Source organism: Pseudomonas sp. SZ40 (assembly GCF_052958135.1).
In genome coordinates, this window is record NZ_JBQWIF010000008.1 from 1 (window position 1) to 57,266 (window position 57,266).

At 62.0% G+C, this 57,266-nt stretch carries 47 protein-coding genes and 2 pseudogenes (1 of these 49 running past the window's edge); 22 read left to right on the top strand and 27 right to left on the bottom strand.

Going from position 1 to position 57,266, the window contains the following annotated elements:
- Positions 1-413: 413 nt before the first annotated feature.
- Together ACT9T4_RS08735 and gbca are read right to left on the bottom strand one after the other, a co-directional pair.
- Complete coding sequence (locus ACT9T4_RS08735) at positions 414-4,370, bottom strand: hypothetical protein (protein WP_499116516.1); 3,957 nt, start codon at positions 4,368-4,370, stop codon at positions 414-416.
- Between the two features lie 313 nt (positions 4,371-4,683).
- Positions 4,684-5,976: a glycine betaine monooxygenase oxygenase subunit gene (gbca, locus tag ACT9T4_RS08740; RefSeq protein ID WP_179539323.1), complete on the bottom strand. Its 1,293-nt coding sequence runs from the start codon at positions 5,974-5,976 to the stop codon at positions 4,684-4,686.
- 356 nt (positions 5,977-6,332) lie between these two features.
- Here gbca and gbcB point away from each other — a divergent pair, with 356 nt between their 5' ends.
- Positions 6,333-7,433: a glycine betaine monooxygenase reductase subunit gene (gene gbcB, locus ACT9T4_RS08745; protein ID WP_042553858.1), complete on the top strand. Its 1,101-nt coding sequence runs from the start codon at positions 6,333-6,335 to the stop codon at positions 7,431-7,433.
- Between the two features lie 1,284 nt (positions 7,434-8,717).
- Here the strand turns inward: gbcB and ACT9T4_RS08750 are convergent.
- The 4 genes and pseudogenes from ACT9T4_RS08750 to ACT9T4_RS08765 all read right to left on the bottom strand — a co-directional run.
- Positions 8,718-8,837: pseudogene (locus tag ACT9T4_RS08750) on the bottom strand (threonine aldolase); the annotation flags it as partial.
- Positions 8,838-9,454: 617 nt separating this feature from the next.
- Positions 9,455-10,144: a hypothetical protein gene (locus ACT9T4_RS08755; protein ID WP_499116519.1), complete on the bottom strand. Its 690-nt coding sequence runs from the start codon at positions 10,142-10,144 to the stop codon at positions 9,455-9,457.
- A gap of 77 nt (positions 10,145-10,221) precedes the next feature.
- On the bottom strand, positions 10,222-10,602 hold the full coding sequence (locus ACT9T4_RS08760) for a PAAR domain-containing protein (RefSeq protein WP_499116521.1): 381 nt from the start codon (positions 10,600-10,602) through the stop codon (positions 10,222-10,224).
- Between the two features lie 278 nt (positions 10,603-10,880).
- Positions 10,881-11,921 (bottom strand): threonine aldolase family protein, encoded by a 1,041-nt coding sequence (locus tag ACT9T4_RS08765; protein ID WP_499116522.1) that lies wholly within the window; start codon positions 11,919-11,921, stop codon positions 10,881-10,883.
- 201 nt (positions 11,922-12,122) lie between these two features.
- On the opposite strand from ACT9T4_RS08765, the gene ACT9T4_RS08770 reads away from it, so the two are divergent.
- From ACT9T4_RS08770 to fdhA, 9 genes are all read left to right on the top strand, one after another.
- On the top strand, positions 12,123-12,422 hold the full coding sequence (locus tag ACT9T4_RS08770) for a hypothetical protein (RefSeq protein WP_042553860.1): 300 nt from the start codon (positions 12,123-12,125) through the stop codon (positions 12,420-12,422).
- A gap of 134 nt (positions 12,423-12,556) precedes the next feature.
- Positions 12,557-13,267, top strand: coding sequence for a TraX family protein (locus ACT9T4_RS08775; protein ID WP_499116524.1), 711 nt, complete (start codon positions 12,557-12,559; stop codon positions 13,265-13,267).
- A 168-nt stretch (positions 13,268-13,435) separates the two neighbouring features.
- The gene (gene glyA, locus ACT9T4_RS08780) at positions 13,436-14,689 is read left to right on the top strand and encodes a serine hydroxymethyltransferase (RefSeq protein ID WP_042553862.1); all 1,254 of its coding nucleotides are present in this window, start codon (positions 13,436-13,438) and stop codon (positions 14,687-14,689) included.
- Positions 14,690-14,803: 114 nt separating this feature from the next.
- Positions 14,804-16,054: a sarcosine oxidase subunit beta family protein gene (locus ACT9T4_RS08785; RefSeq protein WP_499116526.1), complete on the top strand. Its 1,251-nt coding sequence runs from the start codon at positions 14,804-14,806 to the stop codon at positions 16,052-16,054.
- Between the two features lie 55 nt (positions 16,055-16,109).
- Entirely contained in the window at positions 16,110-16,436 is a 327-nt protein-coding gene (locus ACT9T4_RS08790; protein WP_042553864.1) for a sarcosine oxidase subunit delta, read from the top strand.
- On the top strand, positions 16,433-19,450 hold the full coding sequence (locus tag ACT9T4_RS08795) for a sarcosine oxidase subunit alpha (RefSeq protein ID WP_499116529.1): 3,018 nt from the start codon (positions 16,433-16,435) through the stop codon (positions 19,448-19,450). The genes ACT9T4_RS08790 and ACT9T4_RS08795 overlap by 4 nt, the downstream gene beginning before the upstream one ends.
- The gene (locus tag ACT9T4_RS08800) at positions 19,443-20,072 is read left to right on the top strand and encodes a sarcosine oxidase subunit gamma (protein WP_042553866.1); all 630 of its coding nucleotides are present in this window, start codon (positions 19,443-19,445) and stop codon (positions 20,070-20,072) included. Before ACT9T4_RS08795 ends, ACT9T4_RS08800 begins: the two co-directional genes overlap by 8 nt.
- 206 nt (positions 20,073-20,278) lie before the next feature.
- Positions 20,279-21,136, top strand: coding sequence for a formyltetrahydrofolate deformylase (gene purU / locus ACT9T4_RS08805; protein ID WP_499116531.1), 858 nt, complete (start codon positions 20,279-20,281; stop codon positions 21,134-21,136).
- A gap of 212 nt (positions 21,137-21,348) precedes the next feature.
- Positions 21,349-22,548: a formaldehyde dehydrogenase, glutathione-independent gene (gene fdhA / locus ACT9T4_RS08810; RefSeq protein WP_042553868.1), complete on the top strand. Its 1,200-nt coding sequence runs from the start codon at positions 21,349-21,351 to the stop codon at positions 22,546-22,548.
- A gap of 49 nt (positions 22,549-22,597) precedes the next feature.
- Here fdhA and yihG read toward each other — a convergent pair whose 3' ends face one another.
- The 10 genes from yihG to ubiE form a co-directional block, all read right to left on the bottom strand.
- Positions 22,598-23,488, bottom strand: a complete 891-nt coding sequence (yihG, locus tag ACT9T4_RS08815) for a 1-acylglycerol-3-phosphate O-acyltransferase, YihG family (protein ID WP_499116533.1) — start codon at positions 23,486-23,488, stop codon at positions 22,598-22,600.
- Positions 23,489-23,749: 261 nt separating this feature from the next.
- On the bottom strand, positions 23,750-24,457 hold the full coding sequence (locus tag ACT9T4_RS08820) for a 16S rRNA (uracil(1498)-N(3))-methyltransferase (RefSeq protein WP_499116535.1): 708 nt from the start codon (positions 24,455-24,457) through the stop codon (positions 23,750-23,752).
- Positions 24,454-25,245, bottom strand: a complete 792-nt coding sequence (gene tatC, locus ACT9T4_RS08825) for a twin-arginine translocase subunit TatC (protein WP_042553871.1) — start codon at positions 25,243-25,245, stop codon at positions 24,454-24,456. Before tatC ends, ACT9T4_RS08820 begins: the two co-directional genes overlap by 4 nt.
- Positions 25,242-25,664, bottom strand: a complete 423-nt coding sequence (gene tatB, locus ACT9T4_RS08830; protein WP_179539317.1) for a Sec-independent protein translocase protein TatB — start codon at positions 25,662-25,664, stop codon at positions 25,242-25,244. Before tatB ends, tatC begins: the two co-directional genes overlap by 4 nt.
- Positions 25,665-25,673: 9 nt before the next feature.
- Positions 25,674-25,940: a twin-arginine translocase TatA/TatE family subunit gene (locus ACT9T4_RS08835; protein ID WP_042553873.1), complete on the bottom strand. Its 267-nt coding sequence runs from the start codon at positions 25,938-25,940 to the stop codon at positions 25,674-25,676.
- Between the two features lie 24 nt (positions 25,941-25,964).
- On the bottom strand, positions 25,965-26,306 hold the full coding sequence (locus ACT9T4_RS08840; RefSeq protein ID WP_042553874.1) for a phosphoribosyl-ATP diphosphatase: 342 nt from the start codon (positions 26,304-26,306) through the stop codon (positions 25,965-25,967).
- Positions 26,299-26,700, bottom strand: coding sequence for a phosphoribosyl-AMP cyclohydrolase (gene hisI, locus ACT9T4_RS08845; protein ID WP_042553875.1), 402 nt, complete (start codon positions 26,698-26,700; stop codon positions 26,299-26,301). The genes ACT9T4_RS08840 and hisI overlap by 8 nt, the downstream gene beginning before the upstream one ends.
- Before the next feature lie 54 nt (positions 26,701-26,754).
- Complete coding sequence (ubiB, locus tag ACT9T4_RS08850) at positions 26,755-28,362, bottom strand: ubiquinone biosynthesis regulatory protein kinase UbiB (protein ID WP_042553876.1); 1,608 nt, start codon at positions 28,360-28,362, stop codon at positions 26,755-26,757.
- Positions 28,359-28,976, bottom strand: coding sequence for a ubiquinone biosynthesis accessory factor UbiJ (locus ACT9T4_RS08855; RefSeq protein ID WP_042553877.1), 618 nt, complete (start codon positions 28,974-28,976; stop codon positions 28,359-28,361). The genes ubiB and ACT9T4_RS08855 overlap by 4 nt, the downstream gene beginning before the upstream one ends.
- Positions 28,976-29,746 carry a bifunctional demethylmenaquinone methyltransferase/2-methoxy-6-polyprenyl-1,4-benzoquinol methylase UbiE gene (gene ubiE / locus ACT9T4_RS08860; RefSeq protein ID WP_042553878.1) on the bottom strand — a complete coding sequence of 257 codons (771 nt, stop codon included), beginning with the start codon at positions 29,744-29,746 and terminating at the stop codon, positions 28,976-28,978. Before ubiE ends, ACT9T4_RS08855 begins: the two co-directional genes overlap by 1 nt.
- Positions 29,747-29,893: 147 nt before the next feature.
- On the opposite strand from ubiE, the gene ACT9T4_RS08865 reads away from it, so the two are divergent.
- The 3 genes and pseudogenes from ACT9T4_RS08865 (at position 29,894) to ACT9T4_RS08875 (ending at position 31,815) form a co-directional block, all read left to right on the top strand.
- Entirely contained in the window at positions 29,894-30,172 is a 279-nt protein-coding gene (locus ACT9T4_RS08865) for a polyhydroxyalkanoic acid system family protein (RefSeq protein WP_042553879.1), read from the top strand.
- 436 nt (positions 30,173-30,608) lie between these two features.
- The gene (locus ACT9T4_RS08870; RefSeq protein ID WP_052493793.1) at positions 30,609-30,992 is read left to right on the top strand and encodes a hypothetical protein; all 384 of its coding nucleotides are present in this window, start codon (positions 30,609-30,611) and stop codon (positions 30,990-30,992) included.
- 122 nt (positions 30,993-31,114) lie between these two features.
- Positions 31,115-31,815: pseudogene (locus ACT9T4_RS08875) on the top strand (transposase).
- A 293-nt stretch (positions 31,816-32,108) separates the two neighbouring features.
- On the opposite strand, the gene ACT9T4_RS08880 reads toward ACT9T4_RS08875, so the two are convergent.
- The gene (locus ACT9T4_RS08880; protein WP_231570157.1) at positions 32,109-32,603 is read right to left on the bottom strand and encodes a hypothetical protein; all 495 of its coding nucleotides are present in this window, start codon (positions 32,601-32,603) and stop codon (positions 32,109-32,111) included.
- 188 nt (positions 32,604-32,791) lie between these two features.
- On the opposite strand from ACT9T4_RS08880, the gene ACT9T4_RS08885 reads away from it, so the two are divergent.
- The gene (locus ACT9T4_RS08885) at positions 32,792-33,838 is read left to right on the top strand and encodes a hypothetical protein (RefSeq protein WP_042553881.1); all 1,047 of its coding nucleotides are present in this window, start codon (positions 32,792-32,794) and stop codon (positions 33,836-33,838) included.
- A 33-nt stretch (positions 33,839-33,871) separates the two neighbouring features.
- Here ACT9T4_RS08885 and ACT9T4_RS08890 read toward each other — a convergent pair whose 3' ends face one another.
- Positions 33,872-34,324 (bottom strand): TIGR02444 family protein, encoded by a 453-nt coding sequence (locus ACT9T4_RS08890; protein WP_042553943.1) that lies wholly within the window; start codon positions 34,322-34,324, stop codon positions 33,872-33,874.
- Between the two features lie 49 nt (positions 34,325-34,373).
- Between ACT9T4_RS08890 and ACT9T4_RS08895 the strand changes: the two genes are divergently transcribed.
- From ACT9T4_RS08895 to ACT9T4_RS08910, 4 genes are read left to right on the top strand one after another with little or no spacing between them, the layout of a single operon-like run.
- Positions 34,374-36,284, top strand: a complete 1,911-nt coding sequence (locus ACT9T4_RS08895) for an ATP-binding cassette domain-containing protein (protein WP_499116540.1) — start codon at positions 34,374-34,376, stop codon at positions 36,282-36,284.
- 50 nt (positions 36,285-36,334) lie between these two features.
- Positions 36,335-36,868: a mechanosensitive ion channel family protein gene (locus ACT9T4_RS08900; protein WP_042553944.1), complete on the top strand. Its 534-nt coding sequence runs from the start codon at positions 36,335-36,337 to the stop codon at positions 36,866-36,868.
- A 25-nt stretch (positions 36,869-36,893) separates the two neighbouring features.
- Complete coding sequence (gene rhtB / locus ACT9T4_RS08905; RefSeq protein ID WP_042553883.1) at positions 36,894-37,523, top strand: homoserine/homoserine lactone efflux protein; 630 nt, start codon at positions 36,894-36,896, stop codon at positions 37,521-37,523.
- Positions 37,524-37,525: 2 nt separating this feature from the next.
- Positions 37,526-37,978: a YaiI/YqxD family protein gene (locus tag ACT9T4_RS08910; RefSeq protein WP_042553884.1), complete on the top strand. Its 453-nt coding sequence runs from the start codon at positions 37,526-37,528 to the stop codon at positions 37,976-37,978.
- Between the two features lie 208 nt (positions 37,979-38,186).
- On the opposite strand, the gene elbB is transcribed toward ACT9T4_RS08910, so the two are convergent.
- Together elbB and ACT9T4_RS08920 are read right to left on the bottom strand one after the other, a co-directional pair.
- Positions 38,187-38,846, bottom strand: a complete 660-nt coding sequence (gene elbB / locus ACT9T4_RS08915) for an isoprenoid biosynthesis glyoxalase ElbB (RefSeq protein ID WP_042553885.1) — start codon at positions 38,844-38,846, stop codon at positions 38,187-38,189.
- A 148-nt stretch (positions 38,847-38,994) separates the two neighbouring features.
- Positions 38,995-39,546 carry a DedA family protein gene (locus tag ACT9T4_RS08920; protein ID WP_179539310.1) on the bottom strand — a complete coding sequence of 184 codons (552 nt, stop codon included), beginning with the start codon at positions 39,544-39,546 and terminating at the stop codon, positions 38,995-38,997.
- Between the two features lie 247 nt (positions 39,547-39,793).
- On the opposite strand from ACT9T4_RS08920, the gene hemB reads away from it, so the two are divergent.
- Positions 39,794-40,807: a porphobilinogen synthase gene (gene hemB / locus ACT9T4_RS08925; protein ID WP_042553887.1), complete on the top strand. Its 1,014-nt coding sequence runs from the start codon at positions 39,794-39,796 to the stop codon at positions 40,805-40,807.
- Positions 40,808-40,825: 18 nt separating this feature from the next.
- Positions 40,826-43,039 (top strand): polyphosphate kinase 1, encoded by a 2,214-nt coding sequence (gene ppk1 / locus ACT9T4_RS08930; RefSeq protein ID WP_179539309.1) that lies wholly within the window; start codon positions 40,826-40,828, stop codon positions 43,037-43,039.
- A gap of 237 nt (positions 43,040-43,276) precedes the next feature.
- Here ppk1 and ACT9T4_RS08935 read toward each other — a convergent pair whose 3' ends face one another.
- The gene (locus ACT9T4_RS08935; protein WP_499116544.1) at positions 43,277-45,079 is read right to left on the bottom strand and encodes an acyl-CoA dehydrogenase; all 1,803 of its coding nucleotides are present in this window, start codon (positions 45,077-45,079) and stop codon (positions 43,277-43,279) included.
- Between the two features lie 171 nt (positions 45,080-45,250).
- On the opposite strand from ACT9T4_RS08935, the gene ACT9T4_RS08940 reads away from it, so the two are divergent.
- Positions 45,251-46,093 (top strand): 23S rRNA (adenine(2030)-N(6))-methyltransferase RlmJ, encoded by an 843-nt coding sequence (locus ACT9T4_RS08940; protein WP_499116546.1) that lies wholly within the window; start codon positions 45,251-45,253, stop codon positions 46,091-46,093.
- A 12-nt stretch (positions 46,094-46,105) separates the two neighbouring features.
- Here the strand turns inward: ACT9T4_RS08940 and ACT9T4_RS08945 are convergent, their stop codons facing one another.
- From ACT9T4_RS08945 to aceE, 6 genes are all read right to left on the bottom strand, one after another.
- Positions 46,106-46,858 carry an alpha/beta fold hydrolase gene (locus ACT9T4_RS08945; RefSeq protein ID WP_499116548.1) on the bottom strand — a complete coding sequence of 251 codons (753 nt, stop codon included), beginning with the start codon at positions 46,856-46,858 and terminating at the stop codon, positions 46,106-46,108.
- Positions 46,859-46,890: 32 nt separating this feature from the next.
- On the bottom strand, positions 46,891-48,171 hold the full coding sequence (locus ACT9T4_RS08950; protein WP_499116550.1) for an HD-GYP domain-containing protein: 1,281 nt from the start codon (positions 48,169-48,171) through the stop codon (positions 46,891-46,893).
- Positions 48,172-48,225: 54 nt separating this feature from the next.
- Positions 48,226-48,873, bottom strand: coding sequence for a peptide-methionine (S)-S-oxide reductase MsrA (gene msrA / locus ACT9T4_RS08955; RefSeq protein WP_499116552.1), 648 nt, complete (start codon positions 48,871-48,873; stop codon positions 48,226-48,228).
- Positions 48,874-48,937: 64 nt separating this feature from the next.
- Positions 48,938-51,631 (bottom strand): sensor domain-containing phosphodiesterase, encoded by a 2,694-nt coding sequence (locus ACT9T4_RS08960; RefSeq protein ID WP_499116554.1) that lies wholly within the window; start codon positions 51,629-51,631, stop codon positions 48,938-48,940.
- Between the two features lie 331 nt (positions 51,632-51,962).
- Positions 51,963-53,951 (bottom strand): dihydrolipoyllysine-residue acetyltransferase, encoded by a 1,989-nt coding sequence (gene aceF, locus ACT9T4_RS08965; protein WP_179539305.1) that lies wholly within the window; start codon positions 53,949-53,951, stop codon positions 51,963-51,965.
- An 11-nt stretch (positions 53,952-53,962) separates the two neighbouring features.
- On the bottom strand, positions 53,963-56,611 hold the full coding sequence (gene aceE, locus ACT9T4_RS08970; protein ID WP_042553895.1) for a pyruvate dehydrogenase (acetyl-transferring), homodimeric type: 2,649 nt from the start codon (positions 56,609-56,611) through the stop codon (positions 53,963-53,965).
- Positions 56,612-56,880: 269 nt separating this feature from the next.
- On the opposite strand from aceE, the gene glnE reads away from it, so the two are divergent.
- Positions 56,881-57,266, top strand: partial view of a bifunctional [glutamate--ammonia ligase]-adenylyl-L-tyrosine phosphorylase/[glutamate--ammonia-ligase] adenylyltransferase gene (gene glnE / locus ACT9T4_RS08975; protein WP_499116557.1) — the start only. It continues 2,560 nt past the right edge of the window; only the first 386 of its 2,946 coding nucleotides appear in the window; its start codon is at positions 56,881-56,883; its stop codon lies off the right edge, out of view.

Here is a 57,266-nt window from a genome sequence, read left to right on the forward strand (position 1 = left end):
ATGCTCTGAATAGCCAGCCACCATCGGTGTTGATGGCTTTGGTGGGCTAAAGCGCCACCCTACGGTTGATGCCCCTGGGGGTAGGGTGGGCTTCAGCCCACCATCGACAACGCCCGCAGCCCGAAGCTCCGAGCCGCATGCTCTGAATAGCCAGCCACCATCGGTGTTGATGGCTTTGGTGGGCTAAAGCGCCACCCTACGGTTGATGCCCCTGTGGAGTAGGGTGGGCTTCAGCCCACCACAACAACGGCCACAGCCCCAAGTACTGAACCGCATGCTCTGAATAGCCAGCCACCATCGGCGTTGATGGCTTTGGTGGGCTAAAGCGCCACCCTACGGTTGAGGCCCCTGGGGAGTAGGGTGGGCTTCAGCCCACCAGAGGAGTCCATTGCCAATCGAACCGTTCTGGCCAATCAACCGCGCATCACCCGCCAGGCCGGTGTGTTTTCGTTGGGGTTGTAGGTCAGCTCGCTCTTGTCGGTTTTCTCCACGCCGATGGCTTTCAACCAGGTTTCCAGGTCGCCGGTACTGATCTTGCCGTCACGTTTGTCGTTCTTGGCCAGGTTGTCGAGCTGGTCGAAGAAGCCCTGATTGTCGAGCAGGAAGCGCGCCGCCTCCTTCTCGGCGTCGCTGCCATCGCCGTTGGCGATCTTCTCCAGGTCCTTCTTGCTGACGATGGCGTCCTTGCCGTTCCAGTCGTCCCAGCGATCACGGATGGTGTCGATGATGCCCTTGTGCTCGTCGAAGAAGGCTCGGTCGTACTGGTCCTCATGGGCGCCGACCATCTTCAGCCAGGTATTGAGATCGTTGGTGCTTACCTTGCCATCCTGGCCGCCCTTGCCCCACTGGGTATCGAGCTGGTCGAAGAACTCGCTGTTGTCGAGCAGGAAGCGTGCGGCCGCCTTCTCTGCGTCGCTGCCGTCGCCGTTGGCGATCTTTTCCAGGTCCTTCTTGCTGACGATGGCGTCCTTGCCGTTCCAGTCGTCCCAGCGCTCGCGGATGGTGTGCATGACTTCGCGATTGTCCTGATAGAAGTCCTTGTCGAACTTGGCCAGGTGCATGTCGTCATCCAGACGGTTGATGGATGAGCCACCTTCCTGGGGCGTTTCCTTGAAGTGCTCCCATTCATCCTTCTGGTAGTCGTAGATGCTCTGCCCTGCCGGGGCGTCGCGGCCTTCGTACTCGTAGAAGCTGTAGCGCGCGTACTCGAGCTTGTCGCCCCAGTCTTCCTGGGTCAGGCCGAGTTCGGCGAGATCCTTGAACCACTGGCCTTCCTTGTCGGTGGCTTTCTGTTTTTTCTCGTGGTCGACGAAGATGCCGATAATGCCGGCGATCAGCCCGAGGCCCGCGGTGATCAGAAACAGCGGGCCGGTCGCTCCAGCCAGCGCGCCGATGCTGGCGAACAGGCCGGCGGTGCCGATCACGCCGGCCGTTGTGCCCGCCACGCCGCTGATGATCTGCAGGGCACCAGCCGCCTTGCCCATATCGCTGTTGTTGGCGATGGCGTCCTTGATCGCGTAGCCGCCCATGACGATATCCGCAACGCTGAGAATGTCCGGTGCCACGCCCAGCACCTTGGTCAGCGTGCCGCCAATCTTTGCCGCCAGGCCGGGCTTGATGGACGGCACGTCTACCGCGCCGTTGGGGCTCAGGGCGTCGCGAACGGTCGCGTTGTCGACGACGCTCTGCGCCGGAGGATTGTTGCGGATGGCATCGTTGATCGGTTCGATGGCGTCATCGAGCACGTCCGCTGCGGGTGGTGGGCGGTTGTCCTGCTCGTACATCTGTTCGATGGCCTGACGATCCAGCTCCACGTCTGCACCGGGTGCCGCCGAGGTACGCTCACTCATCACCCGCTCGAAGGATTCGACACTGGGTGGAGCGATATTGCGCTCTTCGAAGAACTCCACCGCATCTTCGTAGACCGAATAGCCTGAGGATGTCGTGGAGGGCGGCAGCGGACGACTGGCTGCGTTTTCCAGGTGATCGGCGAACTCGAGAATCGAAGCATCGTCGGGCACCTGCCCCAGACCCGCCGCGGCCTGTCTTTCGGCGATACTCTGATTGATGGTGTCCTCGGTTATCACGAGGTTCTGCTCGTTGGCGAGCTGATTGAGGCTGTTGTAGCGCGAGTAGTCTGCGGGTGGATTGCCGCCGGCACGCTGGACGACGTCGTCCAGCAGGGCGCGAATGCCGTCGTCGTCCAGGGGGCCGATGCCTGCGGCTTCAGCCGAAAGCCTGACCTGATCGAGTACGTTGCCGCCGCCACCACCATTCAGCGAGCCGAGCTCGATGACGCTGTTGGCGCGGCTCTCTACCGCGTCGGGGATACCGGAGATGCCGCGTTCGCGCAGGAAGCCTTCGATCTTCTTGCCGATCGTGCCATTTTCCTTGCCCCAGATTTCCGGCAGCGTTTTGCTCAGGCCCAGCAGTTCGGCGGTATTGGTCTTGGTGAACTTGTCGAAGATCTTGGTCTTTTCGAACTGCGCACCACCACTGAGGAAGGTGATGAAATCCTTGGCGATGGCAAGGCGTTCCAATGGCTCGTCGGACAGTTGACCGTTCTTGGCCGAAAGCATGTAAATCGCGCCGCCCAGCGAGCCGAACGCGGAGATGGTACCAAGTACGCCGTACTGGTTGAGCGTGCCTATGGCCCTGGTGAAGTCATCCTTGCTGACTTCCGCCGGGATGTATTTGGTTTGTAGCTGCTGGTCGAAATCAGCCTGGCTGATGGTGCCGTTGTTGAGCTGATTGCTGAGCTCGACGAAGTCGGCCATCTTGGTCTTGTCGTTGAGCAGTTCGTTGTAGAACTTCTCGATGCTGTCCTGGACGCGGCGAGGGATGTCGGCGGACTTGAGCACGGTCTTTATCAGCGCCCCCATGTCCTTGTAGGCCATCTCCTTGTATTCGTCGGGGATCGCTCCAGGGTCGCCGACCAGGGTATCGATCTCGACCAGGATACTGTTCTGCTTGAGCTCCGACTCGGCCTTGCGGGCGCGCTCCGGGTCGAGCAGTTCGAGGCTCGAAGCGAGGCGGGCGACTTCCGATTGGCCCTCGCTGTCGAGCCCCTGTTTCTTCATGTCCGCGAGGTATTCGACGAAGTCCAGACTGGTCAGGGTTTCGTAGATCTCGTCGGCCAGCTTGGTCTTGTCCTCGCCGCTGATTTTCTCGATGGCACTGTCCAGCTCGGCCTGGAATTCCTTGCCGATCTTGTCCTTCTCGCCGTCGCCGCTGGTGAACATTTCGCTGAGCAGCTTATCCACCGAGTTGCCGTTGAGGATGTCCTGCATATCCTCTTCGCTCAGCGTCTCGCCATCGGTGTCGAACTTCCGCCAGGTGGTGTCGCCACCGCGTGGGTCTTCGATGTAGGGGGTGATGCGGTGCCCGCTTTCCATGGCTGCCTTGGCCTCGATGGCCTTGACCAGCTTGTAGACGTCGCTGTCCTTGTCGACCTTGCCGTCGTCGATGAGCTTCTTGTACTTGTCGAGCAGGTTCTTGGTGGCCAGCTCGACCACCGTCATCTCTTCCTTGTTGTCCTTGTTGGCCTTCTCGCCGCTGCTCTGGCCGAGCAGATCCAGTGCATCGAGGTCGGGCAGGTCGTACTTGTCACGAAGGTCCTGGATCGAGTCGCCGCCTTTGACGTGGTCACTCCACATCCCGGCGACCCGGTCGTACATTTCCTTGTTTTCGTGTTCGGATACGACGTACTTCTTGCCGTCCTTGGTCTCGAACTGGATGACCCCGTTGCCGAACTCGTCCGGGCTACCCCAGACGGCAATGTCGTGCTCGGCCACATAGGTGTCGGCACCGGCGACTTCACGGCCATCGGCCACGCGCTGCTCGAGGGTATAGCGTGACAGGCCGATCTGCTGCACAGAAGCGAACAGCTCTGGGGTCAGTGCTTTGGAGACGCTGACGGTTTCGCCGTTGGCGGTGATGTAGGTGATCACCTCGGTGTCTTCGAGATTGCCCTGCCACTTGAACTGGGTGTAGTCGCCCGCCTTCTGCACCTCGGTATTGCGGTCGGCGATGGCGTGGTCGTCGCCCATCGCCGCGACCACCTGGGCCTTCTGCTCGGGGGACTGGTTGAGGGCATGCAGGTTGAGCAGGAACTTGTACAGCTCGGGGTTGACCGAGCGGTCCACCACCACGCCCTGACCATTCAACTGGTAACGGATCTTTCCATCCTTGGGCGCTTCGACCTGGGTCTTGTCCACTGGCGGCCACGTCTCGTTGTCGGTGGCGACGCGGTCTTCCTTGGGCTTGGGATTACCTTCGGCCTTCAGGCTCAGACGCATGACGTTGTCGAAACGCAGGCCGTCACCGCCTGCCTGATCGTTGGGGCCTTTGCTCAGTGGTTTCACGCTCACGGTGGTTTCCTCGCGAAAGTGGAAGCGCGTGGCCGGGCTGCTTCGCAGAGAAAACCGCGTGTGTGCCGATGGCCGGGACTGCCTCGATTGTTTCGCTTACGGGCGTGAAATGCTGTGAAACATTCCGTTCATAAATCGAACGGGCAGGGAGAGGCCCCGCGGAGCATTGGTAGGTTAAAGGCGAAAGCCGCCGTTCGTAGTCGGGCACCAATTGGTGGGCTGAAGCCCACCCTACTGTTAGATGCGCGGCTGTAGGGTGGGCTTTAGCCCACCAAATCGAAGGTCCGCTTTCGCCTTTTTGCAGCCCTTGTTTTTACTGCGCCTTGACGTCGCGCAGGTAGGGCGCAGGCGCGGCGCCCAGGTTGTTGAGCATGCGGCCGCTGTACCAGTCGATGAAATTGACCACGCCGAACTCGTAGGTCTTCGAGTAGGGGCCGGGCTGGTAGGCGGTGGAGTTGATGCCGCGCTGGTTCTCTTCGGCCAGGCGGCGATCCTGGTCGTTGGTGGCGTCCCATACCTGGCGCAGGCGGGCCACGTCGTAGTCGACGCCTTCGACGGCATCCTTGTGCACCAGCCATTTGGTGGTGACCATGGTCTCCTGGGCACTGATCGGCCACACGGTGAAGACGATCATGTGATCGCCCATGCAGTGGTTCCACGAGTGCGGCAGGTGAAGGATGCGCATCGAGCCCAGGTCGGGGTTCTGGATGCGGCCCATCAGCTTCTGGCTGCCCTGCTTGCCGTCCATGGTCATGGACACGGTGCCTTTGAGCAGGGGCATGCGCACGATGCGGTTACGCAGGCCGAAACCCGCGTGCAGGTAAGGGATCTTCTCGGCTTCCCACTTGGCCGCGGACTCGGCAACGTGATCCTTGAAGGCCTGGCTGGCACGCGGGTCGTTGGTGTCGTCCCATTCCAGCAGGGTGTTGAGCAGCTCCGGGTGCGAACCGTTGCAGTGGTAGCACTCGCGGTTGTTTTCCAGCACCAGTTTCCAGTTGGCCTTCTCGTACAGGTTGGTCTGCACCGCCACCTTGGCGTTCTCCATGTCGTACGGTTCCATGTAGTGCGACAGGGTGGCGAGGAATTCGTCGATGGCCGGTGGGTTCTCGGCCAGGGAGATGAAGATGTAGCCGCCAGCGGTCTTGCAGCTCACCGGCTTGAGGTTGTAGTCCTTGAGGTCGAAGTCGGCGCCCATTTCGGTGCCGGCGAACAGCAGGCGGCCATCCAGCTCGTAGGTCCACTGATGGTAGGGGCAGACCAGCTTGGCCACCTTGCCCTTGTCGCTGGTGCACAGGCGCGAGCCGCGATGCCTGCAGACGTTGTGGAAAGCATGCACGCTGCCCTCGGCACCGCGGATGACGATGATCGGGTTGTTGCCGATCTGCAGCGTCAGGTAATTACCCTTGGTGGGGATCTCGCAGGTCATGCCGGCGATCAGCCATTCCTTGTGGAAGATCTCCTGCATGTCGAGCTGGAACATGCGTTCGTCGTTATAGAACGGCTGTGGCAGGGAAAAGGTGCGCTCGCGGTTCTGCAGCATGTCGGCGGCTGCGGCGCGTGCCGGTTCCAGCGGGTCGCCAAGGCTCAGTGTGGAGGTGACGGTCATCGGAGAACTCCTCGTGGCGAGCGCGCTGCGCTGGCCGTGAAAGTGGCTATTGCGGTGGTACGCAAGGTGGCGCATCGCACCCCTGGGCGCCTGCCGATTGGCGCTTTTCAGAGGGGGCTGCGGCTGGCGCTCTTATCCTGTTCGGCTGGGGGCGAGTGTGGAGCCGGGCGCGGCGTGAACCTTATCCATGGGCGACATGGCCGAATCATTTCCCGACTCGGTAGGCCAGTGTCTACGGGGCAGGTCGCCGTTAGCATGCCGATGTCGCTGGCAGGTAAATGAACGACAGGTGCGTTGCGCACAATCGCGGCAGAGACAGGGCCGGTGAGCGGCCTGCGTGCGCGAGAGAAACGACCATGTCGAACGAATTCCTCTATCCCGTCACTACCCAGACCTGGAGCAATGGCCGCCACGTGGTGCGCTGCGTCAAGGTCATCCAGGAAACATGGGATGTGCGCACCTTCTGCTTCATGGCCGACCAGCCGGTGCTGTTCTTCTTCAAGCCGGGTCAGTTCGTCACCCTGGAGCTGGAGATCGAAGGCCGGCCGGTGATGCGCTCCTACACCATCTCCAGCTCACCCTCGGTGCCCTACAGCTTCTCCATCACCATCAAGCGGGTACCGGGCGGCAAGGTGTCCAACTGGTTGCACGACAACCTGTCCGAAGGCCAGGAGCTGGCGGTGCATGGTCCGGTCGGGCTGTTCAATGCCATCGATTTTCCGGCGGACAAGGTGCTGTTTCTCAGTGGCGGGGTGGGCATCACCCCGGTGATGTCGATGGCCCGCTGGTTCTACGACACCAATGCCAACGTCGACATGGTCTTCGTGCACAGCGCGCGCTCGCCCAAGGACATCATCTACCACCGTGAGCTGGAGCACATGGCGGCGCGGATCAACAACTTCAATCTGCACGTGATCTGCGAGAAGCATGGTCTGGGCGAAGCCTGGTCGGGCTATCGCGGCTACCTCAACGAGCCCATGTTGCAGCTGATGGCGCCGGACTATCTGCAGCGGGAGATCTTCTGCTGCGGGCCTACGCCCTACATGGCGGCGGTCAAGCGGCTGCTCGAGGCCAAGGGCTTCGATATGAGCCGCTACCACGAGGAGGCCTTCGGCCCGGTACCGGCAGACGTGCGCGAGGAGGTCAAGGAACTGGCCGAGCAGGCTGCCGATGCGCCGGACGTGCCGGCTGCAGATCTCAATCAGGTGGCATTCACCAGCACCGGCAAGAGCATTCAGGTCGGCCCTGGCGAGACGGTGCACGCGGCGGCGGCGAAGCTCGGGCTGCATATCCCCAAGGCATGCGGGATGGGGATTTGCGGAACCTGCAAGGTACTGAAGACGGCCGGCGATGTGGATATGGAGCACAACGGCGGGATCACCGACGAAGACGTGGCCGAGGGATACATCCTGTCCTGCTGCAGCGTGCCACGTAACGACGTGAGCATCGATTACTGACCGCTCCAGTCATTGGTCATAAAGTAGACAGCTTTGCCTGGGCCACGCAGCGCCTGGGCTGCAGGCAGTGTCGAACAGCTTATCCACAGCCGGGCACACAGTAATTGTGCGCAAGCTTCGGTGTCGATCGCTGTGCTATTCGATTGATCGCCTGTGCTATCAACGGGCGATCCCCACCTGACGCGGCGACGTGGGAGGCGAGCGAAAACTCGCCAATCCTCGACAGGCTTTGCAGGCGTTGACGGTTGAGCATCGCTGGACAGGTTATCCACAATTGTATGCACAGCTATTGTGAAGAACCTGCGGCCTTGCTCGGGTCTGCAGCGGCCCTGACGGATTTATCAACCTCATGAAATCGTTCGCTTTTTGATCTATTTTCCGCAAGCACCGTGCATGCTGGCCTGTAGCGGAGTGGCGACAGGTTATTCACAGCTTGATCCACGGACTTTGGGGGAAAAGAGCTCAGTAGGCGATTCATCTGTACACAGCTCTGATGCTTATCGAGGTTTCTCGACTGCCTGGGCGCCGGGGTTTCGACTGGTGATCAGAAAGTGATCAGCTCGCCCCAGGTGCCTTTCCCATTGGCTTGCAGCCCGGTCTGAACACCTTATGCACAGGTAAGCGCACAGCTTCTGTGTGTAGATAACTCTTCAAGCTGTTGAAATAGAACGGTTTTCAATCGAATTACTGCAGCCCTTGTGGGGCGTGGGATGTAGCGGCTTACCTACAGTTTATCCCCGTCATCATCCACGGATTGTGGGGACGGCTGTCCACAATGCGCCGGCAACGCTGCAAAGGTGCTGTGGATGAATCGACCGTCAAATGGGCTGATCAAAAAAAGATCAGCTCCCTGCAGGCGCCGTGGTATTTGGGCTGCAGCTACATATGCACAGCTTGTGAAAGGGTTGCTGCACAGTGAATGTGCGTAACCCGTAAGACAACTCATTGAAATAGAACGTTTTTTGTACGAATCGCCAGAGGCGCCGAACTGCCTGGCGTGTAGCCCGTTGCCGACAGCTTATCCACACCATCGTCCACGTGATCTGGGGATGGTGTCGGTGTTTATCCCCAGTCGCCTGAAATCGCCTCTTATCAGCAGAAGTTATGCCGCCAAGGATGCTGTCGCTCGCGAACTGCAGCGCAGCCGTGCTGATTCCCGCGCACCGACAGGCCGTGGCTTTTATCCACAGAGTGCCTGAGACGTGTGGGAGGTTTTGCGAGGAGGGTGGGTGGATCAGGCGAGCGCCGCGATCCACCTTGTTTGCTTGCCGTCCGACCGTGCGCTTAGCCGGCCATGACCTCGCGGATATCCGCGGCCAGCTGACGGACGCGGGCTTCCTCGGTGTCCCAGGAGCACATGAAGCGTGCGCCACCGGCGCCGATGAAGGTGTAGAAGCGCCAGCCGTCGCTCAAATAGCTTCGCGGTCAACGTAGCGAACTGGCGCAAGGCTGGGACCTCGCCCCTGGAGGGATCTTGGGGCGGCACGAGTTGACCGCAGGGAGCTAAGGCTTATGGGGTGGGCAAGGGCTTGCAGCGCCACTCATGCGTGCCCTCTATTCGTTCAGCGTCTCTAACAGACCAGTTGCCAGCCTCATCGATCAAACAGAAGCGTTTGTAGAACCAGGCTCTTCGATTTTTCTGGTCGCCGGCCTGTAGAAAAACTTCATAAATATCTGGCTTGAGCGTTTGAGGTGGCACCTGGTTTTCTAAGGAAACAATAGGTTGGCCATATTCGATGCAGGTGTCCGATCGTAGTCGTAAGGTAGAACTTGTGGCACCGGGTGGTGTACTGGCTTCCCAGACTTGAGCCGACGGACGATTGACTTGAACCGCATATAGCACGACATGATTTTGATCGAGGCTAGCCTTGCGGGAAAACAAACCAGGCACTTCATAAGTTTCGTCGGCGCCTATGCATAGCGCGCCATTGCGTATCCATACGCGAGCGTCACCATCGTGGTGTCGAGACATTGCATGCCCGTCACATAGAAAGCCGAAGACCATTACGGAGAGTAGAGCGCTACGGTAGCAGTTTGCGGTCATTTGGATTGCTCAGGAAATCGCTAAGGACGCTCTTGTAAATATCTATGCTGGTTACTCGGCGACCGCTGGCGCTCCTTGTGGAGTTACCGGCCGACCAACAATAGTAATCGGCGATGACATCGCCTTGCTGTTCCATATTGAAATCTTGCAATTTATCGCCCGGCTTCAGTTCGTACTGATAAGGGTCACCCAGAAGCCCCCAAAGTTTGCCAGGGTGCAGCAGAAGACCATGTAGTTTCACCCAATACCCCAGTTGGTACTGCCATACATGCACCATCTCGTGTATGAACCAATGTTGGTCATTAGGCAGAAGGGAGAAGTCTTCTTTGTAGTAGTCGGGGTTGAAATACATCTCGCCATTCGGGGTCATCGCAGTATTGTCTGGCTGTAGCCCGAACGGCAGGTATTCCTCGCTGTGGATCTTGATCTTGGTGTAATCCACCGAGTCTTTGAACAGGCTTTGCGCCATGGCTAGCTCGCCACTGGTCAGCATCCGGAAACTGTCGCTTTTGCTCACTGATAAAGGCGGTACTTTCGCTCCAGCACTTGCGGCGGTTTGCACGCCATTTAGAGGAATTGATAATCCATTCGATTGGGCCGGGGCGTGCCGATCGCAGCAGTTCGTAGTGAGGGCCGGTGGCAGCAGGTTCACACTGGCAATGGCCATTTGCGTGAGCGTTCGTATAGGTTGGGTAGTGCCAGATGCATTGGTAATCCCTTTCTGAATCGAACCATCTTCCAGGATCACCCTATATGGTAGGCACGAATAGGGTTGGCCATTAGATGCAGAGAGTTGCAACTGGCAACTAAAGGCTCCACGCATCGGCACAGGAGGGGTGAAGGGGCAGGGATGTGCTGATTACCAACCAGTACATCTCCAGATCCCGTAATAATTGTGCCTCCATGACTGGTCGAACTGCCAAGAAAAGCGATGGGTAATCCATTGACCAGAATGGTGCTCATGCCTTCGGCTACAGTATCGCCACAAGCACTTCTATCTCCTACGCGCAGAGCCGGCAGGCCGTTGATCAAAACGTCAGGAGAGCCGGTAACGGTAGGGTTAGCGCCGTGCCCCGGGAGTCGGCAGGAGTCTTGATCGCTTTGGCGAGCTGCGGGCTTGGACATATATTTGCTTCCTGCAATAAGACCAGGCAGGCCTGGTTGGCTCCAGTGATCCGTTTACCTGGTGTTTAGAATGTACTCAATATTGCCCCAAACTACTGTTCTCATCCATGACGTGTGTCGTTTTTCACCGAAGCAGGGGCGCAGCGGGCAACCTAGTGTGTGGCTATTTCGTTTTTAAGCTGTTTGCTATGCATCTGTGCAGCGTTATGGAGGGCGATTCGCTTGTCTGGACTGGCAGGGCGCAGTACGCCCTGCCGTGGCCGGCCGGAGCGATGGGCTCAGGCGCTCATCACTTCGCGGATATCCGCGGCCAGCTGACGGACGCGGGCTTCCTCGGTGTCCCAGGAGCACATGAAGCGTGCGCCACCAGCACCGATGAAGGTGTAGAAGCGCCAGCCGCGGGCGGTCAGGGCGGCGAGGGCCGGTTCGGACATCTGCAGGAACACGCCGTTGGCCTGCACCGGGAACATCAGGCTCACGCCGGGCACGTCTTCCACCAGACTGGCGAGCAGTTGTGCACAGTGGTTGGCGTGCTTGGCATAACGCAGCCAGGCATCGTTCTGCAGGATGCCGACCCAGGGTGCTGACAGGTAACGCATCTTCGAGGCCAGCTGCCCGGCCTGCTTGCAGCGGTAGTCGAAATCTTCGGCCAGCTCGCGGTTGAAGAACAGGATCGCTTCGCCGACTGCCATGCCGTTCTTGGTGCCGCCGAAGCAGAGCACGTCGACACCGGCTTTCCAGGTCAGGTCCGCCGGGCTGCAGCCGAGGAAGGCGCAAGCATTGGAGAAGCGCGCGCCGTCCATGTGCAGGTGCAGGCCGAGTTCCTCGCAGGTCTGGCTGATCGCGCGGATTTCTTCGGGGCTGTAAACGGTGCCGACTTCTGTGGCCTGGGTGAGTGTCACCACGCGGGGTTTGGGGTAGTGGATGTCCTTGCGCTTTAGCGCGATCTCGCGGATCGAGGCGGGCGTCAGTTTGCCCTGCTCGGTATGGGCGGTAAGCAGCTTGGAGCCGTTGGAGAAGAATTCCGGCGCGCCGCACTCGTCGGTCTCGACGTGGGCGGTCTCCGAGCAGATCACGCTGTGGTAACTCTGGCACAGCGCGGAGAGCGCCAGGGAGTTGGCGGCGGTGCCGTTGAAGGCGAAGAACACGTCGCAGTCGGTTTCGAACAGGCTGCGGAAGTGGTCGGCGGCGCGGGCCGTCCATTCGTCGTCGCCATAGGCGCGCTGGTGTCCCTGATTGGCTTCTGCCATGGCTTCCCAGGCCTCGGGGCAGATGCCCGAGTAGTTGTCGCTGGCGAATTGCTGGGAGTTGTCGGGCATTGGAAAATCCTTGTCTGCTTCGCCCCAACCGGGCGTATGCCGCTACTTTAGCCCGCCTTGGCCAGCCTTAGAACTCGCTGGCGCGACATATTGTTCAGGGCTCGTCGAGGGCAATCATTCTGAACTCACGGCAGTCTGTGGGCTCACAAAGCAGAGAGTCGTAATCAAGGACTCGCCGATTCCAAGCTACAGGAGCCCACCATGAGCTACCGTCATCTGATCGCACTTTTCGCACCGCTCGCCTTCGCCTTGCCGGCCGTGGCAGCCGAACCCTGGTCCCCCGAAGCCAAGTCGACCTTCGTGCAGGAGTGCGTGAAAGGCGCCCAGTCCGGCCACTCGCAAGAGAAGCTGACGGCGTTCTGCGACTGCGCTGCGACCAAGGTCAGCGAGGAGTTCAGTGAGGCCGAAATGGCCGAGATGAGCAAGCAGGTGCCGCCGGATGCCGCGCTGCAGCAGCGCTTGGTCACGGCCTCGAGCAGCTGCAACACCAAACTGCAGTAAGCCTCGAACCGGCGGCGCAGGGTTTAGCCCTGCGCCGCCTTCTGATTTGCGTCGAGGCAGCCAGAGCCTCTACCGTGCAGCCTCATATCCCAGCGTGACGCGTGCACATGCCTCCAGCATCACTTGCTCAGCCAATGCCTTTCGGCCGTGACGCGGCCCTCGATCTGATCAAATGGCTGGCGCTGCTGACCATGCTGATCGATCACCTTCGCCATGTCTGGCCCTCCCTGTATTTCCTCTACGTACCTGGTCGTCTGGCCTTTCCATTGTTCTGTCTGGCCATTGCTGCCAACGTTGCGCGACCGAGAGTGGGTGATTCCGGCGCCGTATCGCTGAGTTATCTCGGCTGGTTGCTGCTGTTCTCGCTGCTATCGGAGTGGCCCTACCGGCTGCTGGTGCCCTCGGCGGAATCGCTCAACGTGCTGCCGACCCTAGTGCTCGGCCTGCTGATCGCCAATGCGGTGCAGCGCCCGCAGCCCCAGGCCTGCTGGCTGGGTGGGGCGGCGCTGTTGATCGCCGTGTTCGGCCATGAGTGGCTGATGTTCGGCGCTTTCGGCGCGGTATTGCCGGCGGCGTTCCTGCTGGCGCTGCGCAAGCCTCATGGCGCCTGGCTGCTGCCGATGGTCTGCTGCCTGGCGGCGAACTACTGGGCGCCTTTCTATCGCGACGCCGCCCGGGGCGACCCGTTCGCCTGGAGCGTGCTCGCCATCTGCCTGTTCGCCCCGCTGGTCGGTCTGCTGCTGTTGCGCATCCGTCCGCCATTCCCGGTACCACCGGTACGACGCTGGGCCTATCTGTTCTATCCCGGGCACTTTCTCGCGCTGGTCGCACTGCGATTCATCTGAGTTTGCGGCATGTGCAATTGCGACACTCGGTCATGTCGCAAACGCAATCTCCCGTGGCGTGCATAGGCATCTGGTTCTCGAGGGCGAGTCATACCATCGCTGCAACAAGACTCATATCGAGCAACCGAGCCAGATGCGGCGCCTCCAGGCGCCTCGGGGAGATACGTGATGTTCAGCAAGCAAGATCAGATCCAGGGCTACGATGACGCACTGCTCAGCGCGATGAATGCCGAGGAGCGTCGTCAGGAACATCACATCGAACTGATCGCCTCGGAAAACTACACCAGCAAGCGGGTGATGGAGGCGCAGGGCAGCGGGCTGACCAACAAGTACGCCGAAGGCTATCCGGGCAAGCGCTACTACGGCGGTTGCGAGCATGTGGACAAGGTCGAGGCGCTGGCCATCGAGCGTGCCAAGCAGCTGTTCGGCGCCGATTACGCCAACGTGCAGCCGCACTCCGGCTCCTCGGCCAACTCTGCCGTGTACCTGGCGCTGTTGCAGCCCGGCGACACCATTCTCGGCATGAGCCTGGCCCATGGCGGCCACCTGACCCACGGGGCCAAGGTCAGCTCGTCCGGCAAGCTGTACAACGCCGTGCAGTACGGCATCGATACCGACACCGGGCTGATCGATTACGACGAAGTCGAGCGCCTGGCCATCGAGCACAAGCCGAAGATGGTGGTCGCCGGTTTCTCGGCTTACTCCAAGACCCTGGATTTCCCGCGTTTTCGTGCCATCGCCGACAAGGTCGGCGCCTACCTGTTCGTCGACATGGCCCACGTTGCCGGTCTCGTTGCGGCTGGTCTGTATCCGAACCCGATTCCCCTTGCGGACGTGGTCACCACCACCACCCACAAGACCCTGCGCGGGCCCCGTGGCGGCCTGATCCTCGCCAAGGCCAACGAAGAGATCGAGAAGAAACTCAACGCTGCGGTATTCCCCGGTGCCCAGGGCGGCCCGTTGATGCATGTGATCGCCGGCAAGGCGGTGTGCTTCAAGGAGGCGCTGGAGCCTGGCTTCAAGGATTACCAGGCGCAGGTCATCAAGAACGCCCAGGCCATGGCCGAGGTGTTCATCGAGCGCGGTTTCGATGTGGTGTCCGGTGGTACCGACAACCACCTGTTCCTGCTCTCGCTGATCAAGCAGGGCATCACCGGCAAGGATGCCGACGCAGCCCTCGGGCGCGCTGGCATCACGGTCAACAAGAACGCCGTGCCCAACGATCCGCAGTCACCGTTCGTGACCTCCGGCCTGCGTATCGGTACGCCAGCGGTCACCACCCGTGGTTTCAAGGAAGCCCAGTGCCGTGAACTGGCAGGCTGGATCGCCGACATCCTCGAGCATCTCGGCGATGCCGATGTCGAGGCTCAGGTAGCCGGCCTGGCTGCCGGGCTGTGTGCCGACTACCCGGTGTATCGCTAATTCGTAGGGTGGGAGGCGCTGTTTCCTTCCACCGCGCATCGGTGGATCGGTAAAGCGTGATCCACCCTACGGGCCGCCAGCCAGACGGCAACACACAGAATTCAGGAGTCTCCCATGCAGCGCTATTCCGGCTTCGGCCTGTTCAAGCATTCCTTCAGTCACCACGAAAACTGGCAACGCATGTGGCGCAATCCGACTCCCAAACCGGTGTATGACGTGATCATCGTCGGCGGTGGCGGGCATGGCCTGGCTACCGCCTACTACCTGGCCAAGGAGTTCGGCGTGAAGAACGTCGCCGTGGTCGAAAAGGGCTGGTTGGGTGGCGGCAACACCGCACGTAACACCACCATCGTGCGTTCCAACTACCTGTGGGACGAGTCCGCGCACCTCTACGAGCACGCGATGAAGTTGTGGGAAGGTCTATCGCAAGACCTGAACTACAACGTCATGTTTTCCCAGCGCGGTGTGTTCAATCTCGGCCACACCTTGCAGGACATGCGTGACATCGAGCGCCGCGTCAGCGCCAACCGCCTCAATGGGATCGATGGCGAGGTGGTCGATGCCAAGCAGGTGGCGGAGATGATTCCCTACCTCGATTGCTCGAAGAACACCCGTTACCCGGTCCTCGGTGCCTCGCTGCAGCGCCGCGGTGGCGTCGCCCGTCACGACGCCGTGGCCTGGGGTTTCGCCCGCGCCGCCGACGCCCTGGGCGTCGACCTGATCCAGCAGACCGAAGTCATTGGCTTTCGCAAGCAGGACGGCGCGGTGATCGGCGTGGAAACCAGCAAGGGCTTCATCGGCGCCAAGCGCGTCGGCGTGGTCGCCGCCGGCAACTCCGGTCACCTGGCCAAGCTCGCCGGCTTCCGCCTGCCGCTGGAATCGCACCCGCTGCAGGCGCTGGTCTCCGAGCCGATCAAACCCATCATCGACACGGTGATCATGTCCAACGCCGTGCACGGTTACATCAGCCAGTCGGACAAGGGCGATCTGGTCATCGGCGCCGGGATTGACGGCTACAACGGCTACGGCCAGCGCGGCTCCTATCCGACCATCGAACACACCCTGCAGGCCATCGTCGAGATGTTCCCGGTGCTCTCGCGCGTGCGCATGAACCGTCAGTGGGGCGGCATCGTCGACACCACGCCGGACGCCTGCCCGATCATCGCCAAGACCCCGGTGAAGAACCTGTTCTTCAACTGCGGCTGGGGCACCGGTGGCTTCAAGGCCACGCCAGGCTCGGGCAACGTGTTCGCGGCCAGCCTGGCCAAGGGCGAGATGCATCTGCTGGCCAAGGCCTTCTCCATCGAGCGCTTCCACAACGGTGCGCTGATCGACGAGCACGGCGCAGCCGGTGTGGCGCACTGATTTTGGCGCCCTCTCTCGCTGAGAGAGGGACGATGGTTTTCTGGAGGTACCGAACATGCTGCACATCTTCTGCCCTCACTGTGGCGAACTGCGTTCCGAAGAAGAATTCCACGCTGGCGGCCAGGCGCACATTCCCCGCCCGCTGGATCCGAATGCCTGCACCGATGCGCAGTGGGGCGAGTACCTGTTCTTCCGCGACAACCCGCGTGGCATCCACCACGAGCTGTGGATTCACGCAGCAGGCTGCCGTCAGTACTTCAACGTCACCCGCCACACGGTGAGCTACGAGATTCTCGAAACCTACAAGATTGGCGAGCGCCCCAGCGTCACTGAGGCTTCGCTCGCCGAGAAGAAGGCCGTCGACCAAGGAGTAACGGCATGAGCCAGGTCAATCGTCTTTCCCAGGGTGGCCGCATCGATCGCAGCCAGCCGCTGACCTTCAGCTTCAACGGCCAGAGCTATCAGGGTTATGCCGGCGACACCCTGGCCGCCGCGCTGCTGGCCAACGGCGTCGACGTGATCGGCCGCAGCTTCAAGTACTCGCGCCCGCGCGGCATCGTTGCCGCCGGCGCCGAAGAGCCCAATGCCGTGCTGCAGATCGGTTCCGCCGAAGCGGCGCAGATCCCCAACGTGCGGGCAACTCAGCAGGCGCTGTACGCGAACCTGACGGCCACCAGCACCAACGGCTGGCCGAGCGTCAACACCGACCTGATGGGGATTCTCGGCAAGGTCGGCGGCGGCATGATGCCGCCCGGTTTCTACTACAAGACCTTCATGTACCCGCAGAACCTCTGGCTGACGTACGAGAAGTACATCCGCAAGGCTGCAGGCCTCGGCCGCGCGCCAAAAGAGAACGACCCGGATATCTACGACTACCTGAACCAGCACTGCGACGTGCTGGTTGTCGGTGCCGGCCCTGCCGGGCTGGCTGCAGCCCTGGCCGCCGGCCGCAGTGGCGCCCGGGTCATTCTCGCCGATGAACAGGAAGAGCTCGGTGGCAGCCTGCTCTCTACCCGCGAGATGCTCGACGACAAGCCGGCTGCCGAGTGGGCCGCCAAGGCCATCGCCGAGCTGCAGGCCATGCCGGAAGTGACCCTGCTGGCGCGTGCCACGGTCAACGGTTACCACGACCACAACTTCCTCACCATCCACCAGCGCCTCACCGACCACCTCGGCGAAGTCGCGCCAATCGGCCAACCGCGCCAGCGCCTGCACCGTGTGCGTGCCGGCCGCGTGGTGCTGGCCACCGGCGCCCACGAGCGCCCGCTGGTGTATGCCAACAACGACGTGCCCGGCAACATGCTGGCCGATGCCGTGTCGACCTACGTGCGCCGTTATGGCGTGGCGCCCGGGCAGAAGCTGGTGCTGTCGACCAACAACGATTACGCCTACCGCGTGGTGCTCGACTGGCTCGACGCCGGTCGCCAGGTGGTGGCCGTGGCGGACGCGCGCAGCAACCCGCGCGGCAGCTGGGTCGAGGAAGCGCGCCGACGTGGCGTGCGCGTGCTCACCGGCAGCGCTGTGGTCGAGGCGCGTGGCAGCAAGCGTGTCACCGGTGCGCGCATCTGCGCCATCGACGCTGCCAGGCACAAGGTCACCAGCCCGGGCGAGACCCTCGACTGCGACCTGATCGTCAGCTCCGGCGGCTACAGCCCGGTGGTGCACCTGGCGTCGCACCTTGGCGGTCGTCCGGTCTGGCGTGAAGACATCCTCGCTTTCGTGCCGGGTGACGGTTTCCAGAAACGTCATTGCGCCGGTGCCGTGAACGGTGTGTTCGGCATGGGCGACAGCCTCGCCGATGGTTTCGAGGCCGGTGCCAAGGCGGCCGCCGAAGTGGGCTTCCAGCCGGTGAGCGGCACGCTGCCGAAGGCCGAGAAGCGCATCGAGGAAGCCTCGATTGCGCTGTTCCAGGTGCCGCACGACAAGAACACCGCGCGTGCACCGAAGCAGTTCGTCGATCAGCAGAACGACGTCACCGCCGCCGGTATCGAGCTGGCCACGCGGGAGGGCTTCGAGTCGGTCGAGCACGTCAAACGCTACACCGCGCTGGGCTTCGGTACCGACCAGGGCAAGCTGGGCAACATCAACGGCCTGGCCATCGCCGCCCGTTCGCTGGGCATCAGCATCAGTGAAATGGGCACCACCATGTTCCGCCCGAACTACACCCCGGTGACCTTCGGCGCCATCGCCGGCCGTCATTGTGGCGATCTGTTCGAGCCCAAGCGCTACACCGCCATGCAGAAATGGCACCTGGAAAACGGCGCCGAGTTCGAGGACGTCGGCCAGTGGAAGCGCCCCTGGTACTTCCCGAAAAAAGGTGAAGACCTGCACGCCGCCGTGGCCCGCGAGTGCCTGGCCGTGCGTAACGCGGTGGGCATTCTCGACGCCTCGACCCTGGGCAAGATCGACATTCAGGGCCCGGATGCGCGCGAGTTCCTCAACCGCGTGTACACCAACGCCTGGACCAAGCTGGACGTGGGCAAGGCCCGCTACGGCCTGATGTGCAAGGAAGACGGCATGGTCTTCGACGACGGCGTGACGGCCTGCCTGGCCGACAACCATTTCGTCATGACCACCACCACTGGCGGCGCTGCCCGCGTGATGGAATGGCTGGAGATCTATCATCAGACCGAATGGCCGGAGCTGAAGGTGTACTTCACCTCGGTCACCGACCACTGGGCGACCATGACCCTGTCCGGCCCCAACAGCCGCAAGCTGCTGGCCGAAGTCACCGATATCGACCTGGACAAGGACGCCTTCCCGTTCATGACCTGGAAGGAAGGCAACGTCGGCGGCGTGCCGGCTCGGGTATTCCGGATCTCCTTCACCGGTGAGCTGAGCTACGAAGTCAACGTCCAGGCCAACTATGCCCTGGGGGTGTGGGAGAAGATCATCGCCGCCGGCCAGAAGCACGGCCTGACTCCATACGGCACCGAGACCATGCACGTGCTGCGTGCCGAGAAGGGCTTCATCATCGTCGGCCAGGATACCGATGGCTCGGTCACCCCGGACGACCTGAACATGGGCTGGTGCGTCGGGCGTACCAAGCCGTTCTCCTGGATCGGCTGGCGCGGCATGAATCGCGAAGACACCCTCAAGGAAGACCGCAAGCAACTGGTCGGCCTCAAGCCGGTGGATCCGAACAAGGTGCTGCCAGAAGGCGCGCAACTGGTGTTCGACCCCAAGCAGCAGATTCCGATGACCATGGTTGGCCACGTCACCTCCAGCTACATGAGCGCCGCGATGGGCCATTCCTTCGCCATGGCCCTGGTCAGGGGCGGCCTCAAGCGCATCGGCGAGCGGGTCTTCGCGCCGCTGGTCGATGGCAGCGTGATCGAGGCCGAAATCGTCAGCTCCGTGTTCTATGACCCGAAAGGGGATCGCCAGAATGTCTAACGCCAATCTTTATCAGCAACGCCCTGCCGACATCGCCGGGCAGTCGTCCCTGCACCATGCCGGGTTGCACGAATTGGCCGGCAAGGGCCGCCAGGGCGCTGGCGTCAGCCTGCGCGAGAAGAGCCTGCTCGGCCATCTGGTCCTGCGTGGCGACGCCGACGATGCCAATTTTGCCGGTGGTGTACACAAGGCCCTCGGCCTGGAGCTGCCGGGCGCACTGACCCTGGTAGCCAACGGCGATACCTCGCTGCAGTGGCTGGGCCCGGATGAATGGCTGCTGATCGTGCCTGGCGGCAGCGAGTTCGAGGTCGAGCGCACGCTGCGCGAGACCCTGGATGGTCAGCATATTTCGGTGGTCAACGTCAGCGGTGGGCAAACCCTGCTGGAGCTGCGTGGGCCCAAGGTGCGCGAGCTGTTGATGAAGTCCAGCAGCTACGACGTTCACCCGAAAAACTTTCCGGTGGGCAAGGCGGTCGGCACGGTGTTCGCCAAGTCCCAACTGGTGATTCGCCGCACTGGCGAGGAGACCTGGGAACTGCTGATCCGCCGCAGCTTCTCCGACTACTTCTGGCTGTGGCTGCAGGATGCCAGCGCCGAGTACGGGCTGGCCGTGGAGGCCTGAGGTCTCTTTGCTGTAACCCACTGTGGGAGCGGGCCATGCCCGCGAAAAATCGCGGGCATGGCCCGCTCCCACAGAATAAATGCTGACCGTCGCTCCTGCTTTAGCTTCACCACTCCCAAAGGCCGCGCACTAGCGCAGCCAATGACGCTCCCCGTCGTGCACTGCCGGCCGGCGCATGGGAGCGATCACCACAAGGAATCGCTTTCATGAGCCGCACCCCCGACACCTGGATTCTCACCGCTCACTGCCCGAGCCTGCTGGGCACCGTGGATGTGGTGACCCGCTACCTGTTCGAGCAGGGCTGCTATGTCACCGAGCACCACAGCTTCGATGACCGGCTGGCCAGCCGCTTCTTCATCCGCGTCGAATTCCGCGTCCAGGCCGATTTCGACGAGGCGGCGTTTCTCGCCGGCCTCGATGAGCGCACCGCGCCCTTCGAGATGCGCACCGAGCTGACGCCGCCAGGCTATCGCGCCAAGGTGGTGATCATGGTCTCCAAGGCCGATCATTGCCTCAACGATCTGCTCTACCGTCAGCGCACCGGCCAGTTGCCGATGGACATCACCGCGATCGTCTCCAACCACCCGGACCTCAAGCCCCTGGCCGATTGGAACGGCATCCCGTATCACCACTTCGCCCTCGACCCCAACGACAAGCCGGCGCAGGAACGCAGGGTGCTGCAGGTGGTCGAGGACACCGGCGCCGAACTGGTGGTGCTCGCTCGCTACATGCAGGTGCTGTCCGCCGAGCTGTGCCGCAGGCTCGACGGCCGGGCGATCAACATCCACCACTCGCTGCTGCCCGGCTTCAAGGGCGCGAAACCCTATCACCAGGCCTATCAGAAGGGGGTGAAGCTGGTCGGCGCCACGGCTCACTTCATCAACAATGACCTCGACGAAGGACCGATCATCACCCAGGGGGTGGAAAGCGTCGATCATGCGCACTACCCCGAGGATCTGGTGGCAAAAGGCCGGGATATCGAGTGCCTGACGCTGGCCCGGGCCGTGGGCTACTTCCTCGAGCGGCGCGTGTTCCTCAACGCCAACCGCACCGTCGTGCTCTGACTGGCACGGGTGCCGCGCACAGAACGCTCGCTGTCGGTTTTGTCCCCATGGCAGCGCCAAGCGCTCGCTAGTCTGCCTAGACCGTTTGCGCCACCAGTCGGCGCGACCACTCGGTAGCCGTCCTGCCCTTACCGGCGGGTGCCGAGACAGACGCTTCAATACTCCATTGCAGGGCCTGCGTGCCTTGTATCCACAACAAGAAGGAGATTCATATGTCTGGTAATCGCGGTGTCGTCTATCTCGGCACGGGCAAGGTCGAAGTTCAGAAGATCGATTATCCGAAGATGCAGGATCCGCGTGGTCGCAAGATCGAGCACGGGGTCATCCTCAAGGTGGTTTCCACCAATATCTGTGGCTCCGACCAGCACATGGTGCGCGGTCGCACCACCGCCCAGGTCGGCCTGGTACTGGGCCACGAGATCACTGGTGAGGTGATCGAAAAGGGCAGCGATGTCGAGAACCTGAAGATCGGTGATCTGGTGTCCGTGCCCTTCAACGTCGCCTGTGGCCGCTGCCGCTCCTGCAAGGAACAGCACACCGGCGTGTGCCTGACCGTCAACCCGGCGCGTGCCGGTGGCGCCTATGGCTACGTCGACATGGGCGACTGGACCGGTGGCCAGGCCGAATACGTGCTGGTGCCCTACGCCGACTTCAACCTGTTGAAACTGCCTGATCGCGACAAGGCGATGGAGAAGATCCGCGACCTGACCTGCCTGTCCGACATTCTGCCCACCGGTTATCACGGCGCGGTCACCGCAGGCGTGGGGCCGGGCAGCACCGTGTATATCGCCGGTGCCGGCCCGGTCGGCCTTGCCGCAGCGGCTTCGGCACGGCTGCTTGGCGCCGCGGTGGTGATCGTCGGTGACGTCAACCCGGTGCGCCTGGCCCACGCCAAGGCCCAGGGCTTCGAGATCGCCGACCTGTCCAAGGACACGCCGCTGCACGAACAGATCGCCGACCTGCTCGGTGAGCCGGAAGTGGATTGCGCCGTCGACGCGGTGGGCTTCGAGGCCCGTGGCCACGGCCATGCCGGTGCCCAGCACGAAGCGCCGGCCACGGTACTCAACTCGTTGATGGGCGTGGTTCGGGTGGCCGGCAAGATCGGTATTCCCGGCCTCTACGTCACCGAGGACCCGGGCGCGGTGGATGCGGCGGCGAAGATCGGCAGCCTGAGCATCCGCTTCGGCCTCGGCTGGGCCAAGTCGCACAGCTTCCACACCGGGCAGACCCCGGTGATGAAGTACAACCGTGCTCTGATGCAGGCCATCATGTGGGACCGCATCAACATCGCCGAAGTGGTTGGCGTGCAGGTCATCAGCCTGGAAGACGCCCCCCGTGGCTACGGCGAGTTCGATGCTGGCGTGCCGAAGAAATTCGTCATCGACCCGCACAAGACCTTCAGCGCGGCGTGATCGATGCCGGCGGGGCTCGCTGAGCCTCGCCGCTTCCACTGCCCAGCAATCAGCGTATTTCCCGCCTCAGTTGCGCGATCAGCGCATCCTTCTCTTCCCACAGGCCACTGACCCAGTTCTGCACGTACAGGCGGAATTCGTCGTCGTTCTGGTAGTCGCCCTGCCACAGCGCAGGCTCGAGCGGCCGTGTGCGGATATCCATGATGACCTGGGGTACCTGGCCGCTGATCAGCTTCCAGAAACCGGGCGGTGTGCCTTCCGGATAGACGATGGTGACGTCGAGGATGGCGTCCAGTTGTTCGCCCAGCACGGCCAGCACGAAGGCCACGCCGCCTGCCTTGGGCTTGAGCAGATGGCGGTAGGGCGAGCCCTGCTGCGCCTGTTTGGCCGGGGTGAAGCGCGTACCTTCCAGGTAGTTGACGACCGTGACCGGCAGATCGCGAAATTTCTCGCAGGCACGACGGGTGATGTCCAGATCCTGCCCTTTGAGGTGCGGGTGCTTCTCCAGCTTGGCCTTCGAATAGCGCTTCATGAATGGATAGTCCAGCGCCCAGAACGCCAAGCCGAGAAAGGGCACCCAGATCAGTTGCTGCTTGAGGAAGAACTTGAAGTAGGGCGTCTTGCGGTTGAACGCCTGCACCAGTGCCGGGATGTCGACCCAGGATTGGTGATTGCTGATGATCAGGTAGGAGGTGTCCTGCCGCAGCTCACCGCCGCCGCGAATATCCCAGTGGGTCGGAGTGAGCGCTGCGAAGATGCGTTTGCAGTTCTCCGCCCAGAACTCGGCGACCCACATGACCTGGCGTGAGCAGGCAGCCTTCAGTGGCTTGCCCGGCAGCAAGAACTTGCCGAGGGCGATGAGCAGCATCGGCCCGATCAGAATCAGGGTGTTGAACAGCAGCAGGACGATAACGGTGAGGCCGGTGAGCAGGCGGCGCATGGCAGCTCCTTGGGGGGCGCGAGGTGTTCATCATAGGCAGACAGGATGCTGGCGCCAAATCGGTACGGTGAGCAAGGCGTTACCGGATGTCCCGTTGATAAGCGATGGCTTTGGTAGGGCAGAAGCGGACATCCAATTGTAGGGTGGATGACGCTTCACCCATCCACCGCTCTGCAATCGCAATGGTGGACAAAAAGAGCATTGTCCACCCTACCGGAATGACCGGCGGCATGCGCCATTGAGCTGCCCACGAGCGACCACTCAGAACAACCTGGCCAATAGCGCAGTAACCGCCGTTTCCACACGCAGAATACGCTCGCCGAGCTGCACGGGCTGCAGGCCGGCCTCGGCCAGTTTGTCCACCTCGTAGGGGATCCAGCCGCCCTCGGGGCCGATGGCCAGGGTAACCGGCTGCTCGACGGTGCGGGGGCACGCCGGATAGAGGCCGGGGTGGCCGACCAGACCGAGGGTGCCAGCTGCCAGTTGCGGCAGGCGATCCTCGACGAAGGGCTTGAAGCGCTTCTCGACGATCACCTCGGGCAGCACCGTATCGCGGGCCTGTTCCAGGCCGAGAACCAACTGCTCGCGAATCGCCGCCGGCTCGAGGAAAGGCGTCTGCCAGAAGCTCTTTTCCACCCGATAGCTGTTGAGCAGGATCAGCCGTGGCACGCCCATGGCGGCCACGCTTTGCAACACGCGCTTGAGCATCTTCGGTCGCGGCAGGGCGAGCAGCAGGGTCAGCGGCAGCTTGGCCGGTGGTGGCTGGTCGAAGCTGACCTGCAGCTCGGCGCTATCGGCGTCCAGCTGCAGCAACTGGCCGCGGCCCATCTCACCGCCGAGGCGGCCGACCCGCAGGGTGTCGCCGCTTTCGGCGCGGTGCACTTCATGCAGGTGGGTCAGGCGTCGTCCATCGAGGCGCACGCGGTCGGCGGCGATGAAGTCGCCGTCCTCGAGGAGCAGCAGGTTCATGCTTGCGTGCTGGGCGGCTGATCGGCCGGGGCTTCCTCGTCCTCGTCGGGCTCGCCGCGACGCGTACGAATCAGGCTGCCGGCAATGATGCCCAGCTCGAACAGCAGCCACATCGGCACGGCCAGCAGGGTCTGCGAGAAGATGTCCGGTGGCGTCAGGATCATGCCGACCACGAAGCAGCCGATGATCACGTAGGGACGAATCTTGCGCAGGTACTCGACATCGACCACGCCGATCCAGATCAGCAGCACCACGGCCACGGGTATCTCGAAGGCCACGCCAAAGGCGAAGAACAGCGTCATCACGAAGTCGAGGTAGCTGGCGATGTCGGTCATCATCGACACACCTTCGGGCGTCACGCTGGCGAAGAAGTGGAAGATGATCGGAAAGACCAGGAAGTAGGCGAAGGCCATGCCGCTGTAGAACAGAATGATGCTGGAGACCAGCAGCGGGATGGCGATGCGCTTCTCGTGCTTGTACAGGCCCGGCGCGATGAAGCCCCAGACCTGATGCAGGATCACCGGCATGGCCAGGAACACCGCGACGATCATGGTCAGTTTGAACGGGGTGAGGAACGGCGAGGCCACATCGGTGGCGATCATCGTCGCGCCTTCCGGCAGGTACTGGCGCAGCGGGGCGGAAACCAGGGTGTAGATCTTCTGTGCGAAGTAGAACAGGCCTGCGAAGATCAGGAAGATCGCCGCGACGCAGCGCAGCAGGCGCGTACGCAACTCGGCGAGATGGGAAACCAGCGGCATTTCCTGGTCGTTGTCGGAGAGTCGACTCATGGTTGCGGCGTCTTGTCCTGGCTGGCGACGGGCGCCGGGGCTGGCGGTGTGACAGAAGCTGGAGCAGGCTCAGCCGGAGCTACCGGAGCTACCGGAGCTACCGGAGCTGACTCGGCGACGGGCGCCGATTGCTGCGCGGGCGGTGGCACTGCCGCTTGGGGGGCTGGCGGCAGGATATCGTTCTTGACCGCCTGCATTTCCCGCTCGAGCTCGAGGATATGTTCGTTATGCAACTGGCGACGGATTTCGTCAGCGCCGATTTCGCGCTCGACCTCCGACTTGATCGCATTGAAGCTGCGTTTTATGCGGCCGATCCACAAGCCTGCGGTGCGCGCAGCGCCGGGCAGGCGTTCGGGGCCGAGCACCAGCAGGGCAATCAGCCCGACCAGCAGCAGCTCGCTGAAACTGATACCGAACATGCTCTGGCCTCAGTCCTTGCGCAGCGGTTCTTCGACCTTGCTGGCCTGGCCTTCCACGGTATGCGGCTGGTTCAGCGGCGCTTGCTGCTGATAAGGCTGCTGCGGCTGCTGAGCCTGAGGTTCGGCCGGCTTGCCCTCGTCTTCGTTCATCGCCTTGCGGAAACCCTTGATGGTCTCACCGACGTCGGAGCCGAGGTTCTTGAGTTTCTTGGTGCCGAACACCAGCACGACGACGATAAGGATGACTACCCAGTGTTTCCAATCGAAAATGCCCATGCTGCATTGTCCTCGTCAGAGTCTTTATTGAGTGTCGCTGTCGCTTCGTGCGGCTTTTTCCGCATGCCCGGACAGGCCGAAACGGCGATCCAGTTCATCCAGCACCGCCTGCGGGTGCTGATCCAATGCGGCCAGCATGACCATGCTGTGGAACCACAGGTCGGCGGTTTCGTAGATCAGGTCGCTGCAGTCACCGCTGGTGGCAGCGTCCTTGGCGGCAAGAATGGTTTCCACCGACTCTTCGCCGACCTTCTCCAGAATCTTGTTCAGGCCCTTGTGGTACAGGCTGGCCACGTAAGAGCTGTCTGGCGCCGCGCCCTTGCGCGATTCCAGCACTTCGGCCAAGCGCTTGAGGGTATCAGTCATGGCGGTGTTCCGGTGCATATATGGTGTGCGGATCTTTCAAGACGGCATCGACGGTCTTCCACGCGCCATTCTCGAATACCCGATAGAAGCAACTTTCGCGCCCGGTATGGCAGGCGATGCCGCCGAGCTGCTCGACCATCAGCACGATCACGTCGGCATCACAGTCCAGGCGCAGTTCATGAAGCTTCTGCACGTGACCGGACTCCTCGCCCTTGCGCCACAGCTTGCCACGCGAGCGTGACCAGTAGATGGCGCGCTGCTCGCTGGCGGTCAGGGCCAGTGCCTCGCGGTTCATCCAGGCCATCATGAGGATGCGCCCGGTCAGGTGATCCTGGGCGATGGCCGGCACCAGGCCGTCGTCGTTCCAGTTGATTTCATCTAGCCAGTCGTTCATTGCTTTTCCGTCTTCATATCTGGAGCCAAGTGTGCCAGCCAGGGCGCTGGCTGGCTATCGGCGCAGGATCAGGTACAGACCGCTGGCGGTCATCAGCCAGGCCGGCCAGGCAAGGCTCGGCTCGCTCAGATTGGCGACACCCAGGGCCAGTACCACGCCGCCGCCGATCAGCGCTGCACCGATCAGGCGCAGGGTCCAGCTGTCGCGTTCACGCCATGGTGGTGGCGGATCGTTGGCGTGGGGCTGGGCCATGCGTTCGAGCAGGCTGCGGGTCATGTTGGCCAGGTGCGGCACCTGCTCGACCTGGCTCTGCAGGTTGTGCAAGAGGTTGCGCGGGCTGACGCGCTGGCGCATCCAGCGCTCGAGGAACGGCTGGGCGGTCGTCCACAGATCCAGGTCCGGGTACAACTGGCGGCCCAGGCCTTCGATGTTGAGCAGTGTCTTCTGCAGCAGCACCAGTTGCGGCTGGATTTCCATGTTGAAGCGCCGCGCGGTCTGGAACAGGCGCATCAGCAGCAGGCCGAAGGAGATGTCCTTGAGCGGGCGCTCGAAGATCGGTTCGCACACGGTGCGGATCGCCGCTTCGAAATCGTTGACCTGGGTCTCCTGGGGCACCCAGCCGGAATCGATGTGCAACTGCGCTACCTTGCGGTAGTCGCGCTTGAAGAAGGCCACCAGATTGCGCGCCAGGTAGTCCTGATCCTCGGGTGTGAGGCTGCCGATGATGCCGCAGTCGATGGCGATGTACTGCGGGTTCCATGGCGTTCGCGTGCTGACGAAGATGTTGCCCGGGTGCATGTCGGCATGGAAGAAACTGTGGGTGAACACCTGGGTGAAGAAAATCTCCACGCCGCGTTCGGCCAGCAGTTTCATGTCGGTGCGCTGGTCGGCCAGGGTTGCCAGATCGGTGACCTGAATGCCGTAGATGCGCTCCATGACCAGCACCTTGGGGCGGCACCAGTCCCAGTAGACCTGAGGCACGTAGAGCAGGTCCGAGCCCTCGAAGTTGCGCCGCAGCTGGCTGGCGTTGGCCGCCTCGCGCAGCAGGTCGAGTTCGTCGTAGATGGTTTTCTCATAATCGCTGACCACGTCCACCGGGTGCAGGCGGCGGGCTTCGGCGGAGGCGCGTTCGGCCAGCTTGGCGAGCAGGAACAGCCAGGCCATGTCGGCGCGGATGATCGGCTTGAGGCCGGGGCGCACCACCTTGACCACCACTTCCTCGCCGCTTTTCAGCCGTGCCGCGTGCACCTGGGCGACGGAGGCCGACGCCAGGGGCTCGGTGTCGAAGCGTGCGAACGCCTGGCTGACCGGCACGCCCAGTTGCTCCTCGATCAGGGCAATGGACTTGGCCGGGTCGAACGGCGGTACGCGATCCTGCAGGTGGGTCAGCTCATCGGCGATATCCGGCGGCAGCAGGTCACGGCGAGTGGACAGCAACTGGCCGAACTTGATGAAGATCGGCCCCAGCTCCTCCAGGGCCAGGCGCAGGCTCTCGCCACGGCTCAGCGACGACTTGCCGCGCGGCACCCAGCGCCAGGGCAGCAGGAAGCGCGGTGCACGCAGCCAGAAGGGCAGCGGCAGAGCGAACAGCAGGTCATCCAGGCGGTAGCGGATGACCACGTAGAGAATGCGCAACAGACGACGAACGGCAAGCAGCTTCATGCGATGGGCTTATGGCGTTGGGCGAGGCGCTCGATGCGCGCGTCGAGACGGTCGAGGGAAAGTTTCAGGTCATCCAGTTCGGCGAAGCGCGCCTCGGCCTCGCGGCGGCCGACCAGCGTGCGCGATTCCTCGCTGAGGTAATCGGCCAGGCTCAGTTGCAGGCTGTGCAGATTGTCTCGCGTCCAGCCCGTGCGGCTGCGCAGGTGACCGGCCAGCAATGGCGTGGCGATCGGGCCGAGCCAGCGCGACAGCTCGTATTCCCAGTCCAGCTCGAGATCCTGCAGCACGCCGGCCAGCTCCATCAGCACGCCGCTGTCGCCATCGAGGTCGACCTCCGGCGCGTGCAGCACGGCCTGCTTGTCCCTGGCCAGCGCCAGGCGCAGCAGAGCGCTGGCCGGCGCGCGCAGGGTGCAGTCGATCTGCCCCGCCCACTGGCTGGCCAGGCGCAGGCCTTCGCCATCGGCGAGGATGAACAGTTGGAATGCCGGTGCGCGCGATTCGACCGCAATCACCCGGCCATTGAGCCGGGCCAGGCGTGGCAGGGCGGTGCTGTCCAGCGCCAGTACGCGGTTGAGACCGCGCTCGACGCCGGCGAGCAGGGCCAGGGTCAGCATCAGGGCTTGATACCGCGGTGTAGGGCGACGATGCCGCCGGTCATGTTGTGGTAGGTCACGCGGTCGAAACCGGCATCGAGCATCATCGCCTTGAGGGTGTCCTGATCCGGGTGCATGCGGATCGACTCGGCCAGGTAGCGATAGCTCTCGGCGTCGTTGGTCACCAGCTTGCCCACCAGCGGCATGAAGTTGAACGAGTAGGTGTCGTAGACCTTGGACAACAGGCTGCTCTTGGGCTTGGAGAACTCCAGCACCAGCAGGCGACCGCCGGGCTTGAGCACGCGCAGCATGGAGGCGATGGCGGCGTCCTTGTGGGTGACGTTGCGCAGGCCGAAGGCGATGGTCACGCAGTCGAAATGGTTGTCCGGGAAGGGCAGCTTTTCGGCGTCGGCCTGGACGAATGCGATGTTGCCCGACACGCCGCGGTCGAGCAGGCGGTCACGGCCGACCTTGAGCATCGAGGCGTTGATATCGGCCAGCACCACTTCGCCGGTCTCGCCGACGATGCGCGAGAACTGCCGGGCCAGGTCACCGGTGCCGCCAGCGATGTCCAGTACGCGGTTGCCGCTGCGCACGCCGGACAGCTCGATGGTGAAGCGCTTCCACAGACGGTGCATGCCGCCGGAAAGCAGGTCGTTCATCAGGTCGTACTTGGCAGCCACCGAATGGAACACTTCGGCGACCTTCTCCGCTTTTCTGCTTTCCGGAACATCCTGGAAGCCGAAGTGGGTGGTGGGTTCGCTGCCGTCGTTCTTGCGCGGATCGTTCATGTCGCCCTTTCCTGAAATCCGAGGCTCTATAAAGCCGAGTGGGGGCATTCTAAACCTAAAACCCCGGGCCAGGCTGCAAGCGCGGTAGTGGGTCACAGGTGCTTCTTGTATATTCCCCCGCCAGCGATTTCAGTCAGGAGAGCCTTGATGGCCAAAATTACCGTCGACCGTCCCCACAATCTGGGGATAGAGGCCGCCCGGGGCAAGGCCGAAAAGCTCGCCGAGCGCCTGGCGCGCGAATACGACGTGCGTTACCAGTGGAACGGCGACACCCTCGAATTCAAGCGCAGTGGCGCCGACGGACGGATCGAGGTCAGCGAAGATCGGGTCAACCTGCACCTCAATCTCGGCCTGCTGCTGTCGGTGATGAGCGGCAAGATCAAGAGCGAAATCGAAGAAGTGCTGGATCGGGAGTTGAAGGCCTGATATCCAAGCGATGTCAGGTCTTAATGTGGCGATAGCCACGCAAGGTGGGATTAGCCGAGAGCGTCGGTCGCGAATGAATTGAGCCGTTCGTCACGTACTGCACTACCTGGCCCGGCGCTATAGGCGAAATGCGAAGCCGGTCTCCCGCCCCAAAAAGGCGGTAGTGGCAAAATGCCTAATCTCTGTCAGGGACGAATCACTTTTCCAGGTACGGATTTCCATGCGCTTGTATTTCTCGCTGTTGCTTATTGCAGTGCCGTTCACTGCGCTTGCTCAAACGCCCCCCGAGTACGATTGTGGTTAATTTGGTTGACTCTCCGCTTACGTTTTCGCAAGTTGAAAAGGCGCTCGAACAGAGTCCTGTTAGTGGTCTAAAAACTCTATATTTGATGAAGAATGGCGAGTCTAAAGTGATAGAAGTGTCAAAGTGACTATAATGATGAGTCTTGAAGTTGAAAGCGGCGCTTCTTTGGGAGTTCTTTCCGAAATTCTTTGTTTTATGGGGGCTAGCTTTGAAATTTCAGAGACTCATGTTATCGGAAACTTCGAAATTTCAAATTGTTACTTTGTTTTCAGGCGTTTGCAGGCTTCTGAAAGTATCACCGCCGAGGGTGCAGGTTTGGGTTGGTGTGTGGGTATTGGAGGCGCGTTCCATTGTCGCGCAGATGTCCTTTCGGAAAGCTGGGCAGATATCAAAAGCTTCCTTGTTAATCTATCGAAAAGAATCGAGCTGGGCTTTGTTCTGTCCTTCCAGTATGAAAGCATATATGCGATTCGTGATGGGGGGGACGTAGTGTTTGTTAAACAAATGGTTGAGTAGGGGGGATGGAAAAGGAGACACCCATTAGCCGGCCCTGCTTCAAGACTCAACGGGGAAAAGGGGGACAGATTTATTTTATTGCTGATGGACTATGCTGAAAGCCTCAATGGAAGGAGGTTGTTATGCCAAGGAGGGGACGCATTGTGGTGCCGAACTACCCGCATCATGTGGTGCAGCGTGGTCACAACCGGCAGGTGGTCTTTCCGCTACGCAGGGTTATCAACGTTACATTGCTGATCTGCGCGAGTTGAAAGACGTCTTCGGGATCAAGGTCTATGCCTACCGCCTGATGACGAATGACGTTCATCTGCTGCTGGCGCCCGGTGAGGCCATCGCTGGGTTGGGGCAGTTGATGAAGGCGCTGGCAGCACGTGCCACGCGGTATAGAAATCGTCTGGAAGGGCGCACCGGCACTCTCTGGGAGAGCCGTTACAAGTCCAGTGTGGTCGAGTCAGACGCCTACTTGCTTGCCTGCTGCCGCTATATCCAGTTAAACCCGGTTGGGGCCCGGATGGTTGCCGAGGCCGGCGACTACCCCTGGTCGAGTTACCAGATGCGCACCACTGATCAAGCGGACAGTGATTGGTTGGATATTGACCCTTGCTTCATCGCACTTGGCGATACGCCTGAAAGGCGTCGTATCCGTTATATGGAGTTCATGCGCCAAGCTGTAACGTCAAGTGAAATTGAACTGATCCGGTCTGCACTTCAGAGAAGGCAGTTAACCAGTAGTGCTCGTTTTGTGGATGAAATAGAGAGAGTTCAGGGGCAACGGATAGAGCTACGGGGTCAGGGGAGGCCTAGGAAAGTGTCAGAAAAATAAATCTGTCCCCTTTTGCACTCTTTTGCACTGGCGCTGAACTGCAAAGGCCAGTCATTCGACTGGCCTTTTTTATGAGCGTCCGGCGACGCCACGCAATCCTTTGTCAGATGAGGCGCAAATCGTATGGGCGTCAGGCAATTGAGTTCGAGCGATTTCCAATCAATGAGGCAGTCATCATAAATTTCCCATGCAGCGAGGTGCGCGCGGCACGTCATCTGGAGCCCGGCTGGCTCTCGCGTGAGTGGCAGCAGGTTTGAGGGCTGCGAAACCTGCAGCCTCTCATCTGTTCCTTATCAGCGGCCCATGACTGCGGAGCGAACGGGCATATCTGCGAATTCAGGATGCATTTTCAGGAACCTGCGCAGTGTCTGCTGCTGGCGATCCACGGTGCAGACACCTACGCTGGGCGATGGCACAGAGCAACTGCCGAGCGCCAGGAGTCCGCAGTTCCTGACCCCATAAAGTGCGGCTGGTCGGCTCTCTGAGGGGCAGCCGTAGACCAACTCCCCTACGTAATTGAGCTGACCTTGCGCCACGCTGAAACGCAGTGGGCTGGAGTAAGGATCCATGACGCCACGCCTTGAGCCCAGCGAAGAGACTTCGTATTCACCCGCTGGCAACCAAACCGAGTAGTAGTCCTTTGCGCCCCAGCCGAATCGTTTGTCCGTCTTGATGTTCCGGAACTCCAGCCAGGTGCCGTAAGGACCGCTGTTGACCATCGCACCGACTACCAGGCCCGCGTTCTTTTCGGAATATACCTTCGAGTCGAGGCCCATCTCCTCGGGCATCGATGAGCACCCTGTAATGAGCACTGACAAGCAAATAGTCAGAAAACGCCGCACACCAAACATTCTTCCCCCCTTAGTTCATCGACACACGTCCAGCACGCTAGCCTGACCCGCCGCGCTGGACGCTATTGGCGTCATTTATTAGGATTGCCGCCCTCGTTTATCCTCGCATCAAGGACGATACATTCATGCCAAATTTTCGCTCATTGCGCGCGTCCGCTGCGTTGATCGGCGCTGCAGTTCTGCTGGCCGGCTGTAGCTTCAATGGTACTTATCCAGATAGCAATGCGCCCGATGCAGCCAAGTTGCGCTTCATCAGCAATATGGAAAGCGCCACCCTGAGCGTGTTCGACGCTGAACATTGCGACGGCCGAACCACTGGCTTGCTCAACAACTTGTTCGCGGCCAATACCAAGCGCCGGGCGGACATGCGTGTCGCGCCGTCGGAAGGTGCAAAAGCCTACTTGGAAGTTCGCCTCGAGCCAGGCAATGAGACGCTTCTGCTCACCAATTCGGTGAGCACGGGCAGCGTGTGTGGTAATGCCTTCAACTTCACGCCGCAGAGCGGTTCGGAATACGAGCTTACCTTCAACTACTCCGGCGGCCAGTGCGTGTCGATGCTCAAGCGCCTGGATGAGGTCAACGGCAAGGCCGTCCGTACGAGCGTTGTTTTAGTGAATAAAGGTCTTCCCAGCTGTGCAGGCCACAATGCGCTGTTTCCGAAGGCCCCGGAGGGCTTGCCTGACACCCCCGAGCGTACCGCGCTGATTGACCGCATCATCGAGGACAGCATCATCGAGAAGATGAGGCCTGCTTCGTCGGACAATGTTCAGGCGGAAGGCAAGAGCGATTCGATTGAGAAGAGCATCGCCGAGCGCAAGGCGCAGATTGGGTTCACGCTGCCTGAAACCTACTGGACGGAGTATCGCAGTAGCCTGGAGCGCTTTGCGCATGATGTCTCGATGCAGAAAGAGCGTGCTCTGCAGCGCTACAAGGAAGGCTATCGGGCGGATCTGCGCCGATTGGATATCGAGAAGATAAAAGAGCTGGTGCCGGACAGCGAGACAGCTGATGTGAGCAAGGCGCTTGCGGTCAACAACGGGATGCTGCAGTACTACGACCGCTTGAACCGGGACCTGATCAAGGAAGCCCTGAGCGAGCATATAAATCGACTGGCGGATCTTGATCGGCGGTACTCCGTATGCGAACGCTTCGCCAAATGCTGGAAGAACTGACACCGCGGATTGCTCGCTAGACACTTGGCAGGCTCATGGGCGCGCCTGATGAAGTCGCTTTAGCGCTGCTTGCGCTTCCATTGGGCTCAAGGCATCCAGCCAGGTATTCGGTTTTGTCACGTCAGTCTGCGGTGGCCACTTCAGGCAGCAGTTCTGCAGGCGCAGCAATTGTTCGCGCTCGGCATCCAGCTCCAGTTGCTTGACCCGTTGCCGCAGCTCGGCGAGTGCTGGGTCTTGCTGCGCCGATGTGCGCCAGGCCTGGCGCAGCGCTCTAAGTGGCTTGACGACGTCCTCCTGCCAGGGCGCGGCGAGCTGGCGTAATTGGTTCTCCCTATCCGGCTCGTGGGCCACGGCCTGGCTATCCAGCCACAGCCCGCAGAGCAGCAGGCAAACGTCCGCACCGGCGGCCTGCAGTTCCAGGCACGCGGCTTCGACGCCTGGGCGCGCGTAGAGGGTGGTGGCGAAGCTCCATAGGTCAGCGGTCATGCGTGCTCCGAGTATGCGGCGGGGGACTCTGATAGAATCCGCCGCCATTATGATCCGACTCCTGAACCTTACCTTACAGCGTGGCCCGCAGCGTCTGCTAGAAGACGCCGAGCTGACCCTGCACGCCGGCCACAAAGCCGGTCTGATCGGTGCCAATGGCGCCGGCAAATCCAGCCTGTTCGCCCTGCTGCGGGGCGAGTTGACCCCGGACGCCGGCGATTGCCTGTTGCCTGGCGACTGGCGCATCGCCCACATGCGCCAGGAGGTCGACAACCTCGAGCGCCTGGCTGTGGACTACGTGCTCGACGGCGACCACAACCTGCGCCGCGTGCAGGCTGAGCTGGCGACTGCTGAACAGCGCCAGGATGGCAGCGCCATCGCTCGCCTGCACAGTGAGCTGGACAGCGCCGACGGCTATACCGCCGACGCTCGCGCACGCAAGCTGCTGGCCGGTCTGGGCTTCGACAACGCGCAGATGGATCGCCGGGTCGGCGACTTCTCCGGTGGCTGGCGGATGCGCCTGAACCTGGCCCAGGCGCTGATGTGCCCATCCGATCTGCTGCTGCTCGACGAACCGACCAACCACCTGGATCTGGATGCCATTCTCTGGCTCGAAGGCTGGTTGCAGAGCTATCCCGGCACCTTGCTGCTGATCTCCCATGACCGGGATTTTCTCGATGCCGTGGTCGACCACGTCGCCCATGTCGATCAGCGCAAGCTGACCCTCTATCGCGGAGGCTACAGTGCCTTCGAGCGCACCCGCGCCGAGCGTCTGGCTCAACAGCAGCAAGCGTACGAGAAACAGCAAGCGCAGCGCGCGCACATGGAAAAGTACATCGCCCGCTTCAAGGCCCAGGCGACCAAGGCCCGCCAGGCGCAGAGCCGCATCAAGGCACTTGAGCGCATGGAGGAGCTGAGCGCCGCCCACGTCGACTCGCCCTTCGATTTCGTGTTTCGCGAGGCCGACAAGATTTCCACGCCGCTGCTCAGCCTCAGCGAAGGTCGCCTCGGTTATGGCGACAAGACCATTCTGCAACAGGTCAAGCTGAGCCTGGTGCCGGGTGCCCGCATTGGGCTGCTCGGCCCCAACGGTGCGGGCAAATCGACGCTGATCAAGAACCTCTCCGCTGAGCTGCAGCCGTTGAGTGGCAGCCTGCAGCGTGGCGAGAATCTGGTGATCGGCTACTTCGCCCAGCATCAGCTCGATGCGCTGGACGACAAGGCCAGCCCCTTGCTGCACCTGCAGCGCATCGCGCCGACCGAGCGCGAGCAGACGCTGCGCGATTTCCTGGGGGGCTTCGATTTCCGCGGGCCGCGCTGCGATGAGCCGGTGCTGAATTTCTCGGGTGGCGAAAAGGCCCGTCTGGCCCTGGCGCTGATCGCCTGGGGCAAACCCAACCTGCTGCTGCTCGATGAACCGACCAACCACCTGGATCTGGAGATGCGCCTGGCACTGACCATGGCGCTGCAGGAGTTCGCCGGTGCAGTGGTGGTGGTGTCTCACGATCGCCACCTGCTCAAGAGCACCACCGACGAGTTCCTGCTGGTCGCCGACTGCCGCGTGGCGCCGTTCGACGGTGATCTGGAAGATTACGCGCGTTGGCTGGTGGATTATCGTCAGCGGCAGGCCGCTCCGGCGGTCGCCACTTCGGCCGGCAGCGGCAACGACAAGCGGGGGCAGCGCCAGGCCGCGGCTGCCCTGCGTCAGCAGTTGGCACCGCACAAGAAAGCGGCGGACAAGCTCGAAGCCGAACTCGGCCAGGTGCAGGGCAAGCTTGCGGAACTGGAGGAGCGGCTGGGCGATAGCGGGATTTACGAGGCCGCCCGCAAGGACGAGTTGCGCCAGGCGCTGGCCGACCAGGCCGGGCTCAAGAGCCGTGAAGCCGAGCTGGAAGAGCAGTGGCTGGAAGCGCTGGAGACCCTGGAAACCCTGCAACAGGAACTGGAGGCAATAGGTTGAATTTCGACGTTATCGATCTGGCCTGGTTGACGGCCTGGAGTCAGCCGCTGATGCGCACCGGTCAGGTCATCCTGATTCTGGCGCTGGCCTGGCTGGCGCAGCGCATCCTTACCCGTGGCATCACCCGCCTGGGCCACCGCTATCCGCAACTGCCAGCGGAGTTGCTGGTGCCGTTGCGCGGCCTGACCCGCTGGCTGATCCTGGGCAGCGCCTTCATGCTGGTACTCGAGCGACTGGGAGTCTCGGCGCAGGTGTTGTGGGGCGCGCTGACCGGTTTCGTCGCGGTTGCCGCTATCGCTTTCTTCGCCATTTGGAGCGTATTGTCGAACCTGTTCTGCGCGCTGCTGATCTTCGCCCTCGGGCCGTTCCGTATCGGCGACTGCGTCGAGGTGCTGGAAAGCGCCGACAAGCCGGGCGTTCGGGGCCGTGTGCTGGACATCAATCTGTTCTACACCACCCTGGAAGACCTGACCGGTGACGCGCCGGGCACCTGGGTGCAGATTCCCAACAGCCTGTTCTTCCAGAAAGCCGTCAGGCGCTGGCGCAACGGCGATGTACCGGCACCGCGCAAGATCGAACCCTGATCGTTACTAATACGAGGTCGTCATTATGGCTCTGGAAACCTGGCTCGCTTTTCTCGTTGCCTGCTGGCTGATCAGCCTGTCGCCGGGTGCTGGTGCCATCGCATCGATGTCCGCGGGGCTGCAGTACGGTTTCTGGCGCGGCTACTGGAACGCCCTGGGCCTGCAGCTTGGCCTGGCGCTGCAGATCGCCATCGTCGCAGCTGGCGTTGGGGCGATCCTGGCGACTTCGGCGCTGGCCTTCACCCTGATCAAATGGTTTGGCGTGGTGTACCTGTTGTACCTCGGCTGGTGCCAGTGGCGCGCACTGCCGGCTGATATGAACGTCAGCGGCGAACGCCCCATCGGTCGACCACTGAGCCTGGTGCTGCGCGGCTTTCTGGTTAATTTCGGCAACCCCAAGGCGATCATCTTCATGCTCGCCGTGCTGCCGCAGTTCATCAACCCCCATGCGCCGCTGACCGAGCAGTACCTGATCATTGGCGTGACCATGGTGACTGTCGACCTGATCGTCATGGCGGGTTATACCGGCCTGGCCGTGCGTGTTCTGCGCCTGCTGCGCACGCCGCGTCAGCAGCGCATCATGAACCGCAGCTTTGGTGCGCTGTTTGTGGGCGCCGCGGCGTTGCTGGCCACTGTGCGTCGCGCACCGGTCTGAGCATGCGTGTATGGATCGACGCCGACGCCTGCCCACGGCTGGCCCGCGATCAGGTGGTCAAGTTCGCCCTCAAGCGTAACTTCGAGATCGTCATGGTCGCCGGACAAGCGCAGCCCAAACCGGCTTTCGCCTGTGTGCGTTTGATCGTCGTGCCGAGCGGGCCTGATGCGGCCGATGATTATCTGGTGGAGCACGCCGTACCCGGCGAGTTGGTGATCTGCAGCGATGTGCCGCTGGCCGATCGGCTGGTGAAGAAAGGCGTCTTGGCGCTGGATCCGCGGGGCAAGGAGTTCGACGAGCGCAATATGGGCGAGCGTCTGGCGGTGCGTAACCTGTTCACCGACCTGCGTGAGCAGGGGCAGGTCGGTGGTGGTCAGGCCGCCTATGGCGACAGGGATCGGCAGGCTTTCGCCAACGCGCTGGATCGTCTGCTGACGCGTCTTTCGCGCGGTTGAAGGGTTCCCTACTTGCTGACGAGCTCGCGAGCTAGAGCTCTGCAAGGGCTAGGCGCCCGCACAAGAATAGGCGAGGAAGCGGAGTGTGCTCTTGTACATGAGCATGACTCGCTTCGCTCGCCCCTTCGGGGCCGCACTGAAGTGCGTTAGCCGCAAGCGCCTTTTTGAGCCTGTTTCTAACGCCGCAGAGCCGCCGCGCAGCTGGTCGTCACTCGTGTGTCAGTTCAAGCACCCGATCCACCAGTTTGTTGATCCCCGACGCGGCCTGAGAGATCGAGTTGGCCAGCATGTAGGCCGGCGTGGTCACCAGCTTGCGCTGGGTATCCTCGACGATATCTTCGACGTTGCACTCGACATGCTCGGCGCCCATCTTGCTCAGGGCCGCTGCGGTATCGGCATCATGGCCGATGGTGCAGGTCACGCCAGCGCCGAAGATGCGCGCCGCCATTGCCGGAGCGATGCAGATCAGGCCGACGGGTTTGGATGCGCTGACGAACGACTGCGCAGCGGTCAGTACGTCGGCCTGCACGGTGCAGTCGGCGCCGGCGCTGGCGAAGTCGGAAAGATTCTTGGCGGCACCGAAGCCGCCCGGCAGGATCAGCGCATCGAAGTCGTCGGCGCGCAGTTCGCGTACGTCCTTGATATTGCCGCGGGCGATACGTGCGGACTCCACCAGCACGTTACGCGCTGGCTGCATTTCTTCGCCGCTGAGGTGGTTGAGTACGTGTGCCTGATCGATGTCCGGCGCGAAGCACTGCACTTCGGCGCCGCGTTGGTCGAGGCGCAGCAGGGTGATCACGCTTTCGTGGATCTCCGAGCCGTCATAGACGCCACAACCGGAAAGAATCACTGCGACTTTCTTGTTCATCGACCAACTCCTGATGAGGTACGAGCCGAGCCCGGATCTTGCGTCCGGCGGTCTCGCTTGGGGTAACGTGTCTTCTGTTATGACTGGCCAGTCAGCCAATTGTTACAGGCTTTTGAACGCTTGTGAGGCCGACGTCAAGTACGGTGCATCAACCGCGGCGCTGTCTACGACGGTACAGCCAGATGCCCAGGCCGATGATCAGCAGACCCGCGAAGACGTACAACTGAACCTGATGCAGCTCACCAAGCAGGCCTTCGAGTGCACGGCCGAGTTTGTAGGCGAGGGTGCCGAGCACGATGGCCCAGATCGCTGCGCCGATGGCATCGAGAATCACGTAACGGCGACGCGGGTAGCCGGACAGGCCGATGGCCAGCGGCATCACCGTGCGCATGCCGTAAAAGAAGCGAAAGCCCAGCACCCAGAGGTCCGGGTGGCGGCGCAGATACACCAGTGCCTTGTCGCTGAGCGCCTGCCACTGGGGGCGATTGTCGAGAATGCGGCGGCCGTGGCGACGCCCGAGGTGGAACCACAACTGGTCACTGGCGTAGGTGCCGAGAAAGGCGAAGAACATCACCAGTTCGATGTCGAGGATGCCGCGCAACGCCAGGTAGGCAGCCAGCAACAACGACATTTCGCCCTCGAGAAAAGTACCCAGCGCCAGTGCCGGGTAACCGAAGTGCTGCAGCAGATTTTCCAGCATTAAAGGTGACCGTAGAGGAGAGGATTCAAGGCTACGCGGTTCGACACCGTAAAACAGCAATTGTCGAGAGACTGTGAAATGGCACCGTTGCGCATGTACGTCGATTCCCGGGGCTTTTGCAGTATCCGATGTGCCTTATCGGCTGCGACGCGCCGTCGCAGTATTCGTTATTGCCGTCATCATTTGGTCATAATGGCAGCTTATAACTGTCACACTTCGCCCGCTCGAGCGGGCCCAGGAGTCTGCCGTGAGCTTTACCCCCGCCAACCGCCTGTTCCCAGCCACCCGCCTGCGTCGCAATCGTCGCGACGATTTTTCCCGGCGTCTGGTGCGTGAGAACGTGCTGACCACCAACGACCTGATTCTGCCGGTATTCGTACTGGACGGCGAGAATCTGCGCGAGGAGGTGGCCTCCATGCCGGGCGTCGAGCGGCTGTCCATCGATCTCCTGCTGCAGGAAGCGGAGAAATGGGTGGCATTGGGGATTCCGGCTGTAGCCCTGTTCCCGGTCACGCCGGCGGAAAAGAAAACTCTCGATGGCTGCGAAGCCTGGAACCCGGATGGCATCGCCCAGCGCGCCACCCGTGCGTTGCGTGCGCGCTTCCCCGAGCTCGGGGTGATCACCGATGTGGCCCTCGATCCGTTCACCACCCATGGTCAGGACGGTATTCTCGACGAACAAGGCTACGTGCAGAACGACATCACCGTCGATGCGCTGGTCAAGCAGGCGCTGTCCCACGCCGATGCCGGTGCTCAGGTGGTGGCGCCTTCGGACATGATGGACGGACGCATCCAGGCGATCCGCGAAGCGCTGGAGCTGGCCGATCACGTCAACGTACGGATCATGGCCTACTCTGCCAAATACGCCAGCGCCTACTACGGCCCGTTCCGCGATGCGGTAGGTTCTTCGCTGAACCTGGGCAAAGCCAACAAGGCTTCCTACCAGATGGACCCGGCCAACAGTGACGAGGCGCTGCACGAAGTCGCCGCCGACCTGGCCGAAGGCGCCGACATGGTGATGGTCAAGCCGGGCATGCCCTATCTGGACATCGTTTCTCGGGTCAAAAGCGAATTCAAGGTGCCGACCTTTGTCTATCAGGTCAGTGGCGAATATGCGATGCACATGGCTGCCATCCAGAACGGCTGGCTCAGCGAGGCGGTCATTCTCGAATCGCTGACCGCCTGCAAACGAGCGGGTGCCGATGGCATCCTCACTTATTTCGCCGTGCGTGCGGCCGAACTCATACGACAGGGGCAATAGCCCCTCCAGGGTAATTCAATGAGCAACGAAGGACTCAGTGAGAACGAACAGCTCGATGTACCGGCAATCAGCCTGCCGGTGATCGACGAAGCGCCGGTGGAAGCGATAGTGGAAACGCCCGTAGTCGAAACCACGGCGGTCGCCGTGCCAGTGCCCAGCCTGGATGACAGCAGCCTGTACATCCATCGTGAGCTGTCGCAGCTGCAGTTCAACATCCGCGTGCTGGAACAGGCGCTGGACGAGTCCTACCCGCTGCTCGAACGCCTGAAGTTCCTGCTGATCTTCTCCAGCAACCTCGACGAGTTCTTCGAAATCCGTGTTGCCGGGCTGAAGAAGCAGATCAATTTTGCCCGTGAACAGGCCGGTGCCGATGGCTTGCAGCCTCATCAGGCGCTGTCGCGTATTGCCGAACTGGTCCACGAGCAGGTCGGCCGTCAGTACGCCATCCTCAACGATGTGCTGTTTCCGGCGCTGGCCAAGCACGGCATCAACTTCATCCGCCGCCGCTACTGGACGACCAAGCACAAGGCGTGGGTACGCCGCTATTTCCGCGACGAGATCGCGCCGATCATCACGCCGATCGGTCTCGACCCGACTCACCCGTTCCCACTGCTGGTCAACAAGAGCCTGAACTTCATCGTCGAGCTGGAAGGTGTCGATGCGTTCGGTCGCGACTCCGGTCTGGCGGTCATCCCGGCGCCACGCCTGCTGCCACGCATCATCAAGGTGCCGGAAGATGTCGGCGGCCCAGGCGCCAACTACGTGTTCCTGTCGTCGATGATCCACGCCCACGCCGACGACCTGTTCCCCGGCATGAAGGTCAAGGGTTGCTACCAGTTCCGCCTGACCCGTAACGCCGACCTGTCGGTGGATACCGAGGATGTGGAAGACCTGGCGCGCGCCCTGCGCGGTGAACTGTTCAGCCGCCGCTACGGTGATGCGGTGCGCCTGGAGGTGGTCGACAGCTGCCCGAAACACCTCACCGACCAGTTGCTCAAGCAGTTCGGCCTGTCGGAGCACGAGCTTTACCAGGTCAACGGCCCGGTCAACCTGACCCGCCTGTTCAGCATCACCGGTCTGGAAAGCCATCAGGATCTGCAGTACGCGCCGTTCACTCCGGTGATCCCCAAGCTGCTGCAGAACAGCGAGAACATCTTCAGCGTGGTCAGCAAGCAGGACATCCTCCTGCTGCATCCCTTCGAGTCCTTCACCCCGGTGGTGGACCTGTTGCGCCAGGCGGCCAAGGATCCCCACGTACTGGCGATCAAGCAGACCTTGTACCGTTCCGGGGCCAACTCGGAAATCGTCGATGCGCTGGTAGAAGCCGCGCGCAACGGCAAGGAAGTCACCGCGGTCATCGAGCTGCGTGCGCGCTTCGACGAGGAGTCCAACCTGGCGTTGGCCAGCCGCCTGCAGGCTGCCGGCGCGGTGGTGATCTACGGTGTGGTGGGCTTCAAGACCCACGCCAAGATGATGCTCATCCTGCGTCGTGAGAACGGCGAGATCGTCCGTTACGCACACCTGGGTACCGGCAACTACCACGCCGGCAACGCCCGCCTGTACACCGACTACAGCCTGCTCACCGCCGACGTGGCGCTGGGCGAGGACGTGTCGAAGATGTTCAGCCAGCTGATCGGCATGGGCAAGACCCTGCGCATGAAGAAGCTCCTGCATGCGCCCTTCACCCTGAAGAAGACCCTGCTCGACATGATCACCAGGGAAACTCAGCTGGCCAGCGAGGGCAAGCCGGCGCACATCATCGCCAAGTTCAACTCGCTGACCGATGCGAAGATCATTCGCGCGCTGTACAAGGCCAGCCAGACCGGCGTGCGAATCGACCTGGTGGTGCGTGGCATGTGCTGCCTGCGTCCGGGCGTGCCCGGGGTGTCGCACAACATTCACGTGCGCTCGATCATCGGTCGCTTCCTGGAACACACCCGGGTGTTCTATTTCCTCAATGGCGGCGAAGAGAAGATCTACCTCTCCAGCGCCGACTGGATGGAACGCAACCTCGACAAGCGTGTGGAGACCTGTTTCCCCGTCGAAGGGAAGAAGCTCATCACCCGGGTCAAGAAGGAGCTGGAAGCCTATCTCACCGACAACACCCATGCCTGGGTGCTGCAGCCTGACGGCCGCTACCTGCGCCTGTCGCCAACCGGCAACCAGAACTCGCGCAGCGCACAGGCCAGCCTGCTGGAAAAACTCAGCGCACCGCTGATTACCGCGCGTTGATTGAGTGAAGAAAAAGCAACGGGCCCATTGGGCCCGTTTCTCGTTGTGGATAACTCAACCCCACGGCTTGCGCGATCACCGCAGATCAAGCTTGGTCGTCCCTGCAGGCCCCAGTGTCGTAGGGTGGGTTAGCGGCGCCATGGCCGCGTGCTCCAGGCGCCGCCATCTCGGCGCGTCGCGTAACCCACCAAGCGGTGTCAGATCTCGCGCGAGGGAGGGTTACTAGATCGCCGTCGCTCAAAACCACGCCTCGTTCATCGCCAGGCAGGTGTCGTCACGTTGCTCCAGCAGGTCCAGGTCGTGATGGCAGCCCGGCACCTCGCGTAGCAGGAAGTAGCGGGCGGCCTGCAGTTTGCCGCTATAGAAGTCGGCGTCGGCCGCATTGCCAGCGAGGCGCCCCTGCTCGGCGTGAACGGCTTGTTCCAGCCAGCGCCAGCCGATCACCAGATGGCCGAACACCTTCAGGTACAGCGCCGAGTCCGCCAGGGTGCCGTTCACGCGGCCCTGCTGGAGGTCGCCGAGCAGGCCGAGGGTTACCTGGGACAAGCGTGCCAGCAGCTTTTCCAGCGGCTGACGCAGGGCGTCCAGTTCGATGAAGGGCTCGGCACGCTGACAGGTTGCGATGATCTGCTGGCTCAATGCCTTGAGTGCCGCGCCGCCGTGCTGGCCAACCTTGCGCCCCAGCAGGTCCAGGGACTGGATGCCGTGGGTGCCTTCATGGATCGGATTGAGGCGGTTGTCGCGGTAGTACTGTTCCACCGGATGATCCCGGGTATAGCCGTGGCCGCCGAGGATCTGGATTGCCAGGGCGTTGGCCTGCAGGCAATGCTCGGACGGCCAGGACTTGGCCACCGGTGTCAGCAGGTCGAGCAGTTGCCCGGCTTGCTCACGTTGTGCCGCCTCCTCCAGTGTCTGGCTATCGTCGAACAGGCGAGCGCAGTACAGCGCGAGATCGAAAGCGCCTTCCACGTAGGCCTTCTGGGTCAGCAGCATGCGGCGCACATCGGCGTGCTCGATGATCGCCACCTGAGCGCTAGCCGGGCTCTTGCCGTCGGGCAAGCGGCCCTGGGTGCGCTGGCGTGCGTATTCCAGCGAGTACAGATAGCCGGCGTAACCGAGCATCACCGCGCCCATGCCCACGCCAATGCGGGCTTCGTTCATCATCTGGAACATGTAGGACAGGCCAGCATGGGGTTTGCCCACCAGATAGCCGACACAATTGCCCTGATCGCCGAAGTTCAGCGCCGTGGAGGTGGTGCCTCGCCAGCCCATCTTGTGGAACAGGCCTGCCAGGACCACGTCGTTGCGCGGGCCCAGGCTGCCGTCTTCGCCGATCAGGAACTTCGGCACGATGAACAGCGAAATGCCCTTCACGCCTGCCGGTGCGTCGGGCAGGCGGGCCAGCACCAGATGGATGATGTTCTCGCTCAGGCCATGATCGCCACCGGAGATGAAGATCTTGTTGCCCTTGAGCCGGTAGCTGCCATCGGCCACCGGTTCAGCGCGCGTGCGGATATCGGCGAGGGATGAGCCTGCGTGGGGTTCGGTCAGGGCCATGGTGCCAAAGAAGCGGCCTTCGATCATCGGCTGCAGGAAGCGGCGCTTCTGCAGCTCGTCGCCGAAGGCTTCGATCAGGTTGGCGGCAGCCATGGTCAGCAGCGGGTAGGACGCCGTGGCGATGTTGGCCGCCTGGAAATGCGCGAAACAGGCCTGGGACAGCAGGTTCGGCAACTGCATGCCGCCTGCCTCGAAGTCTCTGGTCGCGTTGAGGAAGCCGGCATCGACAAAGGCCTGCAACGCTGGCTTGACCTCGTCGATCAACTGCGCGGCGCCGTCGACATACTGCGGCTCGTGCTCGTCGCCCTTGCGGTTGTGCGTGGCGAACAACTCCTCGGCGATGCTGCGCGCGGTGTCCAGCGCGGCCTCGAAGGTTTCCCGGCTGTGCTCGCTGAATCGCGGGCGGCTGGTGAGCGCCTCGGCATTCAGTACTTCGTAGAGTTCGAACGCCAGGTTGCGGGCGCTGAGCAAGGTCTCGGGCATGATGGCTCTCCGGTTGAATGCAGCCAGTCTAGGGGGCTGCACGTGACCCGCCAGCATCATCGACCGCCGTGATGGCGCAGAACAAGCCGGACACTGTCGGGCCAATCCATTGCAGGCGCTGCAGCGCACGCGCAGGACGGCTACAATTCGCCTCCTGCTCAGGAGCCGACGATGAATTACCGCCACGCCTTCCATGCCGGCAACCACGCCGATGTGCTGAAACACCTGGTGCTCTGCCGCCTGTTCGCCCTGTTGGCGCGCAAGGAGGCCCCTTACGCGTATCTGGACAGTCATGCCGGTGTTGGCCTGTACGACCTGACCGGCGACCAGGCCAGCCGCACCGGTGAGTGGCGCGAGGGGGTAGGCCGGCTGTGGGACGCCACGGATGTACCGGAGCCGTTGCTCGATTACCTGGAAGTGATCCGCGCGATGAATCCCGATGGCGTGCTGCGCCATTACCCGGGCTCGCCCGAGCTGGCGCGCCTGCAGACCCGCGAGCAGGATCGCCTACACCTCAACGAGAAACACCCGGAGGACGGGCAGTTGCTCAAGGAAAACATGGCCGGTGATCGGCGTGTGGCCGTGCACCTGGGGGAGGGCTGGCACCTGCCGCGCGCCCTGCTGCCAACGCGTGAGAAGCGCGCGGTCATGCTGATCGATCCGCCGTTCGAGAAGGCCGACGAGCTGGAACGCTGCGTCACCTCCCTCAACGAGGCCATCGGGCGCATGCGCCAGACCATCGTGGCGATCTGGTACCCGATCAAGGATGAGCGGCAGCTCAGGCGCTTCTACCGCGACATGGAAAAGAGCGCGGCGCCGAAGCTGCTGCGGGCCGAGCTGTTCGTGCACCCCGCCGATGACGCGCAGCGCCTGAACGGCTCCGGCCTGCTGATCAGCAATCCACCATGGGGCCTGGAGGACGAGTTGCGTGAGCTGCTGCCCTGGCTGGCCGAGCGCTTGGCGCAGAGCAAGGGAAGCTGGCGCCTGGACTGGCTGATCGCTGAACAGGGCTGACAGCGCTGCTGTTCATCGATCGCCGCTCCGTTCTTGGCTGCTCGTGAGGGCATCCACGAACCGCGCCGGATCTTCCACCATCATCAGGTGCCCACCGGGCACACAGGTAAAGCTGGCTGCCTTTTCCAGCGCCCACTGTGGAACGTTCCAGCCAGCCCTCGAGCGTTCACCGGCGATCAGGTGAACGGGGACCTGTCCTGCGAATATTTTCCTGACTGCATCCAGGTAATCGGCGTGGCCGGTGACTGCAACGACCGAGCGTGCAGTGGCCTGGATGGTCGATGCCGGTTGGTTGCCCAGGAAACTCGATGCGGTGGCGCGATGGCTCGCAGAGGCCGCTATCCCCGACTTGGCCAACCAGCCATCCGGGTTTTCCCTGAGTTGCGCGAGCATCGTGTCGGCCTCATGGGCCGTCATCCGGGCCACGCTGGCTGACCAGAAGGCATCGGCCAGCGAGAAGTTTCCTTCGACATTATGAATCGACGCGACGCTTGTCGGATGAGCCGCGGCGAACAGCATCGCGATCGCGCCTCCAACGGAGTGACCTACCAGATGAACGCGCTCGATATCCCTTTCCGCGAGCCATCGTGCGAGGTGTTCCACCTGCCCGGGTAGCGTGATGGCGCAGGGATCCACATGCTGCATGGCGCCGTAGCCGAGCAGATCCGGCGCATGTGCCTGCATGCCCCGTGAGTGAAATACCGGTGCCAGGTCACGCAGGCTGCCGATCAGACCATGGACGAGAAGGTAAGGGTGTTCGGACATCTAGGCACATCCATGGATGAGTAGTCTTTTATCTACCTTCGCCGTGGATCGACGTAGTAGCTCAGTTGCTGGCGCGGATTCAGGTATTCGAGGGCTTCCGGTGGCAGCTGCGAGGCGCGTACGCTGGCGGTGATGGTCAGTGACGGCTCTGCTTCCAGATTGACGATCAGGGCTTCTTCCTTGGGAATCTGGGGGTCGTAGACGATCAGCGTCGGCTTCATCGGCAGGGTCGGGTGCATGCCCAGCACCAGGGCGTAACGCTCGTCTTCCAGCTGCACCAGGCTGCCTGGCGGGTAGACGCCCATGCAACGGATGAAGGCCTTCAGTGCGACCTCGTCGAAATGTACTCGCTGTTGTGGCAAGTACATGCGCGCCAGCGCCTCATGGGGGCTCAGTGCGGTGCGCGGATCGAGCGGGTTGCACAGGTTGTCGAAGTGGTTGGCGATGCACACGATGCGGCTCAGGCGGCCTATCGACGCCTCGCGCAGTTGCTGTGGATAGCCGCTGCCGTCGCAGTATTCGTGGTGCTCGTGGATGATGCGCAGCACGTCGTCATCGAGCATCAGCTTCTCGCCCATGCGGCGCCCGAATACGGTGTGCATTTCCCGCAATTGCTGTTCGGCACGGGTCAGGGGTGGTGGTTTGAGCAACACCTTGCTGGGTATTTCCAGCTTGCCTATGTCATGCAGCAGGGCGCCCATGCCGAGCATATGGCTGGCCTCGCTATCCAGGCCCAGTTGACGGCCCAGCATCATCGACAGCACGGTGACGTTCAGCGAGTGTACGTAGGCGTCTTCGGCTGCCTTGCCGGTGATGCTGTGCAGCGCGACGCCGTCTTCGCCAAGCATGGTCTCGACCAGCTCGTTGACCAGCGCCCCGGCCTGTTTGACCGATTCTTCCGGCTGGTTGCGCAGGCTCTGGTTGAGTGTCTTGACCCGCTGGCTGGCCTGGGTGAACGCCCGGTCGACCTCGGACAGTCTCTTGCGCAGCACGCTGAGTGTCTTGACCCGCACCTGGCGGGCCTGCTCCTGCGGATCGGGCGGTGCCGGCGGCGCCTGTTCTACAACCTTGGCCGGCAATGCCAGTGGCCCACAGTCGCTGCGCGCGGGGTCGTAGCGCAGGCGCTTGAGACCCAGTGCACGCAGTTGCTTGAGCTGACTTTCGTCCTTGATCTTGAAATTACTGAAGGCGAACGAATGTTCCCACCAGCTCAGATCGAGTTGGACATAAAGCCCGACGCAAAGCTGGTCGGGCGAAATGTACTGATTGGTATCCGGCATTCCGTGCTTGATCTGATAGTGGCTGTTCGACAAGTCTAGCGGCCTGTGTGCATTCTGGCAGACAGTCGCATGTGGCTTTTTCGCTATTCAGGCTGGCAGGCACACGCCGGTTCCGCCCAGGCCGCAATAACCCTCCGGGTTTTTCGCCAGATATTGCTGGTGGTAGGCCTCTGCGTAATAAAACGTCGGCGCCAGGGTTATCTCGGTGGTGATCTCACCAAAGCCGGATTTCTCCAATTCGCTCTGGAACTGCGCCTGGCTGCGGCGTGCGGCCTCGAGCTGCTGCTCGTCGGTGCAGTAGATGGTTGAGCGATACTGGCTGCCGATGTCGTTGCCCTGACGCATGCCCTGGGTTGGGTTATGCACTTCCCAGAACACCTTGAGCAGTTCTTCGTAGCTGGTCTGCTCAGGGTCGAATACCACCAGCACCACTTCGGCATGGCCGGTCAGGCCCGAGCAGGTTTCTTCATAAGTGGGGTTGGGGGTATGACCGCCAGCGTAGCCCACCGCGGTGGTCCATACACCGGGCTGCTGCCAGAAGCGCCGCTCGGCACCCCAGAAGCATCCCAGGCCGAACACGGCGGTCTGCAGGCCGGCCGGGAACGGCCCCTGCAGCGGGTTGCCATTCACGTAATGGGCCTCGGGCACCGAGATCGCGGTTTCGCGGCCGGGCAACGCCTGCTCGGCGCTGGGCAGTTCGAGTTTATGGGCGAGAATTTGCGAGCGTAAGACCATGAGCCATGTTCTCCGAGTCGTTGTTTGGGGTAGACCGCGGCAGCTGACAGACGTTAGGTGCCGTTCAGCGAGTAGGGCGCCGCGGATAGCGCTTGAGGCTTTCTACCAGATCGCGGCCCGCAATGGGACGGTCGAACAGGTAGCCCTGGCCGATATCGCAGTGCTGACGGCGCAGGAAGTTCAGCTGGGCCGGGGTTTCGATGCCCTCGGCGACCACCTTGAGCTTGAGGTTGTGGGCCATGGCGATCACCGCGGAGGTGATTTCCATGTCGTCCTGGTTCTCGGGAATATCCTTGATGAAGCTGCGGTCGATCTTGATCACATCGATCGGGAATTTCTTCAGGTAGCTGAGCGACGAGTAACCGGTGCCGAAGTCGTCCATGGCCAGGGTCAGGCCCAGTTGCTTGAGGCGGCTGAGCTGGCTGCGCGTGTCTTCGGTGGCCTCCAGCAGCAACCCTTCGGTGAGCTCAAGCTCGAGCATCTCCGGCGGCAGCTGTTCCTCTTCGAGGATGGCGGCGATCGAGCCGACCAGGTCCGGGTCGCTGAACTGCTTGGGCGACAGGTTGATCGCCACCTGCAGGTTGCCCAGCCCGACTGCGGTGAGCTGTTTGCTCATGCGGCAGGCCTGCCGTACCACCCACTTGCCGATCGGGACGATCAGGCCGGTTTCTTCGGCCACGCTGATGAACTGATCCGGGCGAATCATGCCTTTTTCGGGGTGCTGCCAGCGTAGCAACGCTTCCATGCCCAGTAACTGCCCGGTCTTCAGGCAGAGCTTGGGCTGGTAGAACACCTCCAGCTCGTTCTGCGTCAGGGCACGGCGCAGGTTGTTTTCCACGAACAGCTTGTAGTTGGCTTCGGCATTGAGAACGTCGGTGAACACCTGCAACTGATGCTTGCCGTTGGCCTTGGCCTTGTGCAGCGCAAGACCCGCGTGCTTCATCAGGGTTTGCGGGTCTTCGCCATGTTCGGGTGAACAGGCCAGGCCCACCGAGCCGGTAACGTTGATCAGCTGGTTGTCGACGAACAGTGGCTTGTCGAGGGTTTCCAGCACCTGCTGGGCAATCAGCTGGCCGCGCTCGCTCTGGCAGTTGTCGAGCAGAATGGCGAACTCGTTGCTGGCGAAGCGCGCCAGGGTGCCTTCGGTGCCAAAACTGTTGCGCAGGCGCTTGGCCAGACTCACCAGCAGCTTGTCGCCGGTCTGGTGGCCGAGGGTATCGTTGATACGTTTGAAGTTGTCGATGTCGACCAGCAGCAGGCTGACCGGTGCGCTGCCGCTGCTGGTGAAGCGTCTTTCCAGGGCGCGGATGAAGGCGTAGCGGTTGCCCAGCCCTGTCAGGTTGTCGCTGTAGGCCAGGCGTTCGATGCGCTGCTGGGACTGCTTGGTTTCGGTGATGTCTTCGTAAATGCCGATGTAGTGGGTCAGGGTGCCGTCGTCGGCATGTACCTTGGAGATCGAGAACTGGCCCCAATAGGGCTCGAGGTTCTTGCGCCGGCTCTTGAACTCGCCCTGCCAGCTGTTCTGTTCGGCCAGGCCGGATGTGCTGTCGAACAGCAGGTCGCTGAGGTTCTCCAGGGCCGGCAGTTCGGCGAGCTGACGGCCCTGCACCTCGTCGGCGCTGTACTGGGTGATCGCGGTGAAGCTGGGGTTGACGTACTCCACCATGCCATCGCGATTGAGCAGGATGAAAGCGCTGGCACTCTGCTCGACGGCGCGCTGGAACAGGTACAGGGCACTGGTGGCGTTGCGCCGTTCCTGATTGCTCAGCACGTTGGCGTATTGATCCGCCAGCTCGCTCGCGAAAGTGACTTCGTCCGCTTGCCAGATGCGTGGCCCACCGGTGTGTTCCAGGCAAAGCACGGCGACCAGCTCGCCGCCAACGCGGATGCTGGCATCGAGCAGGGCGGTGATCGCCTCGGGGCGCAGGTAGTCGTCACGTAGCTCGCAGGTGCGTGGGTCGTTCTCGGCGTCATGGGCGCTCAGCGAGCGGCTTTCCTTGAGCGCACGGAGGTAGCTGGGGTAGCGACGGCCGTCGATCGACAGGGGGATTTCATAGTTGTCCTGATCGGCCAGGTACAGGGCAATGGGGTCGAGTGTGTCGCCGTTGATGTGCCAGATACCTGCCCGGGCCACGCCGTAGATCTCACAGGCGCTACGGGTGATCAGTTCGGCTGCTTCGCGTGTCGGGTCGCTGCTCTGATAGCGCTGGCTGGCCAGGCGTACGATGAGTTGTTGCTGGGCCAGGGAGCGCAATTGATGTTGCTGCAGCTCGGCCTGGCTGCGCTGGAACTGGTCCAGCGTGTCCAACCCCAGGGCGGGCGCGGGTGGCTCGGGTGTCGGCAGGCTGGAGTTATCCGCAGTAGCGTCTTCGATCACCATCAGGTAACCACGCAGCAGGTGCCGTCCGCGTTGCCTGAAGGGCTCGCCGAGCTCCATCAGCTTCAAGGGGCCGCGAGGCGTGTGCAGGGTGTAGTGCACCAGATAGTGGCTGCTTTCGGACAGCTGTAGCTGGATGGCATCGTGCAGCCGGTAGCGCGTTTCCGGCTCCATCAGGCTGGCGTAGGGCGTTTCGACCAGGGTACAGAGATCACCGGCGGGGATGCCGAACTGCTTTTCACAGGATGCATCGAGAAACAGCAGCAACCAGTTCGCCTCGTTCATCCGCTCGAAACGCATCATGCCGAGCCGAGAAGGCACGGGTAGCTGCGTCACGACCTCGGCCGCTGCACGGCTCGCGGCATCGGGATGGCTTTTCATCGAATGGCTGTATCCATCTGCTGGCGTAGGCAAACGCCCGGCATTTTCACTATAGCGCTAACAAGGGGTGTTGCCGTATCTCCCTGGCCGCCGTGAGGCGGTAATGACGCCTAGGTTGCACCATGGTTTGACGGCTGACAAGAAATCTAATGGCATTGTGACGTCTTTCTTTTAACTGGCTGATTTGGAAAGAATAATTATTTCAATTTGAGGTCTTTCCGGGCCTCGCGAGTGCCTGTGAAAGCGGCGCGCATCGTAACGGCGGGCAAAAAAAACCCCGCCTGATCGGGCGGGGTCGAGGTTACGAGCGTGGCGCTCGAAAAAGGTTCGCTTACAGCAGCATGGTACGGATGTCGTTCAGCACATCGCCCAGGCGCTTGGTGAAGCGTGCAGCGGCTGCGCCATTGATCACACGGTGATCGTAGGACAGCGACAGCGGCAGCATCAGCTTGGGCTGGAAGGCCTTGCCATCCCAGACCGGCTGGATGGTTGCCTTGCTGACACCGAGGATCGCCACTTCCGGCGCGTTGACGATCGGCGTGAAGCCGGTGCCGCCAATGTGACCGAGGCTGGAGATGGTGAAGCAGGCGCCTTGCATGTCGTCAGCCGAAAGCTTCTTGTTGCGCGCTTTCTCTGCCAGTGCAGCGGCTTCAGCAGCCAGTTGCAGCAGGCTCTTCTGATCGACGTTCTTGATCACCGGCACCAGCAGGCCATCCGGGGTATCGACGGCGAAGCCAACGTTCACGTACTTCTTGCGGATGATCGCTTTACCACTTGGCGCCAGCGAACTGTTGAAGTCCGGCAGTTCCTTGAGCAGGTAGGCGCATGCCTTGAGCAGCAGGGGCAGAACGGTCAGCTTCACGCCGGCTTTCTCGGCGACGGCCTTCTGGGCGACGCGGAAGGCTTCCAGCTCGGTGATATCAGCCGAATCGAACTGAGTCACGTGTGGCACGTTGAGCCAGCTGCGATGCAGGTTGGCGGCGCCGACCTGCATCAGGCGGGTCATCGGCACTTCTTCGATTTCACCGAACTTGCTGAAATCGACGGTCGGGATCGGCGGAATGCCAGCACCACCGGTTGCACCGGCAGCCGCTGCGGCAGGAGCCGATTTGGCCTTCTGCAGCTCGGCCTTGACGTAAACCTGCACGTCTTCCTTGAGGATGCGACCTTTCGGGCCGGTGCCTGGCACGGCGCTCAGCTCGACGCCGAACTCGCGGGCCAGTTGGCGTACGGCCGGGCCGGCGTGCACTTTGCTGCCATCACGGCTTGGCGTGGCTGCCGGAGCGGCTTGCGGTGCGGCCTTGGCAGGTGCCGAACCCTGAACGTTGGCCGCTTTGGCCTGTTCCGGGGCAGCCGCTGGCGCCTGAGCGGCGGCTGCAGGTTTGGCCGCGGCCTTGCCCTGGACTTTCAGAACCAGGATCAGATCACCGGTCTTGGCCTGATCGCCGACCTTGATGGAGATGCTTTCGATGACGCCAGCCTTGGGGGCAGGGATCTCCATGCTGGCCTTGGCCGACTCCAGCACGATCAGCGACTGTTCGGTTTCGACGCTGTCGCCAACCTTGACCAGTACTTCGATCACGCCAGCAGCGTCTTCGCCGATATCCGGAATACGCACTTCTTCACTGCTTTCGCCTGCCGGCTCTTCAGCTGCCGCAGGAGCGGCGGCTTTGGCTTCGGCAGGTGCAGCGGCGCTCGGCGCGGCAGCAGGGGCGCTGGCCGCCTGCTTGGGCTGTGCACCAGCGGCGCCTTTGAGGACCAGGATCAGATCGCCGGTACCCACCTCATCACCGACCTTGACCGACACGCTCTCCACCACGCCTGCAGCGGGCGATGGAATTTCCATGCTCGCCTTGTCGGACTCGAGGGTGATCAGCGACTGGTCGACGTCGATGGTATCGCCCGGCTTGACCGCTACTTCGATGATGCTGGCCTTGGCGCTGGAACCGATGTCCGGCACTTTGACTTCCTGAGGCTCGGCACTGCCGGCAGGCTCAGCCTGCGGCTCGGCGGCTGGTTGCGCTGCCGCGGCAGGCTCTGCCTGGGCAGGTGCGGGCTCTTGCTCGGCCGGGGCGGCTTCGGCATCGCCTTCCACGTCCAGTTCGAGCAGCTCGTCGCCTTCCTTGAGGTTGTCGCCCAGCTTCACTTTCAGGCTCTTGACGACGCCGGCCTTGGGGGCCGGGATCTCCATGCTGGCCTTGTCCGACTCGAGGGTCAGCAGGCTTTGGTCGGCCTCGATGCGGTCGCCAACCTTGACGAACAACTCGATGACTTCACCCTCACCACCGCCGATGTCGGGTACGCGAATCAATTCACTCACAATGCGTCTCCTCAGCAGTCCAGTGGGTTGCGTTTTTCGGGGTCGATACCGAACTTGACGATGGCTTCGGCCACCGCCTTGCGTTCGATCTGACCACGATCGGCCAGCGCTTCGAGCGCAGCCAGAACGACCCAACGGCGATCCACTTCGAAGAAGTCACGCAGTTTGCGGCGGCTGTCGCTGCGGCCGTAACCGTCGGTACCCAGTACCTTGTATTCCTTGACCGGAACCCACTGGCGAACCTGTTCGGCGAACAGCTTCATGTAGTCGGTGCTGGCAATGACCGGGCCCTGACGGCCGCTCAGGCACTGCTCGATATAGCTCTTCTTGGGTTCCTGTTCCGGGTGCAGGCGATTGCTGCGCTCCACGGCCAGGCCATCGCGACGCAGTTCGTTGAAGCTGGTAACGCTCCATACATCGGCGCCGATGTTGTAGTCGTTGCGCAGGATTTTCGCCGCTTCGCGAACTTCGTTGAGGATGGTGCCGCAGCCCAGCAGTTGCACGTGATGGGCGGCTTCCTTCTTGTCCTCTTCGAGCAGGTACATACCCTTGATGATGCCTTCTTCGACACCTTCGGGCATGGCTGGCTGCTGGTAGTTCTCGTTCATCACGGTGATGTAGTAATAAACGTTTTCCTGCAGGGTCATCATCCGGTGCGTGCCTTCGCGCATGATCACCGCCAGCTCGTAAGCGTAGGTGGGGTCATAGCTGCGCACGTTGGGGATGGTGCTGGCGAGGATGTGGCTGTGGCCGTCCTCGTGCTGCAGACCTTCGCCGTTCAGCGTGGTACGGCCGGAGGTGCCGCCCAACAGGAAACCGCGGGTCTGGCCGTCGCCGGCAGCCCAGGCCAGGTCACCGATACGCTGGAAGCCGAACATCGAATAGAAGATGTAGACCGGCAGCATCGGCGTGTTGTAGTTGCTGTAGGCGGTACCGGCAGCGATGAAGGAGGAGAACGCACCGGCCTCGTTGAGACCTTCCTGGAGGATCTGGCCGTCCTTCTCTTCGCGGTAGTACATCACCTGGTCGCGGTCGACCGGCTCGTACAGCTGGCCGACTGGCGAGTAGATACCCAGCTGGCGGAACATGCCTTCCATACCGAAGGTACGGGCCTCGTCAGCGAGGATCGGCACGATGCGGCTGCCCAGCTCCTTGTCCTTGACCAGCGACGCGAGGATACGGCCGAAGGCCATGGTGGTGGAGATTTCGCGGTCGCCCGAGCCATCCAGAACGGCCTTGAGGGTTTCCAGCGGCGGCGTCGGGATGCTGATATTGCCGCGGTTACGCTGCGGCAGGTGGCCACCGAGCTTCTCGCGGCACTTGCGCAGGTATTTCATTTCCGCGCTGTCTTCGGCTGGGCGGTAGAACGGCAGTTCTTCCAGCTGCGAATCGTTCAGCGGGATGTCGAAGCGATCGCGGAATTTCTTCAGCGACTCGATATCGACCTTCTTGGTGTTGTGCGCTGTGTTCTTGGCTTCGCCGGCACCGGTGCCATAACCCTTGATGGTCTTGGCCAGGATGACGGTCGGCTGACCTTTGTGGTTGACCGCCTGGTGGTAGGCCGCATAGACCTTGTACGGATCGTGGCCACCGCGGTTGAGGTTGAAGATTTCCTCGTCCGACAGTTTCTCGACACGCTTGAGCAGTTCCGGGTCGTGGCCGAAGAAATGCTTGCGCACGTAGGCGCCGTCTTTGGCCTTGTAGTTCTGGTACTCGCCGTCGATCGCCTGATCCATACGGCGCTGCATGCGGCCGTCTTCGTCTTGGGCGAACAGCGGATCCCACATGCGGCCCCAGATGACCTTGTTGACGTTCCAGTTGGCGCCGCGGAACACGCCTTCGAGTTCCTGGATGATCTTGCTGTTACCGCGAACCGGGCCGTCGAGGCGCTGCAGGTTGCAGTTGATGACGAAGATCAGGTTGTCGAGGTTCTCGCGGCCGGCCAGGGAGATGGCGCCCAGGGTTTCCGGCTCGTCGGTCTCACCGTCACCGATGAAGCACCAGACCTTCTGTTTGCCGGCCGGGATGAAGCCGCGGTTTTCCAGGTACTTCATGAAGCGTGCCTGGTAGATCGCGGTGATCGGGCCCAGGCCCATGGATACGGTCGGGAATTGCCAGAAGTCCGGCATCAGGTGCGGGTGCGGGTACGACGACAGGCCACCACCGTCCACTTCCTGACGGAACTTGAGCATCTGCTCTTCGCTCAGGCGGCCTTCCAGGAAGGCGCGTGCGTAGATGCCGGGAGAAGCGTGGCCCTGATAGTAGATCAGGTCGCCGCCATGCTCGTCGGTCGGCGCCTGGAAGAAGTAGTTGAAGCCGATGTCGTAGAGGGTCGCACTGGAGGCGAAGGTGGAGATGTGACCACCCAGATCCGGATCCTGCATGTTGGCGCGCATGACCATGGCCAGAGCGTTCCAGCGAACGATCGAGCGGATGCGGCGTTCCATGAACAGGTCGCCCGGCATACGCGCTTCGCGGGTTACCGGGATGGTGTTGCGATAGGGGGTGGTGATCGAATAGGGCAACTGCGTGCCGCTACGAGTGGCCAACTCACCCAGGCGCGTCATCAGATAGTGGGCACGGTCTTCGCCTTCCTTGTCGAGGACGGATTCCAGTGCGTCCAGCCATTCCTGGGTTTCGATTGGATCGAGGTCTTGCATGGCTTGCTCCAGAGCGGAAAGGCTTCCAGAATCGGAAGCCAGGATGCGTGGCCGGCTTTTTGAGCGGGCACATTAATTCTTGGATATACCGGTTGGGTAGATCCGGCTTTGTGTAGTTTTACTACATTTCGCTGGCGATTTCAGCTCTTCCGAACGATTGAGTAATACCAAAACTACAATCAAATCAGGCGTGAGCCAGACGCGGCGAGCCTTCGCAGGGGCTTCGCCGGTTTTCCAACAGGCCCGTAGCCCGCCGAAAAGGATAGACCATGAGCTTGCCCGCGCTGGTTTCTTTACCCGCCATCCTCCAGCCGCTGGCTCAGCGCGCCGAACAGTCCCTGACCCAGGCCTTCGGCCAATTGTCTGCCGAGGCGGCCGCCAGCTTCGCTGCCTGGCCGCCGTTGCGCAGGGAGCAGCTGCAGCGGGTGGCGGCTGCCAGTGACTTCGTTACCCAGCAGGGGCTGCGTGATCCGCAGATGCTTCTCGACCTGGCCGATAGTGGCGAGCTGGAGCGTCGGCTGGCAGTTGGTGAGTTGCGCGGGCAGTTGGCCGAGCAACTGACCGAGTGTGCTGACGAAAACGCGCTGGCACGCAGCCTGCGGCGCTTCCGTAACCGTCAGCAGGTGCGCATCATCTGGCGGGATGTCAGCCGTCA

What these genes read in the sequence shown, in the direction of transcription:
- gbca (WP_179539323.1), bottom strand. Translation starts at nt 5,976, where the DNA reads ATGACCGTCACCTCCACACTGAGCCTTGGCGACCCGCTGGAACCGGCA.
- gbcB (WP_042553858.1), top strand. Translation starts at nt 6,333, where the DNA reads ATGTCGAACGAATTCCTCTATCCCGTCACTACCCAGACCTGGAGCAAT.
- ACT9T4_RS08755 (WP_499116519.1), bottom strand. Translation starts at nt 10,144, where the DNA reads ATGGCCATTGCCAGTGTGAACCTGCTGCCACCGGCCCTCACTACGAAC.
- ACT9T4_RS08760 (WP_499116521.1), bottom strand. Translation starts at nt 10,602, where the DNA reads ATGTCCAAGCCCGCAGCTCGCCAAAGCGATCAAGACTCCTGCCGACTC.
- ACT9T4_RS08765 (WP_499116522.1), bottom strand. Translation starts at nt 11,921, where the DNA reads ATGCCCGACAACTCCCAGCAATTCGCCAGCGACAACTACTCGGGCATC.
- ACT9T4_RS08770 (WP_042553860.1), top strand. Translation starts at nt 12,123, where the DNA reads ATGAGCTACCGTCATCTGATCGCACTTTTCGCACCGCTCGCCTTCGCC.
- ACT9T4_RS08775 (WP_499116524.1), top strand. Translation starts at nt 12,557, where the DNA reads ATGCCTTTCGGCCGTGACGCGGCCCTCGATCTGATCAAATGGCTGGCG.
- glyA (WP_042553862.1), top strand. Translation starts at nt 13,436, where the DNA reads ATGTTCAGCAAGCAAGATCAGATCCAGGGCTACGATGACGCACTGCTC.
- ACT9T4_RS08785 (WP_499116526.1), top strand. Translation starts at nt 14,804, where the DNA reads ATGCAGCGCTATTCCGGCTTCGGCCTGTTCAAGCATTCCTTCAGTCAC.
- ACT9T4_RS08790 (WP_042553864.1), top strand. Translation starts at nt 16,110, where the DNA reads ATGCTGCACATCTTCTGCCCTCACTGTGGCGAACTGCGTTCCGAAGAA.
- ACT9T4_RS08795 (WP_499116529.1), top strand. Translation starts at nt 16,433, where the DNA reads ATGAGCCAGGTCAATCGTCTTTCCCAGGGTGGCCGCATCGATCGCAGC.
- ACT9T4_RS08800 (WP_042553866.1), top strand. Translation starts at nt 19,443, where the DNA reads ATGTCTAACGCCAATCTTTATCAGCAACGCCCTGCCGACATCGCCGGG.
- purU (WP_499116531.1), top strand. Translation starts at nt 20,279, where the DNA reads ATGAGCCGCACCCCCGACACCTGGATTCTCACCGCTCACTGCCCGAGC.
- fdhA (WP_042553868.1), top strand. Translation starts at nt 21,349, where the DNA reads ATGTCTGGTAATCGCGGTGTCGTCTATCTCGGCACGGGCAAGGTCGAA.
- yihG (WP_499116533.1), bottom strand. Translation starts at nt 23,488, where the DNA reads ATGCGCCGCCTGCTCACCGGCCTCACCGTTATCGTCCTGCTGCTGTTC.
- ACT9T4_RS08820 (WP_499116535.1), bottom strand. Translation starts at nt 24,457, where the DNA reads ATGAACCTGCTGCTCCTCGAGGACGGCGACTTCATCGCCGCCGACCGC.
- tatC (WP_042553871.1), bottom strand. Translation starts at nt 25,245, where the DNA reads ATGAGTCGACTCTCCGACAACGACCAGGAAATGCCGCTGGTTTCCCAT.
- tatB (WP_179539317.1), bottom strand. Translation starts at nt 25,664, where the DNA reads ATGTTCGGTATCAGTTTCAGCGAGCTGCTGCTGGTCGGGCTGATTGCC.
- ACT9T4_RS08835 (WP_042553873.1), bottom strand. Translation starts at nt 25,940, where the DNA reads ATGGGCATTTTCGATTGGAAACACTGGGTAGTCATCCTTATCGTCGTC.
- ACT9T4_RS08840 (WP_042553874.1), bottom strand. Translation starts at nt 26,306, where the DNA reads ATGACTGATACCCTCAAGCGCTTGGCCGAAGTGCTGGAATCGCGCAAG.
- hisI (WP_042553875.1), bottom strand. Translation starts at nt 26,700, where the DNA reads ATGAACGACTGGCTAGATGAAATCAACTGGAACGACGACGGCCTGGTG.
- ubiB (WP_042553876.1), bottom strand. Translation starts at nt 28,362, where the DNA reads ATGAAGCTGCTTGCCGTTCGTCGTCTGTTGCGCATTCTCTACGTGGTC.
- ACT9T4_RS08855 (WP_042553877.1), bottom strand. Translation starts at nt 28,976, where the DNA reads ATGCTGACCCTGGCCCTGCTCGCCGGCGTCGAGCGCGGTCTCAACCGC.
- ubiE (WP_042553878.1), bottom strand. Translation starts at nt 29,746, where the DNA reads ATGAACGATCCGCGCAAGAACGACGGCAGCGAACCCACCACCCACTTC.
- ACT9T4_RS08865 (WP_042553879.1), top strand. Translation starts at nt 29,894, where the DNA reads ATGGCCAAAATTACCGTCGACCGTCCCCACAATCTGGGGATAGAGGCC.
- ACT9T4_RS08870 (WP_052493793.1), top strand. Translation starts at nt 30,609, where the DNA reads ATGATGAGTCTTGAAGTTGAAAGCGGCGCTTCTTTGGGAGTTCTTTCC.
- ACT9T4_RS08880 (WP_231570157.1), bottom strand. Translation starts at nt 32,603, where the DNA reads ATGCCCGAGGAGATGGGCCTCGACTCGAAGGTATATTCCGAAAAGAAC.
- ACT9T4_RS08885 (WP_042553881.1), top strand. Translation starts at nt 32,792, where the DNA reads ATGCCAAATTTTCGCTCATTGCGCGCGTCCGCTGCGTTGATCGGCGCT.
- ACT9T4_RS08890 (WP_042553943.1), bottom strand. Translation starts at nt 34,324, where the DNA reads ATGACCGCTGACCTATGGAGCTTCGCCACCACCCTCTACGCGCGCCCA.
- ACT9T4_RS08895 (WP_499116540.1), top strand. Translation starts at nt 34,374, where the DNA reads ATGATCCGACTCCTGAACCTTACCTTACAGCGTGGCCCGCAGCGTCTG.
- ACT9T4_RS08900 (WP_042553944.1), top strand. Translation starts at nt 36,335, where the DNA reads ATGCGCACCGGTCAGGTCATCCTGATTCTGGCGCTGGCCTGGCTGGCG.
- rhtB (WP_042553883.1), top strand. Translation starts at nt 36,894, where the DNA reads ATGGCTCTGGAAACCTGGCTCGCTTTTCTCGTTGCCTGCTGGCTGATC.
- ACT9T4_RS08910 (WP_042553884.1), top strand. Translation starts at nt 37,526, where the DNA reads ATGCGTGTATGGATCGACGCCGACGCCTGCCCACGGCTGGCCCGCGAT.
- elbB (WP_042553885.1), bottom strand. Translation starts at nt 38,846, where the DNA reads ATGAACAAGAAAGTCGCAGTGATTCTTTCCGGTTGTGGCGTCTATGAC.
- ACT9T4_RS08920 (WP_179539310.1), bottom strand. Translation starts at nt 39,546, where the DNA reads ATGCTGGAAAATCTGCTGCAGCACTTCGGTTACCCGGCACTGGCGCTG.
- ppk1 (WP_179539309.1), top strand. Translation starts at nt 40,826, where the DNA reads ATGAGCAACGAAGGACTCAGTGAGAACGAACAGCTCGATGTACCGGCA.
- ACT9T4_RS08935 (WP_499116544.1), bottom strand. Translation starts at nt 45,079, where the DNA reads ATGCCCGAGACCTTGCTCAGCGCCCGCAACCTGGCGTTCGAACTCTAC.
- ACT9T4_RS08940 (WP_499116546.1), top strand. Translation starts at nt 45,251, where the DNA reads ATGAATTACCGCCACGCCTTCCATGCCGGCAACCACGCCGATGTGCTG.
- ACT9T4_RS08945 (WP_499116548.1), bottom strand. Translation starts at nt 46,858, where the DNA reads ATGTCCGAACACCCTTACCTTCTCGTCCATGGTCTGATCGGCAGCCTG.
- msrA (WP_499116552.1), bottom strand. Translation starts at nt 48,873, where the DNA reads ATGGTCTTACGCTCGCAAATTCTCGCCCATAAACTCGAACTGCCCAGC.
- ACT9T4_RS08960 (WP_499116554.1), bottom strand. Translation starts at nt 51,631, where the DNA reads ATGAAAAGCCATCCCGATGCCGCGAGCCGTGCAGCGGCCGAGGTCGTG.
- aceE (WP_042553895.1), bottom strand. Translation starts at nt 56,611, where the DNA reads ATGCAAGACCTCGATCCAATCGAAACCCAGGAATGGCTGGACGCACTG.